We start from the raw sequence: 57,671 nt of genomic DNA, 5'->3' as shown, positions 1-57,671 counted from the left end.
CCATGGTTGCCGCCGTCCGGTCCCACGCGCTGGCCGTCGTATTCTTCCTGGCTGCGGATATCGAGTATCTGCAGGCTGTCGTCGCCGAGGCGCTGCAGCAGCTGGTCGCGGCCGATGCGGATATCGGCGGTGGCGCGCGCCGGCTGCTGCAGGTCGCCACCTGCCGCCGGCAGCGCCGCATGGACGGCGGCCAGCGCCTGCGTCGGCAGTGCATCGGCCAGCCAGCCGCGCAGGCCGCCATCGAGCACGCTGACGTTGGCTATCCCCGCGCGCAGCAGCACCCAGCGCGCATAAAAGGCGAACTGGCTATGGTCGCCATACAGCACCAGGTGCTGCTGCGGTCCCACGCCGGCCGACGCCAGGCGGCGGCGCAAGGTATCGGCGCCGACAAACTGGCGCTGGCGTTCGTCCCACAGCAGCTCCTTCCAGTGGAACGCGTGCGCGCCCTCGATGGCGACTGTCGGGCCGCCGTCGCCGGGCTTGCGGCTGAGGATGGCGATCACGCTGATGTGCGGGTCGTGCAGATGCCGGGCCAGCCAGGCGCTGGAGGCCAGCAGTGGAATCGCGGCGGTTTGTTGCGGGAGTGTGCTCATGTGGTTCCTGTCGTGATGGATGGTCGTGCTGGTGATACAGCAAGGACCGGGCCAGACGGCGGCAGAACGGGAAGCGTGGGGATATGCGGCTTGGCGCCGGATCGGGAGGGGAAGGCTGCTGCAAACGCAACGCCCGGCGGTGAAAATTCACCGGTCGAATGGCCGGATTACGGCCAACCCGTGACGGCGAAAATCGCGTAGGTCGGATTAGCGCTCCGCGCCTAATCCGACAACATTGTTGGCGCAAGCCGGCATCACGCCAGCCGCGCACTCCACACCACGCTGCCAAGCACGGTCAGCCCATCGCGCGCCACATCCACCGAGCGGTATGCTGGATTGTCGGCCACCAGCCGCACGCGGCCGCCCACTTCGAGCTGGATGCGGCGCAGCAGCAGGGTGCCGCAGTCCTCGATCAGGAACACCTGGCCGTCGCCCAGTTCCGTGCGCGTGATATCGATCAGCAGGGTGTCGCCTTGCTGGAAATGCGGCGCCATGCAGTCGCCGGGCATGATCAGCGCTTTCAGATGCGAGGCGTCGAGGCCGTTGCGGGCCAGCCAGAAGCGGCAGAACGCCAGTTCCGTCAGGGTGGTGGTGTCCATGCGCGGCGGCGCGTGGTCGTTGGCGGCGACGCCTTCGTACAGCGGCAGCATGGTCAGGCTCTGCTTGGGCAGGCCGCCCGTCATCTCGCCGTGGCCGGTGGCCAGCCAGGTCAGGTCGACGCTGGCCGCCTGCGCCAAGGCGACCAGCACCTTGCGCGACGGGTCGCCGCCACCGAGGTAGCGCAGCAGGCCGCTGTGCGAGATGCCGGCCTTTTTTGCCAGCGCGCTGACCGAGCCGGCGCGCGCGACGAGGGCTTTCAGGCGCAGCGTGAAGTCGTCCACGATATCGGGCTGCAGGTCCGTCACGGGTTCATTCATGTTGGTTCATATCTCGCATAAGGTCATGCCAAATCCTTCGTTAAGCTCAAGGCGCTCATCATGCTATGGTTACAATGTAACAGGCAGATATCGCTCTTTGGCGACAGGTTTTCACACTTTAGCGCATGCCCGACGCCAGCGATAGAGGCAACGCCTGCCCTTTTCGCTTTCTTCCACCTTTATTGAAAGTAGCTTATCGTGAGTGTCCTGCTGACCCTGCCCACTTCCAGTCACGCCGCGCTGTCGATCCGGGCCAAGGCGCTGGTGTTCAATGATCCCCGGTCCGAGGCCTTGCTGACCCTGGCCAACCATATCGCGCCCACCGACGCCACCGCGCTGATTATTGGCGAGACCGGCACCGGCAAGGAACTGCTGGCGCGCTACCTGCACACGCACAGCGGGCGCACCGGCCCCTTTATCGCGGTGAACTGCGGCGCCTTCAGCGAAACGCTGATCGATGCCGAACTGTTCGGCCACGAAGCGGGGGCCTTCACGGGCGCCAGCCAGGCGCGCCAGGGCTGGTTCGAGGCGGCCAACGGTGGCACCTTGTTCCTCGACGAAATCGGCGACCTGCCGCTGTCGATGCAGGTCAAGCTGCTGCGCGTGATCCAGGAGCGGCAGATCGTGCGCCTCGGTTCGCGCCGCACCACGCCTCTCGACGTGCGCCTGGTGGCGGCCACCAATGTCGACCTGTACGATGCGGTGCAGGCCGGGCGCTTCCGGGCCGACCTGTATTACCGGCTCGGCGTGGCCACGCTGGAACTGCCGCCCCTGTACCAGCGCCAGGGCGATATCCTGCCGCTGGCGCAGCACTTCGTCAAAGTCTATGCCGAGCGCCTGAAGATCGCCGACATCGCCATCGGCGAGCCGGCGCGCCAGGTGCTGCTCGATTACGGCTGGCCCGGCAATATCCGCGAACTGGAAAACACGATCCATTACGCGATGATCGTCTGCCGCGACGGCGTGATCCGCGCCGAGGACCTGCGCCTGGGCCACCGGCCTGTCACTGCGCACGGCGCGCGCCCGCTGGCGCAGGTGCATCCCTTGACGGCGCCTGAGACTGCGCCGCCGGCCGCAACCGAAGCGAAAACTGAAGAAGCCAGCCTGCAGCAGCAGTTGCGCGCCATCCTCGAAACGCTGCTCGACGCGGGCGAAGCGGCAGCGTTCGAGCAGATCGAGTCGGCCGTGACGCTGGCCGCGCTCGAAATCGCGCACAACAACCAGACGCAGACGGCGCGCCTGCTGGGCATTTCGCGCAACGTGCTGCGCACGCTGCTCAAGCGCCATCAGGTTGCCGGCGCGGCGGCGGACACCGGCGAGGCGCAGCGCGAAGCGTGCCTCGCCTGAAGTTGCCTGCGCGCCGCCAGTCATGCTACTGGCGCGCGCGGGCATCGGCAAACGCGCCCAGTGCATGATCGAGGTCGCCGATCAGGTCCGCCACCGATTCCAGTCCCACGTGCAGGCGGACGATCTGCCGTTTCGGGTCCAGCGGCTGGAAGGTGCGCGTCGCGTGCGGCAGCTTGACCAGGCTTTCGTAGCCGCCCCAGCTCGCGCCCATCGAGAACAGCTGCAGATGGTCGAGGAAGGTATTGAGCACCTGCGGCGAGGTGGCCGGCAGCTCGAATGAAAACAGGCCCGATGAACCCGTGAAGTCGCGCTTCCAGACCGCATGGCCCGGATGGTGTTCGAATGCCGGATGGCGCACGCCCAGCACCGCCTGCTGGCGCGACAGCCATTCTGCCACTTCGATCGCCGAGCGCTCATGGCGGTCGAGCCGCACGCCCAGCGTGCGCAGCCCGCGCAGGGCCAGATAGGCGTCGTCGGGGCCGGCGATATAACCGAGTCCTCGCACGGTTGAACGCACATCGGCATAGATATCGCGTGTCGTGACGATCAGGCCCAGCATCGCGTCCGAATGGCCGACCAGGTATTTGGTGGCCGCATGCAGCGAGATATCGACGCCGTGCTCGAACGGCTTGAAGAAGTAGGGCGTGGCCCACGTATTATCGAACAGCACCAGCGCGCCATGCGCATGCGCCACTTCCGCGATGCGCGGCACGTCCTGCACCTCGAACGTGTCCGAACCCGGCGCTTCCAGATACACCACGCGCGTGTTCTTTCGGATGTGCGACGCCAGGCTGTCGACGTCGAGCGGATCGAAGAAGCTGGTCTCGATGCCGTAGCGGGTCAAGGTATTGAGGAACACATTGCGCGCGCTCGGGTACACATTGTCGGTGACCAGGATATGGTCGCCGGATTTTGCCACGCCTAGCACCGCGCCGACGATGGCGGCCAGGCCCGATGGCATGATCAGGCCGCGAAAGCCGCCTTCCAGCTCCGCCACCGCATCCTCAAACGCCACCGTGGTGGGATTGCCCAGGCGGCCGTACATGGTGCCGCGGTAGGCCGGGTCCCTGGCCAGCTCGCGCTGCGCCTCCTGGCTGGCCGTGTCGGGCCAGATAAAGGTCGAGGCGCGGTAGACCGGCGTGTTGACCGTGCCGCCGTGCGCGGCCGGGTCGCGCCCCACGTGGCCCAGGCGCGTGGCGAAGTCGTGGTCGCGGCTGGCGCCGCTCTTGCTGTTGGAACTGCTCATTACAATACCCTCTCCAAAAAAGCGCGCGTGCGGCTGTCGCGCGGCGCGGTAAAAATCTGCTCGGGCGTGCCCGATTCGACGATACGGCCACCGTCCGTGAAGTGCACCACGTCGGCGATCTCGCGCGCAAAGCGCATCTCGTGCGTGACGATCAGGCACGTTACGCCGCTGGCCGCCACGTCGCGGATGGTGGTGAGCACCTCCTTGACGGTTTCCGGGTCCAGCGCGGCGGTCACTTCATCGAACATCATCACGCGCGGCCGCATGGCCAGGCTGCGGGCGATCGCCACGCGCTGCTGCTGGCCGCCGGACAATTGCCCCGGAAACGCCGCTTCCTTCCCGGTCAGCTTGACCTTGTCGAGCAGGGCGCGCGCGCGTTGCTCGGCCGGGCCGCGTTCTTCCTTCAATACCGTCAGCGGCGCGAGCGTGATGTTGTCCAGCACGGACAGGTGGGGGAACAGGTTGTAGCTCTGGAAAATCATGCCCACCTGGCGCCGCAATGTGAGCAGGTCCGGGTCGCGGTCCGTCACGCGGATGCCGCAGACGTCGATGGTGCCGCTGTCGACATTGGCCAGCGCATTGATGGTGCGCAGCAGGGTAGACTTGCCCGAGCCCGAAGGGCCGATCAGGCAGGCGATCTCGGACTGGCGCACGTCGAGCGATACGCCATTGAGCACGGTGTGGCTGCCGTAGGACTTGACCAGGTCGCGAATGACAATCTGCCGCTGGTCGGTGGGGGATGCGCTCATTCTTTCAGGCTCCATTTTTTTTCAAGGCGGCGCGACACGCGCGAAATCGGGTAGATATACACAAAGAAGACGATGAAGGTATAGGCGTGTGCCGGCAGCAGCAGGTCGGGGCGGGTCTCGCCGGCCAGGCGCAGGCTGATCGAGGTCATCAGCTCTTCCACGCCGAGGATATTGCCCAGCGAGGTCGATAACGTGACGATGCAGTAAAGGCTCATCCACGGTGGCGTCATGCTGCGCAGCGCCTGCGGCAGTACCACGCGGCGCAAGATCTGCCGGCGGTCCAGCCCCAGCGCATTGGCCGCTTCCCACTGCTGCAGCGGGATCGAGCGGATGCCGCCGCGCACGATCTCGGACATATAGCCGGCGGCCGGCACGCCGATGCCGATAGCCGCTTTCAGCCAGTCGACCAGGAACACGTACTGGCCAAACAGCCTGACTTCATATGGCACCAGGTACATCACATAGAATACGGCCACCAGCCACGGCGCATTGCGCAGCAACAGCGTAAGCTGGCGCGCCACGGTGGCGCGGCGCCTGTGCGGCGAGCATTGCACGATGCCGAGCGCCATGCCCAGCGCCGTCGCCACCGCGATGGCGACCAAGCCCATGACGATATTGAGCAGGAAGCTGGCCAGCAAGCCCGGCGTCCAGCCGGCGAGTATCGCGATCGGTTCGCGGTATTGCACATGGACCCAGCCCAGTACCGCCAGCAGCGCGCTCCAGCGCAGCACGCGCCACCAGAACGCCGCGCCGGGCCAGCTGCGCGGTTTCACGACAGTCAGCTGATTGCTCATGCGGGCAGCCCTCCCGGCAGTTGCAGGCGCCGCTCGATCGAGCGCATGAAGGCCGACACGCCGCCGATCAGCAGCAGATAGGTGGCCAGCAGGATCTGTATCATCACCGGCACATTGAAGCTGTCCGACCAGATGCGGTTGCAGGCATAGGTCAGTTCGGGCACGGCGATCGCAAACGCCACCGAGGTGGCCTTGATGGTCTGCGCGATGCTGTTCGACAGCGCGGGCAGGCTGTTGCGCAGGGCCAGCGGCGCGACCACCTGGCGGAAGATCTGCAGCCGGTTCAGTCCCAGCGCTTCGGCCGCCTCCACCGTGGAGCGGGGCACCGCGTCGATGCTGCCGCGCAGCGCCTCGATCTGGAAGGCGCCCGAATGCAGGCCCAGCACGATCACTGCCCAGCCGAAGCTGCCCAGGAGGCGCACCTGTTCGCCCTGCTCGTTGACCACCATCGGCAGCAGCGAGCCGACACCGAAAAAGAAGAAATACATCTGCGCCAGCAGCGGCGTATTGCGAAACACTTCGACATACGCCGCCACCGTCTTCTGCCCGGCGGCAAAGCGCGACCCTTTCAATGCCGCGCCAGCCACGCCGATGGCCAGCGACAGCACGATGGACAAGCCGGCCAGCGCCAGCGTCAGCGCCAGGCCCAGCAAGAAACGGCGGCCGTCGGCCGGGTCCCACAGGATGGTCAGATTGAGCCCGTGCCCGATCAGCCATTCGCGCGCGGCGCCGCCGTCGGCAAGCAGGGCAGTGCTCATCGCGCGCTGACCTTGATCGCATAGCGCTCGGCCATCTGCTGCGCCCACAGGTTGGGCGGCAGCTGGTACTTGTGTTCGAGGCCGATGATAAAGCGCTCGCGGTGCCACTGTTCGACGATATTGCCCAGCATTTGCTTGAGTTCAGGCTCGTTCTTTTTCAGCGCCACGCCCCAGGGCAGGCGCTCGTCGCCGATCAGCTTGAGCTCGAAACCGGCCCAGCTGCGGTTGTCTTCCTTGATCTTCGCGTAGCCAGTGTCGTCGCCGATCGAGGCCACGCAGCGGCCATCGACCACCGCCTTGTGGACCTCGGCGAAGCCGGGAAAGGCGGCGATTTTGAGGCCCTTGGCCTCGTAGGGCCGCACCCAGACCGAGGACGCCGGCGCGCAGACGGTCTTGCCCTGCAGGTCGGCCCAGCTCTCGATGCGCGTGGCTTTCGGCGCGAACACGGCCGCCGCCGCGCTGTAGAAGCCGGGCGAGGCAAAGTCGATCTCGCGCCGGCGCTCGGGCGTGTCGAGCAGGGACGTCACCATGAAGTCGCAGCGGCCCTGCTTGACGAAAATGATGCGGTTGACGGGCGTGATGCGCACCAGGTTCAGTTTCAGCGGCTTGCCCAGCGCGGTGCTGAAGCGCTGGTGCAGATTGACGATCAGGTCCCAGGTCAGGCCGGCCGGCTTGCCCGCCTTGTCCAGGTAGGCAAAACCGGGCGACTCGAAGCCGCCGTAGCAGACGGAGAGCTGGCCGCGGTCCCTGATCTTGTCGATGGCGGTATCGGCGCGGGCCGGTGTGGCCGCTCCCGCGCCGGCGAGAAGCAGGGAAAACGCGATGCTGGTGGAAAGTGCAGTGTGCATGTCGAACTCCTGAAGAAGTAATCAGAACGCGGTGGCCAGGCGCAGCGAGTAATAGGTGCCGAACGCGCCGACCGGCGCCTGGCTCGATGGATAGACATAGCGCCCGCCCGCCAGACGCAGTTCAGGGCGGGTCTTGTCCGGGTAGGAATCGAACAGGTTGTTGGCGCCGAACGTGATGCTGGTATTGCGTCCCAGTTTGTAGGCCAGCGTCAGGTCGGTGACCCACTGCGAGCCGAACACCTGGTCGAGCGCCGGGTTGTTGCCGGTATCGACCACGGTAAATTTGCCGTAGCGCGATTCGGTGACGCCCGCGGTCCAGTCGCCCACGGCGTAGCGCCCCGTCAGGCGCAGCACGGAGCGCGGCGAATACGATTCGATATTGCCGCGCGTGGTGCGGCCCACCAGCGCCAGGCCGCTGCCGGCCAACTGGCCGGAGTTGTCCTTCACGTCCGTGATTTTTGTCACGCCGTAGTTGTAGCCCAGGCCCAGGTTCAGGTTGCCATAGCCCCCCAGCGCCAGGCGGTGATTGCCCACCACGTCCACGCCGCGGGTGCGCGTGTCGAGCGCGTTGACAAAGAACGAGGCGCCGCTGATGCCGGCAAATCCCGCTTCGCGCAGCAGCCGTTCGACCAGCGGTCCGCTCAGAGTTTCGGACAGGGTGATGCGGTCGCGGATGGCGATCTGGTAGGCGTCGATGGTGAGCGAGGTGTTTTTCGCCGGCTGGAATACCAGGCCGGTGGAAAAGTTGACCGATTTTTCAGGCTTCAGCGAGGTCGCGCCCAGCGCCCGCGCGGCCGGATGGTCGACCGGGAAATTGCGCACGTCGAACGGCTCGCCGGCGCGGAACGTGGTTTGCGTCGACGACAGGTTGGCCTGGCCCAGCGACGGCGCGCGGTAGCCATTGCTGGCGGTGGCGCGCAGGCCGACCGCGGGCGTGAAATCGTAGCGCAGCGACAGCTTGCCGTTCCAGGTGCTGCCGAAGTCCGAGTAGTGTTCGGCGCGCGCGGTGGCGCCCCACTGGAATTTCTCGGTCAGCTGGTTTTCCAGGCCGGCATAGGCGCCGTACACGCTGCGCGTCAGGCTGCCCGCATCGTCGGGCCGGTAACCGGGAAAGCCCTGCGCGCCGGCCGGTGCACGGGCGCCGGCGCTGGGGCCGTCGAGAATCGGTACCGTGCCGGCGATCCACGAGGCTTCATCGCCCGCGTCGATCGAGAATTTTTCATGGCGCCAGGCCGCGCCGGCCGATACCACCAGCGGCTCGGCGGAAAAACCGACGGCTGCGTTGCGCACATAATCGAGCGTCAGGTTGCTTTGCGTGTTCTTCATGCCGCCTGCATAAAAGCTGCGCGGGCTGGCCGTGCCCAGGCTGGCGTTGATGGAGTCGGGCACGTCGAACTTGATGCGGTTCTCGCCCACGTTGACGCCGAGGTCGAACTGGCCCGTCCTGTCATTCCCGTAGCGCAGGCCCGCATTGAGGGCGCCGTCGTCGGAGGTGGTATCGAGCAGCGGCAGGAAGCCGTCCGGGAAGATCGAGCGCACGGTGCCGTTGTCGTTGGGGCGGCGGAACAGCCCCTGCGAGTGGCCCAGGCGGTGGCCGGCATTGCCGAACACATAGGCGCGCAGCTCCGGGCCCAGGCCCCATTCGGCATTGAGCACGCCGTTGTATTCTTCCAGGCCGGGCGAGCCGACCAGCCACTCGCGCTGCGCCGCGCCCGAGGTTTCGCGCGGGTCGTTGGCGAAATAGAACTGGCGCGAGTCGGCCCCTTCGCGCAGGGTGGTGCGCTGGGTGTTGATGGCTTCGCCGGCGATGGTGAGAAAACCGTCGCCGGGCAGGGCAAAGCCCTTCCAGGCACCAAGCGTCTTGCCGAAGCCGTCGCCTTCCGCATATTTGCCGGCCTGCAGGCTGGCGCCGCCGCCCGCATCCTGGCTTTTCAGCACGATATTGATTACGCCGGCAATCGCATCGGAGCCATATTGCGCGGCCGCGCCGTCGCGCAGCACTTCCACCCGGTCGATCGCGGCCAGCGGGATCTTGGCCAGGTCGAAGGCCTGCGCGCCGCGTCCCAGCCCGCCCTTGTTGTTGACAAAAGCGGACAAATGGGCGCGCTTGCCGTTGATCAGCACCAGCGTCTGCGACGGCGCCAGGCCGCGCAGCGCGGCCGGACGCACCGTGGCCACGCCATCGGAGCCGGCCGTCACATTGTATTGAAACGAGGGGGCGAGCGCCTGCAGCGCCTGGTTCAGGTTGACGGCGCCCGTGTCGGCCAGCTGGCGCGCCGAGTACACATCGACGGGCGCAGGGCTGCTCAGTTCAGTGGTATTGGCACGGCGGGTACCGATCACCACCACATTGCCGGCAGCGGCCAGGGCTCCGGCGGCGGCACTGGCAACGGCGTCGGAAGCGCCGCCATCCTGCGCCTGGGCGGGCGCCAGGAACGCGGTCAGCAGGGGAACGAAAAGAAAGGTGCGCGACGGAGAGGAAGACATGGCTGGCGGTTCCTGATAAAGAGAATATCCTCCTTGTCAGCACGATGCGTGCCATGCGTTTTTGCGGGCTTTCCGGCGTTTTTACACCATGGATTGGCCAGAATCCACCAACCGGGCCGGCGCGGATCAAGCGCGCCGTCCCGATTTCAACGCCCCGCCACCAGCAGCAAAGGTTCGACCTCGGCCTGGATGCGATCGGCCGCCTCGGGATGATCCAGGCGGATCGCGTCGAGCAGTTCATCGATCGACGAGCCGCAGCCGAACACCAGCAGGTCGCCCGGCTTGCACAGTTTCAGGCCGAAGCGGATCGCGTGGTGGACGTCGATCTTGCAGTAATGGCGCGAAGACTGTCTGCCGGCTTCGCATGCCCCCAGCGTCAGCAGGCGGGCCACCTCGCCATACGGCCGGCCACGGTTTTCCGATTCGTAGATCACGATGTCGTCAAAGCCGGCCGCGCACACGGCGCCGATTTCCCGCAGGTCGCATTCGCGCCGGTCGCCGGGTGCGGACACCACGCCGACCAGGCGCCCGCCCGTCATCGCGCGCGCCATGCCGGCCAGCGCGGCATAGGCCGCCGCGTTATGGGCAAAGTCGACGATCACCTGCACGCCGTCGACATCGAACACATTGCCGCGCAAGGGGTTGCTGCGCCCGTCCGAGACAAAGCCGGCCAGGCCCCGGGCGATTTCACGCGGGGTGAAGCCGGTGGCGGCCAGCGCGCAAGCGGCGGCCAGCGCATTGGCGATATTGTGGCGCGCCTTGCCCTGCATCGTGACAGGCGCCTTGCGCGCATCGAGCAGGTTCACGTGGCGCTCGCCGTCGGCCAGCACCAGCATCTGATCGTGCAGGTAGACGGCGCGCCCGCCGCCGGCCAGGTGGCGCAGCAGCACGGGGTTTTCTTCGTCCATCGAAAAATACAGCAGCTCGGCGGTGCCGCGCAGCTGCGGCGCCATTGCCACGCACATGGCGTCGTCGGCATTGAGCACCACAATGCCGGCCATGCCGGCCACCACCTGTTTTACGCGCGCCAGGTCCTGCAGCGTTTCCACGCCGTCCAGGCCAAGGTGGTCGGCCGTGACGTTCAGCACCACGCTGACATCGCAGCGGTCGAACGCCAGGCCGCGCTTGAGAATGCCGCCGCGCGCCGTTTCCAGCACCGCCAATTCCACCTGGGGCGAAGCGAGGATGGTGCGCGCCGAATGGTAGCCGGTGCAGTCGCCCTCCTTGATGCGCACGCCGTCGAGATACACGCCTTCGGTGGTGGTCATGCCGGTGACCAGGCCTGTCATGCTCGCCGCATGCGCGATCAGGCGCGTGGAGGTGGTCTTGCCGTTGGTGCCGGTAACGGCGATCAGCGGAATGCGCCCGTCACCATTGCCGAACAGGCTGGTGATGACGTCGCCGCCTGGCACCGGCCGCGGAAGATGGCGCTGGCGGCTGCCCCAGCCCAGCTGGAAGCGCTGGCCGCGCTGCATGCCGCGCATTACCGGAATGCCGCGCTGCCGGGCTTGCGCCAGCACCGCGGCGGTGTCCTGGTCGATGACGGCGCGCCGGGCCAGTGTTCGCAGCCGGTCCAGCAAGCCGGCCAGGTCAGGTTCGCGCCGCATTGCCAGCGCATCGATCAGCGCGATGGCGCCGTCAAACGCCGCGCCTGCGACGCGCTCGCCGCTGTCGAGGTCATAACCGCAGGCGATGCGGTACACGCCGCCGCTGCCGCGCACCGCATCGACCTGGCTGAAACCGGCGCTGCTGCCGGCCTGGTACTGCAGTTCCATTACCAGCTGGGCCACGATATCAGGCAGGCCGGCATCGCGCGCCAGCCGCTGGCGCAGGCCTGGCAGCAGTGCCAGCAGGCTGTCGGTGTCGAAGGGGCGCTGGCCGTCCAGGTCCAGCACCGTCAGCAGGCAGTACTGGCGACCATACAGGCTGGCGCCGCGCAGGTAGCGTTGTTCAATGATCTTCATGGTAAGCCACAGCCTTGGTCAGTGTGCGCAGCAGGTCAAGCAGGGGAGCGGGGGCCGCGAACCGCTCGTCGCCGTCGGGCGCGGTATAGCGGCTGCCGGGCGGCAGCAGGTGCAGGCGCACGTCGATCAGTTCAGGGCAGGCGCCGCGCGCGGCGTCGGCCATGTCGGAGTGCATGGTGCGGCCATCGACCACGGTGACGGCGCCCTGGCCGATCACTTCGATGCCGGCGCCCCGTTCGACGATCAGCGCCGTGTCTTCGTCGATGCCCACGCCCTGCAGATACGGATTTTGTGCGACCACCGTCAGCAGCCGGCCCAGGCGCTGGCGTTCCGAGAAATGCTGGTCGATCACCACGCCCTGCACCAGGCCCAGTCCCGCGCCCAGGTTGACCGCGCCTTTTTCGGGCTGGGTGCCGGCCGCGCCGCTGGCCAGCATATGGCCGGACATGGCCGAAGCGCCCGCGCTGGTGCCGGCGATGCAGGCGCCGCGCACCTTGAATGCATGGTGCAGCGCGCGGTCGAACGCGGTGCCGCCGATATTGGCCAGCAGGCGTTTCTGGTCGCCGCCCGTCATGAAGATGCCGCCGGCGTCGGCCAGCTGGCCGACAATATCGGGATTGTTGGCGTCCTCGCGCGAGGTCATCACCAGGTGCAGGCGATTGCCGGCGCCCAGCGTGTCGAAGGCCTCGTCATAGATTTTCCACATGTCCTCGGGCACGCCGCTGGCGGCCGAGATGACGACGATCTTGGCGGCCTTGCCGCCGGAAAGCTCGACAAAGCGGCGCAGGATGGTCATGTCGTCCTTGCGGTCTTCATGGCCGCCGATGATCATCAGGTGGCCGTTGCGTTGTTCGTTACTGTTATCGGTACTCATGCAGGCTCCGGGTTGTTCAGGGTTGCGCACAGGGCGATCGCCGCGATGCGGTCAGTGTTTTTATGGGCAGGGTCGCCCAGTTCGCCGCCAAAGACGTCGGGATCGATTTCGCGGTAGCGCCAGTGGTAGCGCGCCGGGTCCAGCATGGCCGCCACTTTTTCGCGGAATGGGTCGGCGCCGTCGATAATGGCCACGCAGGTATACAGCAGCAGGGTGCCGCCCGGCGCCAGGCGCGCCAGCGCGGCGTCGACGATATCGAGCGACAACCCTTCGCCCAGCAGGCCGCCGCCGTGGCAATAGGTGCGCTGGCCCGAATCGAGCATGAACGGGGGATTCGACACGATCAGGTCGAACTGGCCCGCCACGCCCTGCAGCAGGTCGCTGTGCGCGATATGCACATTGGCGGCGCCGGCCAGTTGCGCATTGAGCGCCGTCAGTTCCAGCGCCTGCGGGTTGATGTCGACCGCCCACACTTCCGCCTGCGGCATGGCCGCGGCGATGGTCAGCGCGCCGGGGCCGGCGCCACAGCCGATATCGATGGCGCGCGCTGCTGGCGGCAAGTTCGCCATTTCAGCATGCAGCATCTGCACATAGCGATACGTGTCGGGCCCGAAGAAGACGGCGTCCTTTTCGCGCGTGGGGAAGGCCGAATGAAAATACAGGCGGCCGTCGAGGGTGGAAGCGCGCAGCGCGCTTTTCCAGAGACCGTCATGCGGGCGCAGCATATCGGCCTCGCGCATCCACGCCAGCCATTGCGCACCGAGCAGGCGTTCGCCAAACGGCCGGCTCCAGCCGAACACCCCGCGCAAGTCCGCCGCCGTCTCGTTGCCGGGGCGGCCATTGACGCGGCGGTGGCTGGGCGTGGAAATCGTGGTGAACGCATAGCCGCTGTCCCTGAGCGCGGCGCCCAGCTGGAGCAGGGCGGGGCGGGACAGCGTCTGGATGGTTGGCGGGGTCACGATGGGCTTTCGAAGGGGTTCAAGGAATGGGGGCGCAGTGGTCGATTGCCACGCCGTTGACTTCGTCGGCAATGCGCTGCGCGCCGGCCGGATCGGACACGCGCACGGCGGCGATCAGGTCGGCCAGCGACGAAGGGCAGGAATACACCAGCACGTCGCCCGGCTGGCAGCGCGCCAGCGCATGGTCGAGCGCCGCGCGCACATTGTCGATCTGCTGCCATTGCTGGCAGCAGGCGTCGATGCGCGCCTGTTCGACGCCGCCCGTGATCAGGCGGCCCGTATCGCCCGCCTCGCGTCCGCGCCGCGCCGATTCGTATACGACCAGTTCATCGAAGTGCGCGGCGCAGGCGGCACCCATGGCGTGCAGGTCGGCGTCGCGGCGGTCGCCGGGGGCCGTCACCACGCCGATCAGCCGGCGTCCGTTCGATGCCATCGAGCGCGCCATCTGGCCCAGGGCCGTGTAGGCGGCCGGATTGTGGGCGTAGTCGACGATCAGCGTGATGTCGTCGCGCAGGCGAAACAGGTTCGAGCGCAGCGGGTTGGTCTGGTTGTCGCACACGAAACTGCCCAGGCCTGCGGCGATCTGCGCCAGTTCAAAACCGCTGGCCAGCAGGGCCGCCGCGCTGGCCAGCGCATTGGCGATGTTGTAGCGCGCATGGCCACCGAGTGCGGCCGGCATGCTGGCGGCGGCCAGCAGCGCATGGCGCCGCGTGCCGTCGGCGATCACCAGTTGGCCGTCCTGCAGGTAGGCCCCGCGCCCGCCGCGCTCCAGGTGGCGCAGCAGCACGGGATGATCGGGGTCGAGCGAAAAATACAGCCGTTCCACCTCGGGCGACAGGGTCGGGTCGATGGCGGCGCAATGGAAGTCCTGCGCATTGAGCACCACGGCGCGCGCCGCGCTGCGCGCCACCACGGCCTTGACCTGCGCCAGGTCGGCCACGGTATCGATGCCGTCCAGGCCCAGGTGGTCGGCCGCCACGTTCAGCACCACGCCCACGTCGCAGCGGTCGAACGCCAGGCCCCGCTTCAGGATGCCGCCGCGCGCCGTTTCCAGCACCGCGAAGTCGACTTCGGGCGCCGTCAGCACGGTACGCGCCGACCAGTAGCCGGCGCAGTCGCCCTTGACGATGCGCTCGCCGTTGATGAACACGCCCTCGGTGGTGGTGACACCGGTGCCCAGCCCAGCCATGCGGGCCGCGTGCGCCAGCATCAGGCAGGTGGTGGTCTTGCCGTTGGTGCCGGTCACCGCGATGACGGGAATGCGGCCTTCGCCTTGCGGGTACATCGCTTCGACGATGGCGCCGCCGGCGTCGCGCGGCAGGCCGGCGCTCGGATACTGGTGCATGCGGATGCCTGGCGCGGCATTGACCTCGATCACGCCGCCGCCCTGCTCGCGCAGGGGTTGCGAAATATCGCTGCAGATGATGTCGATGCCGGCCACGTCCAGCCCCACCTTGCGCGCGGCGCGCACGCACAGCGAACGGGTTTCGGCCGGCAGCAGGTCGGTCACGTCTTCGGCCGTGCCGCCGCTCGACAGGTTGGCGTTGCCGCGCAAGACGACGCTGGCGCCGGCTGGCGCGATGCTGCCAGTCTCATATCCCTGTTCGCGCAGGATCGCCAGCGCGCTGTCGTCGAGCGGGATGCGCGTCAGGATATTCGCATGGCCTTCGCCGCGCGCGGGATTGCGGTTTTCCTGCGCCACCAGCTCGGCGATCGTGTGCTCGCCATCGCCCGTGACTTCCGGCGGGCGGCGCCAGGCGGCTGCGGCCACCTTGTCGCCGGTGACCAGCACGCGGTAGTCGCGGCCTTCGAGAAAACGCTCGACGATGATATGGCGGCTGTGGCGGCGCGCCAGCTCATAGGCGGTGGCCACTTCGTCCGGCGTGGCGCAGCGCGTGGTGACGCCCTTGCCGTGATTGGCGTCCAGCGGCTTGACGGTGACGATTTTTCCCTGGCCGACGCCCAGGCTGGCCGCCAGCCGCTGCGCCTGTTCCGGCGAGGTGACCGTACCGCCGCGCGGCACCGGCACGCCCGCTTCGGCGAGCAGGGTCTTGGTCAGCTGCTTGTCGCTGGCGATGCGCACGGCCAGCGTGCCCGCGTCGCCGGTAATGGTGGCCTGCAGGCGTTTCTGGCGGCTGCCCCAGCCCAGCTGGAACAGGTTCGATTCTTCGGACAGGCGCAAGGTAGGGATGCCGCGCTTGCGCGCCGCCGCAATCACCGCCGCCGTGCTGGTGCCCATCGCGCGCTGCTGCGCCAGTTCGCGCAGGGCCGCCAGCGGCGCCTCGATCTCGAACGGCGCTCCCTGTGCCAGGGTGTCGACAATCTGCACCGCCAGCGCCAGCGCTTCGGTGGCCACCTGTTCGATCTGGTAGCCGCAGACGATGCGGAACTGCGACGGCTGGCCGCGCACCGGGCCGCTATGACCTTCGGTCGGCACGCTGCCGGCCAGCGCCTGCAGTTCGCGCAGCACCAGGTCGACCACCGGGCCGTATGCGGCCGGTTCGCCCGTGCGCAGGGCCAAGGCCGTGCCGGCCCGCTCGCGCAGGGTCGGCAGCAGCGCTTCCAGTTGAGGATACAGTTGCGGCGTGTCCGCAGCTTGCCGGTCCTGCAGCGGCTGCAGGTCCAGCACCGCCATCAGGCAGGGAGTTTGAGCGTACAGATTGGGCCCGCGCAGCAGGCGCTGTTCGATGATATGCATGATAAGTTCTGGGATAGGTGTTGAAAGTTATGGGGCGCCCGGGCCTTGCGCGGCCGCCGACGGCATCTCGCGGTTGCTGCACACGCCGCTGTCACGGGCATTGACGGCGATCAGGCCCACATCGATGGCCGGGTCGAACAGGTCCAGCCCGCGCTGCAGGGCGGCATCAAGCGGCATGCCGCCCGCCAGCCATTCGTGCACGCGGAATGCCAGCAGGTGGCGCACGATATGTTCGCCGATGCCGGTGACGGCTACCGCGCCGGCCGGGCCGGCATAGAAACCGGCACCGATGATGGGCGTGTCGCCCACGCGGCCCAGCAGCGATGGCGTGCAGCCGCCGGTCGAGGCGGCCACCGCAAAATTGCCATAGGCGTCGCGCACCACGGCGCCGACCGTGTCGCACGGCGCGCCGGGCTTGATCGCCAGCGCCACCGGGTAATTCCAGTGGTCGGTAAAGCTGGCGTTCTCTTCGCCATGGCGCAGCCGCTTGCCGCGCTGCAGCTGGGCCAGCAGTTCCTGGTGCTTGATATTGGCCTGCAAGGTGGCCGGATCGTAGTCGGCGGAACCGGACGCGCGCGCAAAACGCAGCGCGCCTTCGCCGCACAACAGCCAGTGCGGCGTAGCGGCCACGCCGGCGGCCACCTGTACCGGATGGCGCACGCGGCGCACGCCGGCGACGGCGCCCAGCTTGCCCAGGCTGTCCATCACGGCCGCATCCATTTCGATGGTCACGCCGTCCATGCGCAGCACGGAACCGGTGCCGGCATTGAAGCGCGGATCGTCTTCCAGCACCGAGACGGCCTGCACCGCCGCCTGCAGCGCGGCCTGCAGACTGTCGCCGGCGTCCAGCAGGCAATGCAAGCCTGCCTGCGATGCCGCGACGCAGCCGTCGCGATCCTTCGGGCGTGCGCCGACGCCGCCATGCGTCAGCACGAGGGGAGTACAGTTGGGGGCGCTGTGGGACATGATCAATTCCAGTAAGGTTGCACAACGCACCTTGGTGGTGCGTATCTTGGGAATTGATTATCTGTGTAGTAACCCGCAGCCAGGGTCAGCCGTACTCTTGTGATGGTGTAAGAGGGCGCTTACAGCCCTGTCGTGAGGGCTTTTTGCCGCGACGCCACCGCTGCGCCGGCCAGCAGCGTGACACTGGAGGCGATCAATCCGCGCTCCAGTCCCGCCGGTCCATCCGCAATCCAGCCGACCATCACGGGACCGGCGATCTGGCCGAATGCAAACACGGCCGTAAAGGCGCTGATGCCCGACGACCACGATGCGGGCGGCAGGTTGTGCCGCACCAGCGCCGTGGTCGAGGCCACCACCGACAGGAACACAGCGCCGAACACGAGGCCGGAAATGAAAATCAGCGGCACGGCGCTGGTCAGCGCGGGGATCAGGGTGGCGGCGCCCAGCACGGCGTTCAGGATGGCCAGCGACTGGCCGCCCTTGTAGCGGTCCAGCATGCGCGCCCAGATGCGCGACGAGGCCAGCACCGCCAGTCCGAGCACGGTGTAGAACACGGTAATCAAGCGCGGCGACATCCCTTGCTGCCTGAGCAGGGCGACCACAAAGGTCATGTAGCCGATATAGCCGGCGCCGAACAGGAAGTAGCCGGCCAGGCCATGCGCAAAATCCTTGACGGAAAAGCGCTGCGCCGGGCCGCTCGCCAGTTGCGCTTCGCCGATGGCGCGCGCCGGCAGCGCCATCACGGCTGTGGCCAGCAAGCAGGCCACGCCCAGCGCCAGCCAGGCCGATTGCCAGCCATGCGCGGCGCCATGCTGCGCCGCTGATGAAAGGGCGGCCGGCACCAGCAGCGCAGAGGCGGCGATGCCGATCCCGGTGCCGCCGTAGTACAGGCCGATAATGAAGCCGGCCCGCTCGCCGTGCATGGAACCGAGCCGGGCGGCCAGCACGCCGCCGGCGATAAAGATCAGGGCGCTGGCCGCGCCAGCGCAGAGGCGCTGCAGGAACAGGGCGGTGGTGTCGCTGACAAAGCCCGACATCAGCATGAACACGCTGGCCAGCACGCTGCCGATCATCAGCACGCGCCAGACGCCGAAACGGCGCAGCAGGGCCGGCGTGGCCAGCGCGCCCAGAAAATAGCCGAGCGCGTTGCAGGTATTCATGGCGCCGGCCAGCAGGTAGGACCAGCCCAGGTCGTCGCGCATCGGTGGCAGCAGCAGGCCGTAGGAGAAGCGCGACAGGCCGAGCGCCACGGCGGCGCCCAGCGACAGAGCCAGCGCGGTGGTCAAGGGGCGGGAGATGGAAGGGTGGGGGACAGACATGGGCCAGGTTCCGTGACATTGACCTTCCAGTGTACCGAGTTACCTGGCCCGGGTTCAACCGCAGGCACGGCAGGCGCCATGGTTGAGACCATGGCGCAACAGTTGCCGGGCCACTGACGACCCCGCACACCAAATTATTGGTCAGGCCTGCTGGCCCAGTGCGGTCAGGTGCGCCAGCGTATCGGCCGCATTCATCATCTTGGCCAGCGAGACGGCCGTCATGCCGCGGCTGTCGATGGCGTCGATCCTGGCGCCCTTGGCCAGCAGCAGTTCCAGGATGGCCTGGCGGTTGAACATGGCGGCCATCATCAGCGGCGTCTTGCCGTCGGGGCTGGCGCCTTCGACGTTGGCGCCATGCTGGAGCAGCAGTTCGGCGATCTCCAGATAGCCCTTGTAGGCCACGCCGGCCAGCGGCGTCTGGCCCTGATCATTGGCGACATTGGGGTCGGCGCCTGCTTCGAGCAGGATGCGCGAGGTGCCCAGGTGGCCGTGGTAGGTGGCCAGCATGATCAGGCTGTCGCCCTTTTCATTGCGGAAGTTGACCGGCACGCCCTTGGCGACCAGCGCAGTCAATTGTTCGGTATCGCCTTCGCGCACCAGGTTGAACAGGCCGCGGATGAATTCGAGCGTGTCGGCGTCCATCGCCGGTTTGCTGGTGCTCTGTGGTTCGGTATGCATATCGTTCTTTCTGTCGATTTGTGTGAAGGTGCGCGGTTTTCAGGGGTGCTGGCTGCGGCGCAGCGAGTCTGCCCGCGCCGCAGCCAGATCGTTTATTTCACCACGCCGCACGCCATGCGCGCGCCGCCGCCGCCGAGTTTTTCCGGGTGGTCGCTGTGGTTGTCGCCACCGACGTGCACCATCAGCGCGTGGCCCTTGAATTCGCTCGCCTTGATGCGCGGCGCCAGCACTGGATAGGTGGCGGTGCCGTCGGCCGCGACGTAAATGGCGGGCAGGTCGCCCTTGTGGCCGGCATCGTCATACGGGCCCTTGTGCGCGGCGGTTTTCGCCGGATCCCAGTGGCCGCCCGCCGCACCTGCCGGCGTCGGCTTGCCATCAGTCATGTTCGAGTCGCACGATGGTTTTTCATGCAGGTGGAAGCCGTGCGTGCCGGCCGGCAGTCCCTTCAGGTCAGGCGTCAGCAGGGCGCCATACTTGGTATCGGAGATGCTGACCGTGCCTGCCGCCTGTTCAACGCCGTTCGGTCCCACGAACGATAATTCCACTGTCTGCGCGTGCGCCAGTTGCGCACCGAGCAGCAAGGCAGCCGTGAACAAGATTTTCATGTGATTCTCCCGAGGTTGATGGTGGAATGGAATGCAGGTGCTTTTGTTATTGTCGCATCTTGCAGAAAATCGCTGCGTTCGGCACGCGTGCCTTGTAAGTCTTGTCCGACGACAAGACGCGAAGCGTACTGATGTGCGCTGTGGCATTACTTCCCGATAATGGTGAAATACCGGCCGACCCCGACTCCCGAAGTCCGGCGAGGCCTCACCTCTTTCAGGATACGTCCATGTCCAACTTGCTTTCCGCAGTACCGAAGAATCTTTACGAAGACCAGGTTGCTCCTGTGCCCAACGCGCGCGACATGTACGACACCCTGAGCGCGCCGGCCAATGCGGCCATGGCGCGGGCCGCCGCGCGCAACTATCTGCAGCAGCAACTGCTGGCAGCGGAACAACTGCCCGATGATCTGCCCGAGCGGCCGGAAGACCTGCTGAACTGGTCGCGCACCAGCGCCGAACGGGTAGGCGAGCAATACCAGGCCTACCTGGCCGAACGCAAGGCTGGCGCGCCGCGCCGCTTTTTCACCACCAAGGCGCATGCACTGTATTTCCTGCGCGCCGCCGCGCCGACCAAGCTGGTCGACGGTTCCTGGCTGTACAGCGCGCTGCAGCAATGGCAGCACCAGCGCTACCGCGCGCTGATCCAGATCTACCTGGAAGAGCTGGGCGATGGCGTCGAAGAAAAAAACCATGTGGTGCTGTACCAGAAACTGCTGGCCAGCCACGGTTGCGACGACTGGCAGGATCTCGACGACCGCCATTTCGTGCAGGGCGCGATCCAGCTGGCGCTGGCGCACGACAATGGCAGTTTCCTGCCCGAAATTATCGGCTTCAACCTGGGCTATGAACAGTTGCCGCTGCACCTCTTGATCACGTCCTACGAACTCAACGAGCTGGGCATCGACCCGTACTACTTTACTTTGCATGTTACGGTCGACAACGGTTCCAGCGGCCATGCGCGCAAGGCCACCGACGCGGTGGTGCAGCTGATGCCGCGCTTCGGCGACGCGCAGGCCTTCTATCGCCGCGTGCGCAATGGCTTCCGTCTCAACGACCTGGGCGCCGGCACCAACGACATCATCAAGGGTTTTGATCTGCAACAGGAACTGGTACGCATCCTGTGCGAAAAAAGCGTGGCCGGCAAGAACATGCATTCCGACTACTGCCGCATCGGCGGCAAGACCATCAACGACTGGCTCAGCGACAAGAGCCAGGTGCCGGCGCTGCTGGAAAAGCTGGAAAGCACGGGCTGGATCCAGCGCGGCGCGCCGGTCGAGGACAGCCGCTTCTGGCGCCTGATCCAGAGCGAACGCGCGGAAATGTTCGGCGTCTTCAGCAGCTACGAGCAGCAGGTGCTGCGCGACTGGATCGAGTCGCCGCTGGAAGAGACGGGCATCCCTGCGCCGCGCATCATGACGCACCGCGCCGCCATGCGCTCGATCGAGACCCTGGCCGAAGCCCAGCCACGCCAGGTACGCGCCGGCGTGCGCGGCGTGTTCCGCCGCCACCTTGGGCTGCAGCAGCCGGAAGAGCAGAACTTCGACCTGGACTTGCGCGCGCTGGAACAGAAAGTGGCGGAGCAGGGCAGCAAGGGTTCGGCGATGGACATGCTGATACCGCTGATGTCGCCCGCCCATCACCATAGCGCGGCCGGGCTGATGGCGACGCGGCTGTACAAGCAGTTGCTGGCCTGATCTTGCCCTTCCAGACTTGATTGTGCGCTGCCGTCCGGTGGCGATTCAAGCCGATATCGCGTTGCGATATCGGCTTTTATTTTGCACCCATGATGGCACGCAGTGGTTTCCGCGCCTGGATCAAGTCCTTCCAGGGCGCTGTGACTTTTGGAGAGAATTGCGAGAGTGGTAATAAATTATAATTGCATTAAGGAAAGTAACTTGCAAAAAATCACTATGCAAGCGCGTCCTTGATCACTCCTCTCTTAAGGGCATCATGACTAAAACTACACCTGGCGTACTGCTGCTCGCGACGCTGATCGGCGCATCGCTGGCAGGCTGCGCTACCGAGACATCGCAAGCCCTGGCCGTCCCTGCCGTCGCAAGCGCAGCGCGTCCCTATGTCGGACAACGGACCTTGATCGCCGTCGGCAAATTCGACAACCGCTCCAGCTTCATGCGCGGCATTTTCTCCGATGGCGTCGATCGTCTGGGCAGCCAGTCGAAGACCATCCTGATCTCGCACCTGCAAGGCACCAACCGCTTTAACGTGCTCGACCGCGACAATATGGCGGAAATCAAGCAGGAATCGGAATACAAGAAACAGGCGCAGAACATCAAGGGCGCCGATTTTGTCATCACCGGCGACGTGACCGAGTTTGGCCGCAAGGAAGTGGGCGACCAGCAGTTATTCGGCATCATGGGCCGTGGCAAGACGCAGGTGGCCTATGCCAAGGTCTCGCTGAACGTCGTCAATATCGCCACCTCGGAAGTCGTGTATTCGGCCCAGGGCGCTGGCGAATACAGCCTGTCGAATCGTGAAGTGCTGGGTTTTGGCGGTACCGCCAGCTATGACGCCACGCTGAATGGCAAGGTGCTGGACCTGGCCATGCGCGAAGCTGTCGAGCGCCTGGTGGCGGGCGTGGAAGCCGGCGCACTGCGCAAACAATAAAAGGCACGCCATGAAAACGACAATGATGAAAAAGGGTGGCGTCGCGCTGGCACTGGCCATGAGCGCCATGCTGACCGGTTGCGCCACCGCGCCGAAAACCCTGTATCAATGGGATGGCTACCAGCCGCAGGTATACCAGTACCTGAAAGGCGAAAGCCCGGAGCAGCAGATTGCAGAGATGGAAAAATCGCTGGCGTTGATCAGCGCCAAGGGCAACAGTGTGCCACCAGGCTTCCATGCTCACCTGGGCATGCTGTATTCGATTACCGGCAAGCCGGACCAGGTCGCAACGCAGTTCGAGGACGAGAAAAAACTGTTCCCGGAATCGAGTGCGTACATGGACTTCCTGCTCGGCAAACTGAAAAAAGGTGAGAAATTATGATGTCGCGCTTGAAAAAAGTCGCTCTGTTGCTGGCCCCTGCGGTGCTGATGGTGGGCTGTGCCACCAAGGCCCCATCATATGACTACACCGCGTTCAAGGCTGCCAAGCCGCGTTCGATCGTGGTCTTGCCGCCGCTGAACAACTCGCCGGAAGTCAACGCCGGCAACAGCGTCTACGCGCAGGTATCGTATCCGCTGGCCGAAGCTGGCTACTACGTGCTGCCGGTGGCCGTGGTGGGCGAGACATTCAAGCAGAACGGCCTGACCAATGCGGCCGATATCCATGGCGTCGACGTCAGGAAACTCAACGAGATCTTTGGCGCCGATGCTGGCCTGTATATCACCATCAGCAAATACGGTTCGACCTATACCGTGATCGACAGCGTGGCGGTGGTCTCGGTCACGGCCAAGCTGGTCGACCTGAAGACCGGCACCCTGCTGTGGGAAGGCGCCGCCAGCGCTTCCAACAACGAGGGCGGCAACAACGGTGGTGGCGGCCTGATCGGCGCACTGGTGGCCGCTGCCGTCAAGCAGATCATCAACAGCACCACCGATGCGGCGCATCCGGTGGCGGGCGTGGCCAATGCACGTTTGCTGTCGGCAGGCATGACCAATGGCCTGCTGTATGGTCCGCGTTCGGTCAAATATCAGGTGCAGTAACAGCGCGCAATACGGGCAAGGCCAGGGATGCGTGTGCATCTCTGCCTTGCGCTCGCTGGCAACGTCAGCATGGCGCCGGCATCCCGCCAACCCGTATCTGCTTGCGCCTGCTCTTTCCTTCCTCCCGCTTTTTGGAAGTGGACACCTCAGATGAATTCCTTGAAGCGATCGCAGCATGATCGTGTTTGGCAAGCAGTAATGGCTTGCCGCCAAGGGCAAGGAGGTCGGCGATGTTCTCCTGCCTGCATCATGTTCCTGTCACGCTCTCCACGCGCCGGGTCGCCCCCGGCGTCTGGCTGGTAACCCGCTTGTACGCGCGGCTGAACGCGGCCTGCGAGGCATAGCCCAGGCGCTGCGCGACGGTGTCGACCGGCAGCTTGCCCTGGCTCAGCCACTGCCTGGCCAGGTGCATGCGCAGCTCCGTCGCATAGCGCAGCGGGGGCGTGCCGATGGTGGCCTGGAAGCGTTCCGCGAACACCGAGCGCGAGCTGTGGCATTCGGCAGCCAGTTCCTCCACCGTCCAGTTGCGGCCGGGCTGCCGGTGCAGCGCCAGGATGGCGCGGGCCAGGCGCGGATCGCGCAAGGCCGCGACCAGGCCCGAGGCATTGTCGCAACCGCATTCCACCCAGCCGCGCACGATCATGGCCGCTGCCACTTCGGCGAGGCGGGCGAGAATGCCGGCAAAGCCGACGCGCCCCGAACACACTTCGCTTTTCATCGACGCCAGGATCGGCATCAATCCCGGATAGCGCTGTCCCAGGACATCGGCCACCATCACCTCGGACATCAACGGCCCCAGCCCCTGCATGCCGCCCAGATCGAATTCCATGCAGCCGTAAAACAGGATGGTGCCCGGCGTTACGTCGAGGCTGGGGCAGGCATCCACGGCGTCGACCTTGTCGCCCAGCGGCGCTGCCTGATAGCTGTCGATGCCGGCCACCGGCATGTCCTGGTCGGACAGCAGCTGATGCGCGCCGCCGTGCGGCATGAACACGGCATTGCCTGCGCTCAGCTCGTGCAGTGCGCCGTCGCTGGTGCGCAAGATGGCCGTGCCGACCGCCAGGAAGTGAAAATAGGCGTGGCCAGGCCTGGCGTCGAAGCCCAGGCCGAAGCGCGGTCCGGCCTGGACACGCCGGTATTGCACGCCGCGCAGGCGCATGCCGGTCAGCAGCGCGCTGATCAGCTCGGAGGACAAGGCAAACACCGCTGCTTCATTCATGTCAGGGGTTTCAGTCAAAAAAGGACGGGTTTCCATCATAGACCCTCCGGTTTGCGGCGTCTACAGTAACGTCTTGTCGAAACTTTGAGGAACCTGGAATGAGCGATTCTATTTGTAACGCGTCTTTGACCGTCAACCCGGCCAGCGCTGCGGACGCCGGACCGGCCGCGCCGGCTTGGATGGCGGTGTTCTCGCTGGCAATGGGCGTCTTCGGTTTGCTGACGGCGGAGTATTTGCCAGCCAGCCTGCTGACGCCGATGGCGCAGGAAATGCGGGTGTCGGAAGCGCTGGCCGGGCAGGCCGTGACGATGACGGCCGTGGTGGCGCTGTTTGCCGGCCTGCTGGTGCCGCGCCTGACGCGGCGCTTCGACCGGCGCCTGGTGCTGCTGGCGTTTTCCACGCTGATGATCGCCTCGAACCTGCTGGTGGCGTTGTCGTCGAGCCTGGGCGTCTTGCTGGCCATGCGCATGTTGCTCGGCATCGCACTCGGCGGTTTCTGGAGCATGGCGGCAGCGGTGGCGATGCGCCTGGTGCCAGCGGCGCTGCTGCCGCGCGCGCTGTCCATCATCTTCAGCGGCATCGCCATAGGCACCGTGGTGGCGGTGCCGCTAGGCAGCTATCTGGGCGGCCTGTACGGCTGGCGCAGCGCGTTTTTTGCCGCCAGCGCGATCGGCGGCGTCACGCTGCTGTTCCAGTGGCTGACGCTGCCGCAACTGCCGCCGCGCACGGCAAGCCGGCATGGCACGGTGTGGAGCTTGCTGGCCCGCCCTGGCATTGCAGTGGGCATGCTCGGCTGCGTGCTGGTGCACAGCGGCCACTTCGCACTGTTTACCTACATCCGGCCATTTCTTGAAACCACGGCCCATGTTGGCGCCGATACGCTGGCGCTGATGCTGCTGGGATTCGGCCTGGCCAACTTCGCCGGCACGCTGCTGGCAGGGCGGCTGCTCGAACGCAGCCTGCGCCTGACGCTGGTGCTGATGCCGGCACTGGTGGGCGTGGCGGCACTGGCGCTGGTGCTGGTGCCAGCCACCTTGACGGGGTTGTCGGTACTGCTGGCGATCTGGGGGCTGGCGTTCGGCGGCGTGCCCGTCGCCTGGTCGAACTGGGTGGCGCGCGCCATTCCGGACCAGGCGGAAAGCGCCGGCGGAATGGTGGTGGCGTCGGTGCAATCGGCGATTGCGGCGGGTGCGGCCGCCGGCGGCGCCATGTTCAGCGTCAGCGGCATCGCCGGCGTGTTCATGGCCGCTGGCGTGCTGATGCTGCTGGCGGCATTGCTGATCGCGCTGCGCGTCAAGGTGCCCGCCGGGCAGGCCGGTGCGAACGCGGGGGCGGTATTGCATCACGGTTAGGGTTGCTGATGGTTGCGTGAAAGGTGACCCTGATTCGTTCGATGTCGGCATCGATAACGGCCCGGTGGTCGGCGCACCGGCTCGCTTGCCGGCTGATTGATCCTGGGTCCAGGTGCTGTATCGCGCCACCACCGGAACGGGTGTGGCAGGCCATGGCGTCGTCGCGGGCGGCCAGGTTTGTCAGCAATCCGCGCGGTTTCCTGGCGCAATTATCGGCAGGCCGGCAAGCGCGCCGATAAGCGCCCGCCGGCCACGCCGCCAGTCCGTCTATCCTGCACGCCGCAAAAATGCAGGCTCTCCTGCCTCTGGTAGCCCTGCGCATGGATCAGCTTGTCCGCGCTCCTGTCGCTGCCGGGCACCAGCGGGCCGACACCTTCCCGTCGCCAATCTTGCGCTCGGGCGCGGGCTCGGCCGCGTTCTTCTCTTTCTTCTTGCTGCAACCCGGCGCCAGCATGGAAATTATTGGTTTTGCAAGGCGCACACGCGCCGCAGCGCCGCCATCGCTTCCTGCGCCACTTCCGCCGGGTCGCGCGCGTGCAGCGCGTCATTGAATACTTCCAGCCCGATCGGTCCGGCATAGCCGATTGCCGAGAGCCGCTGCAGCAGGCTGGCCAGCGGAAAATGGCCGTCGCCGGGCAGCAGGCGGCGGTGGCGCGCGGCCGTCTTCAACCCGGCCTTGCTGACCTGCCGATCGAGGTCGGACAGCTGCACCAGGAATATGCGCTCCGCAGGGATACCGTCGAGGTCGCTCGCATTGCGACCCAGCGCGAAAATATGAAATGCATCGATCACCAGGCCCAGATTGGCTTGATTGGCCAGCTGCACGCAGCGCCAGGCGGCCGGCGTGGTGTGATTGACCGTACTCCAGGCCATCGCTTCATACGCGATGCGCAAGCCGCGCGTGGCAGCCTGCTGCGCCAGCCAGGCCAGGTCGTCGACGATCCGCGCGGCATCGCAATCCGGGTCGGTCGACGCGGGCGCCAGCACGCTGGTGGCGCCAACCTGCACCGCCAGGTCGAGCATCTGCAGCGCTTCCTGGCGCTTGGCGCTGCGGCGCGCGCCCGGTGCGCCGTCGAAGTCGAGCAGCACCTGGAAGTCGGCCAGCCCGAGATCGGCCTGTGCCAGAGCGTGCAGCACGCCCGGGGCGCCGCCGGGATGCGCGTCGAGATCCTGGCGCCACAGCTCGACCTGGTCGAAGCCGGCGCTGCCTGCCGCGGCGATTTTTTCAGCGGTGCTGCCGCCCAGCAGGATCGTATTGAGAAAAAGGGGATTGTTCAACGCGCTCGTCCTTGCGATGCCGATACAGACAACGATTGTATCGGCAAGCGTGCAGTTGGACGTGCACTGTTCGATGGCAGGCGAGGCGCTACGCCTTGCCCGGCGCCGCAATCGAACTGAGCAGCTTCCTGACCGCGCCATGCGCCATCACGATTTCCGGCGCGTCATGCAGCAGCGCGTTGTATTTGGCCTGAAATGCCTTGTCGCCGTCTTCCGACGGACCGATCAGCGCTTCGAGCGCGCGGCGGTAGGTGAGGGCGACGGCCGGCGTGACCGGTTCCGGTTCATCGAGGCGCTCGTCCATCTGCGCCATCAGGCCCGACAATTTTTGCAGCCAGGCGAAATGCGGGTGGTTGGTGACCAGCTGCAGCAGTTCCAGCGGGCTGCCGACGGCGCCGAAGTACTGCGTCTCGATCTCGATCAGGTGCTTGTGCAGGTCGCGCAGGGCGCGCGCCAGGGCGATCAGGCGGGCGCGTTCGGCCAGGTCGTTGTCTTGAGAGGGCATGCGTGGCTCCATGGTTGGCGATGTCTCAGTGTAGCGGGGATTGGACAGGTTTGTGCCTGTCTTTGGGCCAGGAAAATCATGCGCACTGGTCTTCTGGCAGGCGCGAGCCATGCGCCGGCAGGCTAGCATGGTGCATTTTCTCCCCTACATCATGAACAAGAGCCGCCTGGAAGCATTTACCGATGGCGTGATCGCCATCGCGATCACCATCATGGTGCTGGCGCTGAAGGTGCCAAGCGGGCCGCACTGGCGCGAGGTGCTGGAGATGGCGCCGGTGCTGTATGCCTACCTGCTCAGTTTTGTGTATGTCGGCATCTACTGGGTCAATCACCATCATGTGCTGCAGCTGACGCGCCAGGTTACCGGCCGCAACCTGTGGGCCAACCTGCACCTGCTGTTCTGGCTGTCGCTGGTGCCGCTGGTCACCGCCTGGGCCGGCAACTATCCGCTGACCTCGGCGCCGATGACCTTGTATGGCGTGGTGCTGCTGATGTGCGCGGTGGCTTTTCGCATGCTGGTACGCTCGCAGGTAGCCAGCGAAGGACCCGATTCGCCGCTGGCGCAGGCGCTGGGCCACAGCCGCAAGAAGGAACTGTCGATCGCGCTGTACCTGGCGGCGATCGGCCTGTCGCTGTGGTATGCGCCGGCCGGCGCCGCCATCTACGTGGCCGTGGCGGTCTTGTGGCTGATTCCGCAGCGCCGGAAGGAAACATCCGAATGAACCACTTTTAAGGGAGCACAGCATGACGCAAGGTTGCCAGCATCTCAACGATATCCACACGTGCGACGCCAATTCGGCCGGCTGCGAAGAATGCCTGAAAATGGGCGATGAATGGGTCCACCTGCGCGTGTGCATGGTGTGCGGCCATGTCGGCTGCTGCGACGATTCGAAAAACAAGCACGCCACCAAACATTTTCACGCCACCAAACACCCGATCATCCGCTCGAAGGAGCCGGGCGAGACGTGGGGCTGGTGCTATGTCGACGAACTGTTCTACGATCCGATCTGATTGGAGCGGTGTTGTCGGCTTACGCCGGGGGGGCTGACCCGACCTGCACACATGGCATGCTGTTCAATTGGCAGGTCGGATCAGCGAGGCGATGCCCCGCGTCATCCGACAATATTGTTGACGCTGACGGCAGTGCCGAATTTATTGCGCCTTGCCGCTTTGCGCCGCCAGGTGTTCGCCGATAAACCAGCTTTGCAGCTCATTGCTGCGCACCACCTGGCTGACGATCAGGTCATTGCTGCCGTCGTCGCCCATCTCGGCGGCCGCGCGCGCCAGCGGACGCGCTTCGAGCAGGATCGTTTCATGCGCGTCCAGCAGGCGCGACAGCTGGGCCAGGGCGGACTCGCGGCCGCGCGGGGCGCGCGCGATCGACGATTCGTCGACCACGTCCTGCGCCAGCGCGAAGGTCACGCCGCCCAGGGTCTGCACGCGTTCGGCGATGGCGTCCATGATCAGCACCTGTTCGCCGTAGTGCTTGTCGAACAGCAGGTGCAGCTGGTGAAAGGTGGCGCCGGACGTCTGCCAGTGCGCTTTTTTATAGGCGTCGCGGATCGCCATGGTATGGGCCAGCAGGCGGTTCAGCGCATGCACGCCCTGGGCGCGCACTTCGGCCGACAGGCCGATGCGCACGTTGGCGAGGGAGCCGAAGTCTTGCAGGATAGTTGGTGAGGTGCTCATGATGTGCTTTCAAGGTGAGTGAAAATGCGGGCCGCGATGGCCCGTGCCAAAAAGATCAGGGTGCCGGCGGCATGCCGTCATAGTTCACCGGCAGCCATGCGTAGCGCTTGCCGTCCTGGCGCAGGTGGCCCAGGCCCGGGAAGGCGATATGCGCGGCGCCGACGATCACGTGTTCGCCGCTCAGTTTTTTCAGCAGGGCCGCGCGCGTGGTGCGCGCCACGTCCTGCGCGCTGTCGTACTGCACCGTCGCTTCCGGATGCTGCATCTGCAGCGCGGCCATGTGGACGATGTCGCCCCACACCAGCAACTGCTGGCTGCCGCTTTTCACCATGTACATGGCGTGGCCCGGCGTATGGCCGGGCGCCGGCATGGCGGTAATGCCGGGCGTGATTTCGCCGTAGCTGGCGTAGGGGCTGAAGCGGTTGGCGGCGATATACGGCGCGGTGGACGAGACGGCGGCGTCGTAGAAGGTAGCGAGAAAGGCCGGGCCCTTGGCCTTGCTGGCCGGGTCGAGCCAGTAATCGGCTTCCTGCTGCGACAATCGCACCACCGCGTGCGGGAAGGCCGGCTTGCCGTCGGTGACGATGCCGCCCGCATGGTCCTTGTGCAGATGCGTCAGCAGCACTTCGTCGACCTGTTCCGGCTGGTAGCCGGCCGCGCGCAGGTTCGCCAGCAGGCGGCCGCAGCAGTCGCCATACAGCACGCCGGCGCCCGCGTCGATCAGGATCAGCTTCTTGCCCGTGTTGACCAGGAAGGCGTTGATCGAGCCCTGCACGGGCGCCGTGAGGTCGGCGTTCGCCAGATCCGTGGCGATCTGCCTGGGCGTAATGCCGCGCATCACGGTGTCGATCGGAAACGCGTGCGTGCCGTCGGACAGCGCGGTGACTTCGAACTCGCCCAGCATCATGCGGTACCAGCCAGGCGCCTGCGTGTGCTGTTGCGGCGCGGCGGCATGCACGCTGGCGGCGGACATGGCCAGCGGCAGTGCCATGGCGCAGGCCAGGGCCAGTGTCGAAATACGTGTTTTCATGGAGGACTTTCGGTAGTGTCGAGGTTGAGTGCCATGCTAGCGGCTGCCTGCTGGCATGGCGACTGTCTAAAGGTCAGGCCAGGCGCTGGTGCCATTCCTAGGCCAGCTGCACGATGCCGCGCCGGCTGGCCACCATCACCGCTTCGGTGCGGCTGACGGCATCGAGCTTGGCGAGGATATTATTGATATGGAACTTGACGGTGCCGACACCAATGCCGGCCACGCGCGCGATCAGCTTGTTGCTCATGCCGGTCGCCAGGTGGGCCAGGATTTCATGCTCGCGCGTCGACAAATCGCTGCCGTGCACGCGGCCCGCCAGCTTGGCCGACAGCCCTGGCGCCAGGTATTTTCTGCCTTCCAGTACGCTGGCGATGCAGGCGAGCAGTTCGGCAAACGGCGCGTTTTTCAGCAGATAGCCGCTGGCGCCGGCCTGCATCGCGCGGTGCACCACTTCATCGCCTTCGTGCGCACTGAGGATGACGATGCGCGCATCGGGATGCTGGCGGCGGATGCGCAGCGTCGCCTCCACCCCATCGCAGCCTGGCATGCTCATGTCCATCAGCAGCACGGCGGGGCGCAGGCGGGCATACAGTTCGACCGCCTGGGCGCCATCCTCGGCCTGCCCCAGCAGCATGAAGCTGCCCTCGGACTGCAACAGCGAGGCCATGCCGGCGCGGATCAGTGGATGGTCGTCGGCGATAACGATGGTGGTGCGGGCTGCTTGCATGATGGACTCCTGTGGTGCCGGTTGTGATGACTCATTGTGCGAAACGCGCGCCGCCTTGCCTAGTCATACGTGGGTATAAGGTGGCGCCGCAAACGCCTGCCGCGCAGGGCGTGGCCCGCGCCGACCCTAAACCTTGGTATGAGTGGCGCTACCCAAGGTCTGATTTTCTTCCGCTTGCGAGCTGCCTATAGTGGCCGTCACTGGCAGGCGAATGTGCCTGGCATGACCACTATCGTGAGGGGAAAATGATGCCGATTGATCTGTTGCAGCGCTTGCCGCGTCCGCGCCGCCGGGGCGCCGAATGGCTGGTGCTGGCCGGGGTGCTGCTGATGAGCGCGCTGATGGTGGGCTACTTTATCTGGACCGAGCGGCGCCTCCTGATCGCCTCCGATATCGAGCGCATGCGCATGCAGACCCTGATCATCGACGAGAACCTGCAGCACCAGTTCGAAGGGGTGCGCAATGCCCTCGACAGCGCGCGCCGCGCGTTCCACCCGACCAACGCCTGCAATGGCGAATGCCGCCGGGTCCTGCTGCAATCATTGAAGCGCGCCATGCCGGGCGTGCGGGCGCTGGTGGTGGTCGACCGGCGCGGCCATATCCTGTTGTCCGACGACGACCTGCGCGATGCGCGCCTCGACGACCGCCAGTACACCCGCCAGGTGGCCAGCATGCAGTCGCCCGATACCCTGTATCTGTCGCAGCCGTATGAAAATACGCCCGGCGTATTCAATATCAAGCTGTCGCTGGCGCTGACCGACCGTGAAGGCAACCACGGCGGCGCCGTCAGCGCGATTCTCAACCCCGAATATTTCGACGCCGTGATGCGCTCGGCCCTGTATGCGCCGGACATGAACAGCGCGATTACCGAAGACAGCGGCCGGCGCATCCTGTATGTGCCGGCCGACCCGGCCGCCATGCGTGCGCGCGGCGCGCCGGACCCGCTGTTCGCGCAGCACCAGCGAAGCAGGCGCATGCTGACCGTGCTGGAAGGGGCGGCGGCCGGTGGCGAACGGCGCCTGGTGGTCCAGCGCACCATGCAGCTGCAGGGACTGGGGCTGGACAAGACGCTGGTGATCAGCCTGTCGCGCTCGACCGCGCAGATCGAGGCGGGCTGGCACAGCCTGGCCTGGACCAGCGCGCTGGCCTGGCTGCTGACGGGCGTGATCGGCGCGGTGGGCCTGCTGCTGGCGCAGCGGCGCCGCCTGGCGCTGGAAGAACTGGCGCAGGCGCGCAACGAGGAGCGGGCGGCGGCGGCCGACCGGGTCGAGCTGGCCTTGAACGGCGCCAACCTGGGCCTGTGGGAATGGCAGATGACGAACGATGTGCGCACCATCGACGCCAGGTCCGCCGCCATGCTCGGCTACGCGCCCGGCGAACTGGCCCTCGACCATGGCGAATGGCGCGTGCTGGTGCATCCCGAGGACGAAGAACTGCTGCAGCGCGCGCTGGCGCTGCATCTGCAGGACCGCAGCCGGCCGTACGAAGCCGAGTACCGCATGCGTCACCGCAACGGCCACTGGGTCTGGCTGCAAAGCCGCGGCAAGGTGGTCGAGCGCAGCAGCGATGGCACGGCGCTGCGCATGGTCGGCACGCGCATGGATATCAGCGCGCGCAAGCTGGCCGAAGCGGAAATCGCCCACCTGGCGTTTTATGACGGCCTGACCGGCCTGCCGAACCGGCGTTTGCTGCTCGACCGCCTGGGCCACGCGATCACGCGCGGCGAACGGGGCGGCTGCCATGGCGCGGTGCTGTTCGTCGACCTCGACAACTTCAAGCAGCTGAACGACACCATGGGCCACGACATGGGCGACCGCCTGCTGGAAATGGTGGCGTTCCGGCTGCAGCAGGTGATGCGCGACAGCGACACGGTGGCGCGCCTCGGCGGCGACGAATTCGTGATCCTGCTCGATGACGTGGGCGGCTCGCCGGCGCAGGCGGCCAGCCACGCCGAAATCGTCGCCAATAAAATCGTGCAGGCGCTGGGACTGCCGTATCCGCTCGACGGCCATGAGCTGCGCAGCACGCCCAGCATCGGCATCGTGCTGTTCGGCGAAGGCCACCACACCATCAATGACCTGCTGCGCCAGGCCGACATGGCGATGTACGAAGCCAAGGCGGCCGGCCGCAACACGTTCCGCTTTTTCGACCCGCGCATGCAGGCCGCGCTGGACGCCTCGGCGTCGCTGGAGCAGGACCTGCGCTCGGCGCTGGCGCAGCGCGAACTGCTGCTGTACTACCAGCCAGTGGTCGACGCGCATGGCGCCATGACGGGCGTGGAAGCACTGCTGCGCTGGCAGCATCCACGGCGCGGCATGGTGGCGCCGGGCGACTTTATCGCGCAGGCGGAAAAAGCGGGCCTGATCGGCGAGATCGGCGACTGGGTGCTGGAGACAGCCTGCCAGCAACTGGTGACCTGGTCCACGGCGGCGGACAAGCGCGCGCTGACGATCGCCGTCAATGTCAGCGCGCGCCAGTTCCGCCAGCCCGCATTTGCCGAGCGCGTGCTGCAGATCATTGCGCGCAGCGGCGCCGACCCGCACCTGCTCAAGCTGGAGCTGACCGAAAGCATGCTGCTGACCGATGTCGACGACGTGATCGGCAAGATGACCTTGCTCAAGTCGCGCGGCGTGGGCTTTTCACTCGATGATTTCGGCACCGGTTATTCCTCGCTCAGCTATCTGAAGCGCCTGCCGATCGACCAGTTGAAGATCGACCGCTCTTTCGTGCACGATATGCTGCATACGCCGCACGCCTCGACCATCGTGCGCACCATCGTCAGCCTGGCCCACAGCATGGGCCTGCAGGTGGTGGCCGAAGGGGTGGAAAGCCGCGAACAGTGGGACAGCCTGCGTCTGATCGGCTGCGCCGGCCTGCAGGGCTATCTGTTCGGCCGCGCGGTGCCGGTGCAGGAGCTGTTCCAGCTGGCGCCGCCCATCGCGTCGCCATCCGTTGCGTTACCATTGCTGTGTCCAACCGAAGAGGCCGTTTCATGAGCAGTCAGCCCAAACCGGGCGGCAAGATCGCCCCGTATACCCACGCCGCCGCCGGCTGGGACGCGCTGCGCCATGTGGCGCAGGGCATGCTGCGCGAACGGGTGCCGCCGGCCGGCTACCGTGCCTTGCTCAGGCAAAACCAGCCGGACGGCTTCGACTGCCCCGGCTGCGCCTGGCCCGACCGCGCCCATTCCTCGACCTTTGAATTTTGCGAGAACGGCGCCAAGGCGGTGGCGGCCGAGGCGACGTCGCGGCGCGTTGCCAGCGACTTTTTTGCGCGCCATACGGTCACCGAACTGCTGCATCAGTCCGATTTCGAGCTGGAGCAGCACGGCCGGCTGACCCTGCCGATGCGCTACGACGCGGCCAGCGACCATTACGTGCCCATTTCATGGGACGCTGCGTTCGAACTGGTCGCATGCGAGTTGAACCTGCTCGATGAGCCGGACCAGGCGGCGTTTTATACTTCGGGCCGCGCCAGCAATGAAGCGGCCTATCTGTACCAGCTGTTTGCGCGCGCCTACGGCACCAATAACTTTCCGGACTGCTCGAACATGTGCCATGAAGCGACCAGCCGCGGGCTGCCGCCGGTGGTCGGCGCCGGCAAGGGCACGGTCACGCTGGACGACTTCGAACACGCCGACGCGATTTTCATCTTCGGCCAGAACCCGGCCACCAACCATCCGCGCATGCTGGGCGAATTGCGCGCGTGCGCCAAACGGGGCGCCACCATCGTCTCGATCAATCCGCTGCGCGAGCGTGGGCTGCAGCGCTTTGCCGACCCGCAGGCGATCGGCGAAATGCTGACCGGCGGCAGCACGAAGATCGCCTCGCTGTTCGTCCAGCCGCGCCTGGGCGGCGATTTTGCGCTGCTCAAGGGCGTGGCCAAGCGCCTGCTGGAACTGGATGACGCAGCGGCCCTGAACGGCGCGCACCGGCTGCTCGACCTCGATTTCATCGCCGCGCACACGGCGTTTTTCGAAGGTTTTGCTGCCGACCTGCGCGCCGAATCGTGGCCGCTGCTGGTGCAGGAGTCGGGCGTGCCGCAGGCGCAGATCGCGCAGCTGGCCGATATCTACGCCGCCAGCGAGCGCGTGATCGCCACCTGGGGCATGGGCATCACCCAGCACAAGCATGCGGTGGCCACCATTCAGATGCTGGCCAATCTGATGCTGATGCGCGGCAATATCGGCCGGCCAGGCGCCGGCCTGTGCCCCGTGCGCGGGCACTCGAACGTGCAGGGCGACCGCACGGTGGGCATCGAGGAGCAGCCCACCGCAGCGTTCCTCGACCGGCTGCAGCAGGTGTACGGTTTCGAACCGCCGCGCCATCACGGGCACGATGTGGTGGCGACGATCGCCGCCATGGAGCAGGGCAAGGTCAAGGTGTTTATCGGCCTGGGCGGCAATTTTGCCGTTGCCACGCCGGACACGCCGCGCACCTTTGCGGCCTTGCGCTCGTGCGCGCTGACGGTGCAGGTGATCACCAAGCTCAATCGCAGCGCGCTGGTGCATGGGCAGGCTGCGCTGATCCTGCCGACTCTGGGCCGCACGGAAATCGACCTGCAGCAGGGCGTGGCGCAGGGGGTGACGGTGGAGGATTCCATGAGCATGGTGCATGTCTCCTACGGGCGCAATGCGCCGGCCTCGAAGGCGCTGCTGTCGGAAGTGGCGATCGTCTCGCGCATGGCCGAAGCGACATTGGGCAGCGGCACCGGCCAGGGCCGTCACGGCCTGGCGTGGCCCGCGTGGCGCAACGACTACAGCCTGATCCGCGACGAGATCGAAAAGGTGTTCGACGATTTCCACGACTATAACCGGCGCATCGCGGTGCCGGGCGGCTTTCACCTGACCGTGGCGCCGCGCCACCGCACCTGGCATACGGCCAGCGGCAAGGCGCAGTTTGCCGTGCATGCGGTGCCGCGCGACACGCCGATTTCGCGGGCCCGCGCGCGCCATGGCGAGCGGCTGCTGGTGATGATGACGACGCGCTCGCACGACCAGTACAACACCACCATCTATGCCCACGACGACCGCTACCGGGGCGTGTTCGGCCTGCGCCGCGTGATCTTCATCCACGCCGACGATATCGCCATGCTGGGCATGCAGGCCGGCGACTGGGTCGACGTGCGCAGCGTCTGGGACGACGGGGTGGAGCGGCGCGCGGACGGCTTCATGCTGGTCGCCTACGATATCCCGCGCGGCTGCGTGGCGGCGTATTACCCCGAGACCAATGCGCTGGTGCCTTTGGCCAGCGTGGCCGACGGCGCCGGCACGCCGACCTCGAAATCGATCCCCGTGCTGTTGTTTCCTGGCCGGATGCCGGCCGGAGGCGGGCGCTGACATCATTATTTGAGGTCCTGGCAGGTAAAAACTATACTTTCGTATAGCGCCCTTATCTTTATTGCCATATTACAATGCTGATGAAGAAAATAATGGCTTAGAAAGGTCAGGCATGGTACGCATCCCGGGCAGTCCCTTACTCTCCCTCCTGCTCGTCGGCGTGACGCTGCTGATCTTTGCCGTTGATGCGTTTACCGAGCTCGATGTGGCCATCGCCGTGATGTACGTGGTGGTGGTGCTGCTGTCGGCCAGCATCTGGGGCCGCCGCGGCGTGATCCTGACCACGGTGCTGTGCATGGGGCTGACCCTGCTGGCCTATGGCCTGATCCACGTATCGATCTTTTCCGGTCCCGCCTCGGGACGCCTGATGGTCAGCCTGGCGGCGATCGGCATCACCGCCTTCCTGGCGCTGACGGGACAGGCCGCCACCGAAGACCTGCTGGCGCGCAAGGAAGCGCTGCGCCGCAGCGAAGCGTTTTTGGCCGGCACCCAGCGCATCAGCAAGACCGGCAGCTTCAGCTTCACGGCGCCCGAAGCGCGCATGTATTGGTCGGACGAAGCGGCGCGCATCTACGGCTACCCCACCTGCCAGAAGCCGACCGTCGAGATGCTGCTCGAACGCACGCTGCCTGACGACCGGCCGCTGGTGCGCGCCGCCATCGACCAGGTCATGCGCTGCGAGGGCGAACTCGATGTGCATCATCGTTTGCAGATGCCCGATGGCCAGGTAAAGTATGTGCATGTGCTGGCCCAGCCGACCTACGACCAGGCAGGCCGCTGCGAATACCTGGGCGCGCTGATGGACGTGACGGCCTCGGTGCTGGCCGAACAGGCGCTGCACCAGTCGCAGGTACAGCTGGCGCACGTGACGCGCGTGACCATGCTGGGCGAGCTGGCCGCCTCGATCGCGCATGAGGTCAACCAGCCCTTGGCGGCGATTGCCACCAACGGCGAAGCGAGCCTGCGCTGGCTGAACCGCCCGCAGCCGAACCTCGACGAAGCCTGCGCCGCGATCGGCAGCCTGCTCGAAGCGAGCCGGCGCGCCACCGAAGTAATCCAGCGCATCCGCGCGCTGGCGCGGCGCAGCGACCCGCATCACCTGCCGCTGGACTTCAACGCGGTGGCCGAAGAAGCGGCCGGCCTGGTGCGGCGCGAGCTGGGCAGCCACTCGGTCAGCCTGCGCCTGGAGCTGGCGCCGGGCCTGCCGCAGGTCTGCGGCGACAAGGTGCAGCTGCTGCAGGTGCTGATCAACCTGCTGATGAACGCGATGCAGGCCATGCAGGGCTGCGCGCCTGGCGAAGCGTCGCTGCTGCTGCGCACCGCGCAGGACGACAAGGGCGGCGTGGCCTGCCATATCGCCGATACGGGTCCCGGCATCGCCGTGGAAGACCTGCCGCACCTGTTCGAAGCGTTTTTCAGCACCAAGGCCGACGGCATGGGCATGGGGCTGCCGATCTGCCGCTCGATCATCGAGACGCATGGCGGGCGCATCTGGGCGCGCAGCACGCCGGGGCAGGGCGCCACGCTGTCGCTGGCGCTGCCAGCGGCCGCCGACGCAATGACGGAGTGCGCATGAGCGGCGCGGCCATGGCGGCGGCGCCGGAAGGGCTGGTGCATATCGTCGACGACGATGCGCTGCTGCGCGGCGCCATCTCCAGTTTGCTGCGCTCGGTGGGCCTGCAGGTCGCCGATTACGCCTCGGTGGCCCAGTTCCTGGCCCAGCCGCGCCCGGAAGTGGTCAGCTGCCTGCTGCTCGACGTGCGCCTGCAGGGCCTGTCCGGCCTCGACTTCCAGGCCGAACTCAATCGCGACGGCGTGCACCTGCCGGTAATCTTCATGACGGGCCACGGCGATATCCCGATGTCGGTGCGCGCGATGAAGGCCGGCGCGCTCGATTTCCTGGCCAAACCGTTCCGCGACCAGGACCTGCTCGACGCCGTCAACCTGGCGCTGGCCACCGACCGCGAACGGCGCGCGCGCGAACAGGCGGCGCAGGGCCTGCACGACTGCTACGCCAGCCTGACCCCGCGCGAACGCGAAATCATGGCGCTGGCCGCCAGTGGCCTGATGAACAAGCAGATCGCGGGCGACCTGGGCACCAGCGAAATCACCGTCAAGATCCACCGCGGCAACGCCATGCGCAAGATGCAGGCACGCACCTTTGCCGACCTGGTGCGCATGGCGGAGGCGCTGGGGATCGATACCGCCAGGCGCAAGTAATGCCATTAAACCCAACGGCAAGGACTGGGGTCGGACCCTGAGGGTCCGACCCCGGCATTTCGCCGTTGGGGTGAAAGCGACATGCCGCGCGCATCCGCAGCCCTATACCCTTGTATGATTTCGCGCTGGCGTCCCGCCCTGTACAGTTCTCCCATACGTTACCAGGGAGTTTGCAGTGACCGAGTCCGATCCATCCAGTTTTCACATCGCCATCGTCGATGACCACGAGTCCGTGCGCAGCGCGCTGGGCAGCCTGCTGCGCTCGTACGGCTACCAGACCAGCAGCTTCGATTCCGCCGAAAGCCTGCTGGCCGGCGCCGCGCCGGACGCCTATCAATGCATCATCAGCGACCTGCAGATGCCCGGCATGAGCGGTATCGACCTGCTGGAGCAGTTGCGCCGGCAGGGCAGCACCACGCCGCTGATCATGCTGACGGCGTTTGCCGAGCCGGCGATACGCCAGCGCGCGCTGCAGTCGGGCGCCTCATGCTTCCTCAGCAAGCCGTTTCAATCGAACGACCTGGTGCGCTGCATCCGCCAGGCCTGCCAAGACCTGTAACGCCGGCGTCACCCAGCCTGGAGTTTTCGATGCGCATCGCCTTCGGATATACCGCCCCTTTGCCGTTCGCCAGCCGTGGCCAGCTGCCGCGCCGCGTTGCCGCCATGCTGCGCCTGGGCGTGCAGCGCGTGAAATCGCTGCGCCTGGCCTGGGCCCGCTGGTCCGTGTACGGTGTGCTGCTGCTGGTGATCGCCGCCAGCATCGGCCTGTCGATCGTGATGGAACGCGCCGGCAGCAGTATCCGCAGCAGCGCCGGACCGATGCTGGACCAGAGCCTGCCGCAGCTGCGCCACCTGGGCAATCTCGATGCTTCGCTGCAGCGCTACCAGCAGGCGCTGGACCAACTGTCCGGCACACCGGCGTCGCAGCAGCATTTCCTGGCCTTGCTGCCGTCGCTGCGCGCCGACCTCGAACGCGATTTCCTGGCGCTGCGGTTGGGCATCGGCGCGCAGCCCGACCTGGCGGCGGTCAACGCCCATTACTGGCGCCTGCTGGCGCAGGGCCAGCCGCTGGTGCGCGAGGTGCAGGATGCGGCGCGCAACGGCCAGCTGGCGCGCCTGGCGCTGCTGGTCGAGGCGCAGTACCGCGACGCGGCGCAGCTGCGCGCCAGGGTCTCGCTGCTGCGCGACGAGGTACAGCAGACGATTTATGCGGGCGGCGAAGCGGCCGAGAAAAATGCGCTGGGCATGACGCGGCTGGTGCACCTGTTCGACCTGCTGGCGCTGTTGAGCAGCGGCTTCCTGCTGTACCACGTGCGGGCCCGCTTCCGCGTCGAAGAACAGCTGGCGCACCAGGCTGGCCACGATCCGCTGACGGGCCTGGCGCACCGCCGCTCGTTCGAGGCGCGCCTGCGCAGCCTGCCATCGACGCCGCATGCCGTGGTGCTGGGCACCATCGACCGTTTTACGCGCATCGTCGGCGGCCTCGGTCACAGCTTCGGCGACCAGATGATCGTCGGCCTGCTGGGACGCATCCGCCAGGCCGCCGAATGCAGCGGGGGCGAGGTGTACCGCCTCGACGGCGCCAATTTCGCCATCCTGTACCAGTGGCCGCGCGAAAGCGCCGAATTCGAAGCCGCCCTGTCGGCGCTGCGCGAGGAGGTGGGCGTGCCGTACAGCTGGCAGGGCCATGAGATATTCACCACCCTGAGCCTGGGCGCCGTCAGCTATCCGCTGCATGGCCGCGAGCCGGAAGCGCTGCTGCGCAATGCCGACGCCGCGCTGCAGCTGGCGCGCCGCGCCGGCGGCGATACCGTGGTGCCGTATTGCGAAGAAATCAATGCCCAGGCCGGACAACGCATCGCCACCGAAGCGGCACTGCGCCACGCCGTCGAGCGCGGCGAACTGGAACTGCATTACCAGCCGCAGCAGGCCCTCGCCGATGGCGCGCTGGTCGGCTTCGAGGCGCTGCTGCGCTGGCGCCGCGACGGCCAGCTTGTGCCGCCCGACCAGTTCATTCCCCTGGCCGAAGAGTCGGGCCTGATCGTCGGCATCGGCGACTGGGTGCTGGAAGAGGCCTGCCGCCAGCTGTGCGACTGGGACCGGCAGGGCAGGACGGTGCCTGTCGCCGTCAATATCTCGCCGCGCCAGTTCGCCGCGCCCGGCTTCCTGCCGCACCTGGAAGCGCTGCTGGCTACCAGCGGCATCAAGCCCGAATTGCTGGAACTGGAGATCACCGAAGGGGTAGTGATGGAAGACGCGGAAAGCGCGATCGCGCTGCTGCAGCGCCTGCGCAGCCTGGGCCTGCGCCTGGCGATCGACGACTTCGGCACCGGCTACTCCAGCCTGGCATACCTCTCCCGCTTCCCGATCGACAAGCTCAAGATCGACCAGTCGTTCGTGCGCAATATGGCCACCGTCGGCGAGCAGCGCGCCATCGTGCAGGCCACCATCGGCCTCGGTCACAGCCTGGGCCTGTCGGTGATCGCCGAGGGCGTCGAGACGGAAGCGCAGCGCAGCCTGCTGTGCGGCTGGCAGTGCGACCAGATGCAGGGCTATTACTACAGCCGGCCGTTGCCCGCAGCGGCGGCCACCCGTTTTTTACTGGACAGTCAACAGCAACACGCTGCATAAACCATGAAAGGCACCGATATCATGAACGCACCTGACTCATTGCCACCGTTCGGCATCGACGACGAGAACAACGAAAAGATCGAAGTGGCCCGCATCCGCATCGGCCGGCAGAACCATCAAAGCGCGGTGCTGGGCGCGTTTCGCGAAGCGGACCGGCTGCTGGGATCGTGGGTGCATGGCGCCGGCGACCAGGTCGACATCGACTTCGAGGTGACCTTCAACGACGGCTATGTGTTCAAGGGCCGCTACGAGTTCTGGCGCAAGTCGCGCCGCCGCCCGTCGCTGACGCGCCATGTGTATGAATCGTTCCTGGCGCTGTGGCAGGGCGGCGGCAGCGACATGTCGCGCTATGCGGTCAGCACGGCCTGAGAACCGCTGCTTGGTCTTTCCGGGCGGCGCCGACGTTGATCTCCTTAAGTTAGTGTCATTTTCACCCCAGAAGCAAATTCCGGGGTCGGACCCTCAGGGCCCGACCCCGGCATTTTCGCCGCACGGGTTAACTGCGAAAGATGGCAACTACCAGGCAAACCATGTTGCTAAAGCTTACACTGCACCGCGCGGCGGCATGGCGGCAGCGCTTGCCCTGCGGCTGCCCAAGGTCATCGCATATTCATGGGTAAACAGGGCGCCGAAAAAGAAGATCTGCGCCGAGTAATAGATCCACGTGATCAGCGCCACGATGGAGCCGGCCGCGCCGTACGAGGTGCTGAAGTCGCCATGGCCCAGGTACAGGCCGATCAGCACCTTGCCGCCCATGAACAGGATCGCTGTCAAAATGGCGCCGACGATCACGTCGCCCCAGGCGATCGGCGTGGCCGGCAGGTATTTGTAGATGAAGGCAAAGATGATGGTGACGATCAGCATCGACAGGCCCGCAAACGCATACTGCAGCAGCTTGCCGGGATCGGTCGGATCGACCCAGCTGCCCTGCATCGCGGCCAGGCCCGCGTTGACGGCCAGGGTCATCATCAGCATCAGCGCCAGCACCAGCAACAGGCCGAACGACAGGATGCGCTCCTTGAGGAACAGCAGCAGGCCCGAGCCTTCCGACGGCGGGATCTGCCACAGCTCGTCCAGGCTTTCCTTCAGTTCCGCAAATGCGCTGGTGGCCGTGACCAGCACGATCACGCCGGAGATAATGCTGGCGGCCACCCCTTCGTCGGCGCGCTTGGCGCCAGAAATGATGGCTTTGAGCGCGTCGCCGCCTTGCGCGCCCGTCAGGCCGCCCAGTTCCGTCAGCAGGGCGGTGCGCACTGCTTCCTCGTCAAAGAAGATGCTGGCCAGCGCGACCACCAGAATCAGCATCGGCGCCAGCGAAAACAGCACGTACAGCGTGAGCGCCGCCCCCTTGCTCGACGCGCGGCGATTCAGCCAGGCTTCGGCGGCGGCGCGCGCCATCTGCACCAGCGCATACAGATAGGACGACCAGCCGCCCTGTTTGACGCGGCTGGCAATGGTGGCCCGGCGTTCGGCCAAGGCGTCATGCTGTTGGGGAGTGGTAGTGTCCAAGAAGTAATTCCTATAGCAAGTCGTCAAGGTGGATCGTGATGCCACGTTGCGCTTTTCACACGCTTTCTTCCGTGCGCGCACGCACGCAAGGGGCAAGATGAAGCAGCCGCGATGGCGACAGGCGCTCGGTTAGGTGCCGTACAGAGCAGGACAGGGCGCGGCCCGACACTTGCAGTTCACACAAGAGGCCCACCATGCGAACTCATTTTCTCCTTGCCATGCCCGCCATCCTTGGCGCCATCGCCCTGTTGCCCCACACTGCCCGCGCCCAGCAGGGTGACGGCACCCATGTCGGCATTGCCGCCGCCATCGTCAAGCCCGACAAGGTCGAAGCGACGCCGGAACGCATGGCCGGCATCAAGGCGCCGCCCGGCTTTGCCGTCTCGGTGTTCGCCTCGGGCCTGAAAAATATCCGCATTATCGCGGTGGCGCCGGACGGCACGATTTATGTCAGCCGGCGCGACCAGGGCGATGTATTGATGATGCGGGACGCCAACGGCGATGGCCGGCCTGATGCCGCGCCCGTCACCGTGGCCAGCCGCGCCGGCGCGCATGGCCTGGCGATCCGGGACGGCAAGTTGTACCTGGCCACTGTCAAGGAAGTGTTCGTGGCCGATATCCTGCCGGACGGGCGCCTGTCGCCGTTAAAGCTGATCATCGGCGACCTGCCGGACGCGGGCCAGCACCCGAACCGCACGCTGGCCTTCGGCCCGGACGGCATGCTGTACATCAGCGCCGGCTCGACCTGCAATGTCTGCAATGAAAGCAATCCGGAAAACGCCACCTTGCTGCGCGCATCGCCCGACGGCAAGCAGCGCAGCATCTTTGCCTCGGGCCTGCGCAATACCATCGGCTTCGACTGGCAGCCGCGCACGGGCGAGCTGTGGGGCATGGACCATGGCATCGATTTCCTCGGCGACGACGAGCAGCAGGAGGAACTGAACAAGCTCGAACTGGGCAAGCAGTATGGCTGGCCGCACGTGTACGGTGCCGGCGGCATCTACCCGCAAAGCACGCCCGTGGGCGATATCAGCAAGGAGGAGTGGAAGGCGCGCAGCACGCCAATGGTGCTCGGCTACACGGCCCATGCGGCGCCGATGCAATTGCTGTTCTACCGCGGCGAGAATTTTCCGGCCGAATACCAGGGCGACGCGTTTGTCACCATGCGCGGCTCGTGGAACCGCAGTACGCCGTCCGGCTATGAAATCGTGCGCGTGCGCTTTGCCGACGGCCAGGCAAAAGCGATCGAACCGTTTGTCGGCAGTTTCCTGGCGGACGGCGGCAAGACCCATATCGCGCGCCCCGTGGGCCTGGCGATGGCCAAAGACGGTTCGCTGCTGATGGCGGACGACGCCAACGGCGTGCTGTACCGGATTGCCTACACCGGCAACGCGGCGCGCGGCGCCATGCTGCCGCCACCACCCGCCGGGCCGATGCAGCAGCAGGCGGCGCAGGGCACGAACGTGCCGCTGGCGCTGGCGCGTCCCGAAACGGCGCAGACAGCGGGCGGCGGCAGGCTGGCAGTCGGCAGCAGCGCGTTTGCCGGCAATGCCATGCTGGCCGCCAGATACAGCGAATACGCGGACGGCGTGTCGCCGCCGCTGGCCTGGACGGCGGTACAGGGTGCGAAATCCTACGCCATTATCATGGAAGACCCGGACGCGCCGCAAAAGCCGTTCGTGCACTGGCTGGCGTGGAATATTCCGGCCAGCGTCACCAGCCTGCCCGAAGGCCTGCAGGAGCAGCCGCGCCTGACCGAACCCGAAGGCGTGCTGCAGGGGCGCACCACGCGCGGCTCGATCGGCTACTATGGCCCGCGCCCGCCCGTGGGCGACATGGCCCACCATTACCACTTCCAGGTGTTTGCGCTCGACACGGTGCTGTCGCTGCCGTTCGGTTCCGACCGCGACCAGCTGCTCAAGGCGATGCAGGGCCATGTGCTGGGCAAGGGTGAGCTGATGGGCAGATATAAACAGGTACAGCCGCCGCTCAAATAAATTTTTTGCACCGCGTCTCCTGGTTCGGCTACACCGGACCATTGGCCGCCACGGCAGAATGGCCGTGGCGGTTTTTTTGGCTATGTCACCGTCATATGGGGGAAATCACCTAACGTGGCTTTAAGCAAGCTTTCCGGCGAGAGGATGCGTCTGGCGTCGAGTATCCATCTCCATCCGAGATAGTTGGGCAAATACCGTGTCGCCACGCCATGAAACGCACTGAGCCAACTTCGGAAACGGCTGCGATAGGCATTCACGTTCTGCACATGCACCGTGCCACGCACACGAATACTCGCCCGCAAGTTGACCGCTTCATGCATGATGCCAAGCTCCCTGGCAAACACCGGATACGCAGGATGACCATCCGTCACCAGCAAAATATCGCGGTCTATCACGGGCGGCAGGCAAGCGTGTAATCTGGCTTTGGTCAGTTGCCCCAGACCGGTCACAAAATCGACAGTTTGTCCCGTGCTGTCGCGCGCCAGCAGCACACAAACCTGTTCGTTGGAAATACCCCGCTGGCGGGCACGGCCAGCTCTTCGGCGCGCCGGCCGCGTCAGGTGCCGCGATCCCTTCTGCGATTCGAGCATATACATTTCATCAGCCTCGGCAATGCCGTGCAGGCAGCGTGGCCGGTCGCTTTTTGCCAGCGCCAGGAAGCGATGGCGCCAGCGAAAGCTGGTATTGCGGTGGATATTCAGATGCTCGGCTGCCTTGCGTATGGAAAAGGAACCGAGCAGGCAATCCGCATAGGCCAGCCAGCGTGCTTTATAGCGCAGATGTGCCAGTGGCGTGCCGCTCAGGGCATTGAAGGTTCTGCCGCATGGTACGCAGCGATAACGTTGCAAACCATGTTCATGGCCATGGCGGTAAAAGTGAAAGGAATTGCAGGCTGGGCAATGTAGTTGCGCCTGCGCCGCCTGCTCGATCAGGCAGATGACCGTCTCTTGCTGCGCGCCGTTGCGCAGCAGATCGGCACTGGCTTTACGCTGGCGATGGGACAACTGAGCGAACTGGGCGATAAAGGCTTGCCATTGGTCTGATTGCATGATCTGGCCCCGTGGGGAGATGTCTCATCAGTTAGACCACAGCCGTTCAAAAGCATTCCCACGTTTATCGTTAACATAGCCCATAGCCGTTTTTTTGGTGTCAACTGGCGCACAGACGCTGCGGCCCATACTTGATACAGTGTCGTTTCACCGACCACCAGGACACCGCATGCCCGCTGCCACTTTGACTTTCGATGACGCCACGCTGGCACAGGCGCGCCGTTTCAACCGCCAGCTGGACCGGGCGCCGCGTTTTCGCATCCGCAACCGCCTCATTCCCGTGCTGATCCAGTCCCTGCTGCACCTGTCGCAGCTGACGGGTGCGCGCAAGCTGGCGCGCGCAGGCATCCGCGTCGAACGGCGCGTGGTGCACAATGACGGCGTAAACGTGCCGGTGCGTATCCTGCGCGGCCTGCGTCCGGCGCGCGCCGTGGTGCTCGACTTTCACGGCGGCGGCTGGGTGATCGGCAATGCGCAGATGAACGATGAGCTGAACCTGGCTACCATCGCGGCGTGCGATGTGGCGGTGGTCTCGGTCGACTACCGGCTGGCGCCAGGCGCTACGCTGCAGCAGATGCTGGACGATTGCCTGGCGGCGGCGCGCTGGCTGCTGGAAACCCAGTTTGCGGGCCTGCCCGTGTTCGTGGTGGGCGAGTCGGCCGGCGGCCACCTGGCTGCCGCCACCTTGCTGCGGTTAAAAGAGTGGCCCGATCTGCTGGCGCGCGTCCGGGGCACGGTGCTGTACTACGGCGTATATGACCTGGCCGGCACGCCCAGCGTGCATGCTGCAGGCGCCGATACGCTGGTGCTGCATGGCCCCAGCATGGCCACGTCGATGTGCCTGCTGACGCCTGGTCTCGGTGAGGCGCAGCGGCGGCAAGCGCCGATTTCTCCGCTGTATGGCGACCTGGCCGGCATGCCGCCGGCATTGATGATCGCCGGCGAACGCGACCCGCTGCGCGACGATACCACGCTGATGGCGCAGCGCTGGCGCGAAGTGGCGCCGGTGGAAACGCACCTGGTGCCGGAGGCGCCGCATGGCTTCATTCGGTTCCCCATCGGGATGGCGAAGCAGGTGCAGGCAAGGGCGCACGGGTGGATCAGGGAGCGGATGGAAGGGACAGGGCGTTAGCGTTATTTGAACCCGGAAGCAAAGAGCCGGGGTCGGCCCTTCGCCGTTGGGTGAAATAAAAATCAAGCCTGCGCGCTCAGCTTCACCGCAATCGATTTCCCCGCCGGCACCATGCTTTCCTTGGCATGGTGCGCCAGCGGCAGCAGCGGATTGCACTCGGGGTAGTAGCCGCCGATGCAGCCTGGCGGCACATCGTAGGCCACCAGCCGCAGGCCGCGCACGCAGCGCTCAATGCCGTCCGGGGCCACGCCGTGCACGTCGACCAGCTGTCCTTCCGCGAACCCCAGGCGGATGATGTCGATGGCGTTTACCAGCAGCACGCGCCGCCCGCCATAGATGCCGCGGAAACGGTCATCCTCGTTGTAGATGGTGGTATTGAACTGGCTGTCGCTGCGGATGGTAAACATGCGCAGCACGTCGCCCGCCGGCTGCGCCTGGTCCGGGTCTTCCAGCAGGGTCTCGGGCGTGATGAAGTTGGCCAGGCCGTTCGGTGTTTTCCACACGCGCTGCGAAGCGGGTACCGGGCGGCGAAAACCGCCGGGCTGCCACATGCGGGCATTGAAGTCGTGGAAAATCTCGGGATAGGTCTCGGCGATCGCGTTGCGTACTTCGGCGTAGTCGGATACCCAGGTGTCCCACGGCGCCAGCGCAAACCGTTCGGGCGGCAGCATGGCGCGCGCCAGGGCGGCCACGATGGCCGGCTCCGAGCGCAGCGTGCCGGCGGCCGGTTCGGCGCGGCCGCGCGAGCCGTGCATGCAGCCGGTGCTGTCCTCGACTGACACGGCCTGCTCGCCGCTGGCCTGGCGGTCGATCTCGATGCGGCCCAGGCAGGGCAGCAGGTACGTGACGGCTCCCGGCACCAGATGGCTGCGATTGAGCTTGGTGGCGATCTGCACCGACAGGCGCAGCCTGTTCCAGGCCGGTTCCAGCACGTCGGTGTCGGGCGCGGCGCGCAGGAAATTGCCGCCCAGGCTGATAAATGCTTGCACCGAACCATCGAGCATGCCTTCGCAGGCGGTCACGGTGTTCAAGCCCTTGTCGCGCGGCGGCTCGAAGCCATATTGTTTTTTCAGCTGGTCGAGCGGCGCCAGTTCCGGCTTTTCCGTGATGCCGACCGTGCGCTGGCCCTGCACGTTGGAGTGGCCGCGCACCGGGCAGATGCCGGCGCCCGGCTTGCCGATATTGCCACGCAACAACAGGAAGTTCGACAGCATCTGCACGTTCTGCACGCCGTGGCGGTGCTGGGTCAGGCCCATGCCAAAGATGCCGATCACGCGTTCGGCCCTGGCATAGGTTTCGGCCGCTGTTTCCAGGTCGGCGCGCGCCAGGCCCGATTCGCGTTCGATATCGCGCCACGAGGTGGCGCGCGCGGCATTGGCAAAGTCGCCGAAGCCCGAAGCATGTTCGGCCAGGAAGGCGGCATCGAGCACGCGCGGCGCCCCCGATGTCAGCGCCGCATCGTCGGCCGCGATCACCGCCTTGCACAGGCCCATCAGGGCCGCGCTGTCGCCGCCCGCTTTCACCTGCAGGTACTGGGTGGTGATCTGCGTTTCGGCAGGGGTCAGCATATCGGCTGGCGACTGCGGATTGGCAAAGTGCAGCAGGCCGGTCTCGCGCAGCGGATTGAAGGTGATCACCGGCACGCCACGCTTGCGCGCTTCCTGCAGCTGGTGCAGCATGCGCGGGCTGTTGGTGCCCACATTCTGGCCGAAGAAGAAGATGCAGTCGGTTTCCTCGAAGTCGTCCAGCACCACCGTGCCGATCGGCACGCCGATGGTCTTGGGTAGCGCCACCGAGGTGCTTTCATGGCACATGTTCGAGCTGTCGGGCAGGTTGTTGTTGCCGTACATGCGCGCGGCCAGCTGGTACATATATGACGTTTCCAGCGAGGCGCGCCCGGAGCTGTAGAACACCACGCTTTTCGGATCCATGGGGCGCAGTTGCGCGCCGATCTCGGCGAACGCCGCTTCCCAGCTGGTTTCCTCGTAACAGTCGCTGGCCGGGTTCCAGCGCATCGGCACGGTCAGCCTTCCCACGCTTTCCAGCTCGTGGTCGCTCCAGGTGCGCAGTTCGGCCAGCGTGTGCCGTTTGAAAAAGTCGCTGCCGATTTTCTTGCTGGTGATTTCCCAGGCGGTGGCCTTGGCGCCGCTTTCGCAGAATTCGAACGGGTGCGGATTGGCCGGCTTGGCCCAGGCGCAGCCGACGCAGGCATAGCCATCGGTCTTATTCTGGTGCAACATCAGGCTGCCGCCCTTGAACAGCACGCCTTCGGTCAGCAGCGCCGCGCCCACCTCCTTGACGGACCCCCAGCCGCCGGCAGGGTGAGGATAGGGATCGGGATGGCTCGCTTGCGTCATGGTGGCTCCAGGTTGACTATGGTATTGATTGCAAGGTACGTGCGATTGCGGCAGGGCTCTGTGCTGCGTTTCACCTTCGGGGTAAGATGGCGTATTGGCCAAGAGGAGTATGTGCGTGCGATTGCTGCTGGTGGAAGACGATCCGATGATCGGCGAGAGCCTGGTCGATGGCCTGCGTGGCGAAAGCTATGCGGTGGACTGGGTGCGCGACGGGCGCGAGGCGCAGCTGGCGCTGGATGGCTTTGCCTACGACCTGATGCTGCTCGACCTGGGCCTGCCCGGCATGCAGGGCATGGACGTGCTGCGTGCGGTGCGCAAGCGCGGGGCCGAGCTGCCGGTGCTGATCATCACGGCGCGCGACGGCACGCCGGCCCGCGTCGAAGGGCTGGACGCGGGCGCCGACGACTACCTGGTCAAACCGTTCGACCTCGACGAACTGCTGGCCCGCCTGCGCGCCTTGCTGCGCCGGCGCAGCGGCCATACGCGCTCGCTGATCGAACACGGCGGCCTGGTGCTGGACCTGGCCAGCCATGAAGCGACGTTCGAGGGCGTGCCCGTCAAGCTGGCGCGGCGCGAGTTTTCCGTGCTGCGCGCCTTGCTCGACAGTCCGGGCAAGGTGATCACCAAGAGCCAGTTCGAGGAAAAACTGTACGGCTGGGACAGCGAAGTGGAAAGCAATACCGTCGACGTGTATATCTACCAGCTGCGCAAGAAGTTCGGCGCCGACTTTATCCAGACCGTGCGCGGCGTCGGCTACAAGATCCGGGTGGCGCCATGACCAGCATCCGCCAGCGCCTGCTGCTGGGCCTGTTGGGTGCGACCCTGCTGTGCGTGCTGGGCGCGGGCGCCTCGCTGTACTTCTCGCTGCTGGAAGAGACCAATGAAATCGGCGACCTGCAGCTGCGCCAGCTGGCCGTCGCCGTGCCGAACGAATTCGCGCCCGATACGGCCGACGCTACGCCGCAGGACCCGGAAGAAGCCTATGTGCTGCAATCCTGGGACGCCGCAGGCGCCCTGGTGTATGCGGCCAGCGGCAAGCCGCAGCTGCCGCGCTACCTGCTCGATGGCTATACCCGGATCAAGGTCAACGGCACGCGCTGGCGTATCTACGGCGTGACGCGGCGCGGCCGCTATGTGCAGGTGGCGCAGACCATGACCGTGCGGCGCCATCTGGCTGCCAGCATGGCCTGGCGCGCCGGTTCGCCCCTGCTGGTGTTTGCCGTGCTGCTGGCGCTGATGATGGTGGCGGTGGTGGCGCGCGCCTTGAAACCGCTGGACCGGCTGGCCGACAGCGTGGCCGGGCGCTCGCCCGACGCGCTCACGCCCTTGCCAACGCAGGAAATGCCACCGGAACTGCGGCCCGTGGTGCTGGCCCTGAATGGCCTGATGCAGAAATTCGACGAGGCGATCACGGCGCAGCGCACCTTTGTCGCCGACGCCGCCCACGAACTGCGCTCGCCGCTGACGGCCCTGAAACTGCAGCTGCAGGTGGCCGAGCGCGCCACCAGCGACGCTGCGCGCAGCGCGGCGCTGCGCAAACTGCACGACCGGCTCGATCGCAGCACCCACCTGGTGCGCCAGCTGTTGAGCTTGGCCCGCCACGAAGCGGCGCTGGCGCCCGCCAGGCTGCAGACGGTGGATCTGGGCCAGCTGCTGGCCGGCGCCGTGGCCGACCATGGCGCGCTGGCCGACAGCCGCGAGATCGACCTGGGCGTGGTAGCGCCGGCACAAGTGCTGGTCCAGGGCGATCCGGACGGCCTGCAGGTGTTGCTCAATAACCTGGTCGACAATGCGCTGCGCTACACGCAGGCCGGCGGCACGGTCGACCTGCAGGCGGCGCAGCAGGACGGGCGCGCGCTGCTGCGCGTGCGCGACAACGGCCCCGGCGTGCCGGAACAGCACCGCGTGCGCCTGTTTGACCGCTTCTACCGCCCGGACGGCAACGACGCCTGGGGCTGCGGCCTGGGCCTGTCCATCGTGCGCAATATCGCCGACCACCACCGGGCCGAGATCGAACTGGCCGAAAGCGGGGAAGGGCGGGGACTGTGCGTGACGGTGCGATTTGCGCCGGTCACTGCCACCTGAGCTGTTGTTTCTGATCGGTCAGCCGTGGCGCCGGCAGGCGTCCGGCGTGCTGCCCGTCACGCGGCGGAACATGGCGATGAAGGCCGAGGCGCTGGCGTAGCCGAGGTCAAACGCAATGGTCTCGACCGTCTTTCCCTGTTCCAGCATGGCCATGGCGGCCAGCACGCGCAGGCGCTGGCGCCACTGGGCAAAGCTCATGCCCAGTTCATCCTGGCAGCGCCGCGTGATAGTGCGCTCGGTGCTGTTGCACGCCTGCGCCAGTTCGGCCAGCGTGCGCGTGTCGCCGGGTGCGCTTTCCAGCATCCGCAGCAACCTGGCCAGCAGCGGGTCGCCGGAGGTCGGCAGATAGCTGCCGACGCGGCTGGCGCGCGACAACTGGTCGACCAGCACCTGCAGCAGCCGCTCTTCGTTGGCTTCCTGCGGCAGCGAAGGCGGATGCTGGTGCAGGTGCTCGTGCATGGCGCGCACGAAGGGCGTGACGGCCAGCGCGCACGGTTCGTCCGGCAGTGGCGCGCACAGGCTTTCGCTGACATATAGCGAACTGTGCCAGGCTGCCTGCCGGTTCTGGCCCGTGTGCGGCACATGCGGCGGCAGCCAGATGCCGTATTGCGGCGGCACCAGGTAATGGCGGCCGTCGACCAGCACTTCCACCACGCCGCTCAGCGCATGCACGAATTCGCCCCACGGGTGGCTATGGCTCGGGTAGATGGCCGCCGGCGGCATCTGCGCGCTGCGAAAGCAGATGGCGGCCGGGAGCGCGCTGCTGAAGGGCGCGCGCAAGGTATGCCGGGGGACGGCAGCGATGGCGGTGATGGCAGGGTTGGACATATTGGCCTTCTGGCGCTAGCGGCTGGCGGGTTCTCACTATATCAAGAAAAGCCGCACGCTTCATAATCGCTGCTCTGTCATGTTTTTGAAGGAGTGCCGTGGAAACGCGCAAGGCAATCGATGGCAAGGCCGCCATCGTCATGGCGCTGCTGTGCCTGGTGTGGAGCCTGCAGCAGATAGGCATCAAGGCGACCGCGCACGATATCTCGCCGGTGCTGCAGATTGCGCTGCGCTCCGGCGTGGCCGCCGTGCTGGTGGCGCTGCTGATGCTGTTCAGGCGCGAAAAGCCGGTCGAGCTGGCCGCTTCCTGGCGGCCCGGCCTGCTGGCGGGCGCGCTGTTTGCGCTCGAATATGTGCTGCTGGGCGCGGGCCTGCTGCATACCAGCGCCGCGCATGCGGTGGTGTTCCTGTACACGGGGCCGCTGTTCGTGGCGCTGGGGCTGCATCTGAAACTGCCGGCCGAGCGCCTGGCACCGCTGCAATGGCTGGGCGTGGCGCTGGCCTTTGGCGGCATCGCCGTGGCGTTCGCGCTCGACACGCGGCCGGGCGGCACCGCCGGCATCCACGGCTTGGCTGGAGATTTGCTGTGCCTGGCCGCCGGCGCCGCCTGGGGTGCGACCACGGTGGTGGTGCGCTGCTCCAGCCTGTCGCGCCTGCCCGCCACGCAGGTAGTGCTGTATCAGCTCGGTACCGCCAGCGTGCTGTTGCTGCTGTCCGCCGTCGCGATGGGGCAGACAGTTTTCATTGCCACGCCGGTGGCGGTCGGCAACCTGCTATTCCAGGCGCTGATCGTCTCGTTTGCCAGCCTGCTGGCCTGGTTCCACCTGCTGCGCCAATACCTGGCGTCGCGCCTGGGCGTGTTTTCGTTCCTGACGCCGCTGTTCGGCGTGCTGCTGGGCGCCGCTCTGCTGGACGAACATATCACCGGCAGCTTCGTGCTCGGTGCGGCGCTGGTGCTGGCCGGCATCGTGCTGGTCAGCGGGCATGGCTGGATCAGCGCGGCATGGGCCGCCAGAAAAACCATTAACTGAAGGGAACAGCATGTCCACTTATCCGCACGATGCAGCACGCAAGGCCATCACCGCCCCGGGTTTGCTGGCCTTGCGCCAGGCCGGCCAGAAGATTGCCGCGCTGACCTGCTACGACGCCAGCTTTGCCACGCTGATGGACCGGCGCGGCGTCGAGCTGTTGCTGGTCGGCGATTCGCTGGGCAATGTGGTGCAGGGCAAGGGCACCACCTTGCCAGTGACGCTCGCCGATATCGCCTGGCACACGGCCTGCGTGGCGCGCGGCAACAGCACCGCCTTGCTGGCCGCCGACATGCCGTTCGGCAGCTATGGCACGCCACAGGCCGCCTTTGAGCACGCCGTGATCCTGATGCAGGCCGGCGCGCAGATGGTCAAGCTGGAAGGCGGCGCCTGGCTGGCCGGTACCGTGCGCTTCCTGGCCGAGCGCGGCATTCCCGTGTTTGCCCATCTGGGACTGACGCCGCAATCGGTGCACCAGCTGGGCGGCTTCAAGGTGCAGGGCAGGACGGCGGAGGGCGCGGCGCAGCTGAAAAGCGATGCGCTGGCGCTGCAGGACGCGGGCGCGTCATTGCTGCTGCTCGAAGCGATTCCGGCGCCGCTGGGCGCGGAAGTAACCGCGATGCTGGAGATTCCCACCATCGGCATCGGCGCCGGTCCCGGCTGCTCCGGGCAGATCCTGGTCATGCACGACATGCTCGATGTGTTTCCTGGCAAAAAGGCGCGTTTCGTGCGCAATTTTCTGCAGGGACAGGCCAGCATCGGCGACGCCTTTGGCGCCTATGTGCAGGCGGTCAAAAGCGGAACATTTCCCGCGTCCGAACACTGCTTCTGATGCCAGGGATCAACTGATGCTGTGCGCCATTGCCATCGTCTCGGCCAGCGCCGGCGCCGCCATCGGCCGGGCAATATGGTAGCCCTGCAGATAGTGGCAGCCCATCTCCTGCAAAATGGCCGCCTGCTGCGCCGTTTCCACGCCTTCGGCCACCACTTCCATGCCCAGGCTGGCCCCCATGGCGACGATGGCGGCGGCCAGGTTGCGGCCGCGTTCGTTGTGCTCGATCTGCAGCACGAACGAGCGGTCGATCTTCAGGGTGTCGAGCCGGAAGCGGGCCAGGTAGGCCAGCGAGGAGTAGCCGGTGCCGAAGTCGTCCAGCGACAGGCTCACGCCCAGCGATTTCAAGCGCGACAGCGCCACTTGCACTTTGTCGGTATCGTCGAGCAGCACGCGCTCGGTCAGCTCCACTTCCAGCTGGCGCGCCGGCAGGCCGTGTTCATGGAGCGCGCGCCGCACCTGGTCGGCGAAACCGGGGTCGAGCAGCTGGCGCGCCGACACATTGATGCTGACCACCAGTTCGCGCATGGCGCCTTGCCACTGCGCCAGCTGGCGGCAGGCCGCGTGCAGCACCCAGCTGCCCAGCTCGACGATCAGTTCGCTGTCCTCCGCCACCGGGATAAAACGGTCCGGCGGCACCATGCCCAGCTGAGCGCTGCGCCAGCGCAGCAGCGCCTCGACCTTGCGCAGCTGCCCGCCATCGGCCGTGACGATGGGCTGGTACACCAGTTGCAGTTCGTTCCTGGCGATCGCCAGGCGCAGCGCGCCGTCGATGGTCAGCGCTTCCCGCGCATGCGCCGTCATGGCGTCGTCGAACAGGCGCAAATGGCCGCGGCCCGCTTTCTTGGCCTCGTACATGGCGATATCGGCATTGCGTATCAGCGCGTCGGCGCTGGCGCCGTGCTGCGGATAGCAGGCCACGCCGATGCTGGCCGACACGGCAGTCGTCTGCAGCGGCAGCTCGAATGGCGCGGCCAGCGCTTCGATGATGCGCTGGCCATCGATGCGCGCCCTGGCCGCGCCTGCGCCGGGCAGCACGATAATGAACTCATCGCCGCCAAAGCGCGCCAATACCGCCTGCGCCGATAGCAGCGCCTGCAAGCGCTGGGCGAACTGGCACAGCAGCTGGTCACCCGTTTCATGGCCGAAGGTGTCGTTGATGCGCTTGAAACGGTCGAGGTCGATGAAGAACACGGCGCATTCGCCGTGCGCCGCCGCAGCCCGGCTCACGCAGCGCGCCAGCTCCTGCAGCAGCCCGTGCCGGTTCAGCAAGCCCGTCACCGGATCGTGGTGGGCGGCGCGATATAGCAGCGCGTCCTTTTTTTGCCGCTCGCTGATGTCGAACAGCTGCACCATGCAATAGAGCTGGCTGCTTTCCACATACGGCGACGCGATCATTTCCAGCGGCACCGTGCTGCCATTGCCCAGTTCCACGCTGGCCGTTTCGATAAACGGATAGTGGCCGCTGGCCGCTTCGAAACGGGCAAAGTAATCGGCCACGTCCTGGCGCGTGGCGCGCAGCAGGTGATCGGCCACATGTGTGCCGATCAGGTCGCCGGCGCGCGCATGGCCAAGCAGGTTGGCGCAGCGTTCATTGGCGACCTGGATATAGCCCTTGCGGTCCTGGATCAGGAAGCCGCTGCTGAGGCTGTCGATGGTGTGCACATAGCGGTGGCGGATTTTCTCCTGCACCGCATAAATCAGGCACAGCATGGAGATGGTCTTGATGGCGATCGAATACACAAACCAGTAGCCGTAGTCGGGCGGCAGCCAGTCCTGGGAATTGAGCAGATTGAACGCTCCCCGCACCACCAGCGCCATGCCGAGGAAGCGGTAGCGGTTGCGATGCAGGCTCAGGCGGAACCCCGACCACAGCAGGGCCGTGCCCAGCACGTAGGCCGTCACGATTTCCACGCATTGCTGATCGCCGTTCCACAGCGCATACAAAGCCGGGATGGCCAGGCAGCAGACCAGGGCGACGGGCCGCAGATGGCGCCGGCGCAGCAGGCCGAGAAAATATTCGGTGCCGGCCACGAAGCCGGCCACCGCAGCGCATAGCGTGACTGCCGGGAACAAATAGTGGGCCGCCGATTGCGTGCCGAGGTACCAGCCGGCCGTGCCGGCGGTCAGCGCCAGCTGCCCGCCCGCCCACAGCAGCGCATGCCATTCGCTGCGCTGGCGCAGCCAGAGAAACGCCAGCATGGCGATCAGGATGGCGTCTGCCGCAAGCGAGAACAGGATATAAGTGTGTGGTTGCATGCGCGTCGGGATAATCGCTCGGGCGGATATGCCAGGCAGGCGGATGGATGTTAATCCAGAATAAACTATTTTACTCTGAGCAACATATCTTCGGATAGGGGCGCGTGCCGGATCGTGCTTACTATGTGCATGCACGAACCCATGCCGCGCGAAGCACCCGGAATCAGGACCAGCTTGCCTTGCGCGCCATTGCGCAGCAGCAGTTCGCGCTGATGGACCCTTGCCACCGCCTGCATGATCGAAATCCAGGGCCCAGTCCGCCGACAGTGCACGACAACGGCACCCAGCCGAATGGCCAGGGCGCCGAGCCGCGTTATCTGGCCGCGCGCCGCTGCGGCACCCGGCTCGGAAAGTGAATTGATGTTCTATTTGAAACAATGTAAAATTTTTTCATGGCAAGATTTTTGTTTCATATAAAAACATTCCGCGTGTATAAAAAATAACACTGTTTCAACAAAATATTATTGCCGCAGCGACTGTTAGATAATGCCAAAATGGCGCATTTTATTTTCCGTATTTTGCTCTTGTTGCAGCTTAGCAACAGCCTTTTTTGCACGTGAACTGTTTTCTACCGCATGTTGGCAGCGTTCACGGGCATCAAGGCGACCCATGCCGGCCAAGTGGGGCATCGGGTGAATAAGTGATAGTTTTTCGCTGTAAGGCCACGATAGAATATTCAATGTTGCAAATGAGAATCTGATTTCTCATGATCAAATAAATTTAACATTGATATCTGTATGGCCATTGTTGTTCTCCAATTGTCAGCGCGTGTCCATGGGCTGTGGCTGCGTCAGTCGACGCCGCTGCCGCGCCGCGCCGCTGCATTGCCTTGCAGTACAACTGGCAACAATCCTCCCGAATCTCCTGCTGTAATAATGCTGCCTCTGCTGGCCAGCGCGCGTGCCCGCACGCGCCTGTCGCTGGCGTGCGCGTGGAAAAGATGATCTTGAACGCTAAACTACTTCCCCTGACTTTATTGTTGCTGATCCAGAACGCGTACGCCGTCGACCCGCCGAGCGCCGGCAGCCAGTTGCAGCAGATTCCCGTCGCGCCGCAGCTGCCGAAAGCGGCGCCGGCGATCCGGGTGCAGCAGGGCAATGTGCCGGCCGCTGCCGTCGGCGACAGCACCCGCATCAAGG

The 57,671-nt window shown here is 66.0% G+C and carries 48 protein-coding genes and 1 pseudogene (1 of these 49 running past the window's edge); 22 read left to right on the top strand and 27 right to left on the bottom strand.

The window, feature by feature from the left end; genetic code table 11:
* Both RTQ46_RS12495 and RTQ46_RS12490 read right to left on the bottom strand, forming a co-directional pair.
* On the bottom strand, positions 1-593 hold the 5' portion of the coding sequence (locus RTQ46_RS12495) for a rhodanese-like domain-containing protein (protein ID WP_312436979.1). Its footprint begins 280 nt before the window's first position; 593 of the gene's 873 nt are visible here — the first part of the coding sequence; it begins with the start codon at positions 591-593; its stop codon lies off the left edge, out of view.
* A 254-nt stretch (positions 594-847) separates the two neighbouring features.
* Positions 848-1,510, bottom strand: coding sequence for a S24 family peptidase (locus RTQ46_RS12490; protein WP_312436977.1), 663 nt, complete (start codon positions 1,508-1,510; stop codon positions 848-850).
* A 198-nt stretch (positions 1,511-1,708) separates the two neighbouring features.
* Here RTQ46_RS12490 and RTQ46_RS12485 point away from each other — a divergent pair, with 198 nt between their 5' ends.
* Positions 1,709-2,857, top strand: coding sequence for a sigma-54 dependent transcriptional regulator (locus RTQ46_RS12485; protein WP_312436975.1), 1,149 nt, complete (start codon positions 1,709-1,711; stop codon positions 2,855-2,857).
* A 25-nt stretch (positions 2,858-2,882) separates the two neighbouring features.
* Here RTQ46_RS12485 and metC read toward each other — a convergent pair whose 3' ends face one another.
* The 14 genes from metC to sodC form a co-directional block, all read right to left on the bottom strand.
* Positions 2,883-4,103 (bottom strand): cystathionine beta-lyase, encoded by a 1,221-nt coding sequence (gene metC, locus RTQ46_RS12480; RefSeq protein WP_312436974.1) that lies wholly within the window; start codon positions 4,101-4,103, stop codon positions 2,883-2,885.
* On the bottom strand, positions 4,103-4,852 hold the full coding sequence (locus RTQ46_RS12475; RefSeq protein WP_312436972.1) for an amino acid ABC transporter ATP-binding protein: 750 nt from the start codon (positions 4,850-4,852) through the stop codon (positions 4,103-4,105). Before RTQ46_RS12475 ends, metC begins: the two co-directional genes overlap by 1 nt.
* The gene (locus tag RTQ46_RS12470) at positions 4,849-5,646 is read right to left on the bottom strand and encodes an amino acid ABC transporter permease (protein ID WP_312436971.1); all 798 of its coding nucleotides are present in this window, start codon (positions 5,644-5,646) and stop codon (positions 4,849-4,851) included. The genes RTQ46_RS12475 and RTQ46_RS12470 overlap by 4 nt, the downstream gene beginning before the upstream one ends.
* Positions 5,643-6,404 (bottom strand): amino acid ABC transporter permease, encoded by a 762-nt coding sequence (locus RTQ46_RS12465; protein WP_312436969.1) that lies wholly within the window; start codon positions 6,402-6,404, stop codon positions 5,643-5,645. The genes RTQ46_RS12470 and RTQ46_RS12465 overlap by 4 nt, the downstream gene beginning before the upstream one ends.
* The gene (locus tag RTQ46_RS12460) at positions 6,401-7,252 is read right to left on the bottom strand and encodes a transporter substrate-binding domain-containing protein (RefSeq protein ID WP_312436967.1); all 852 of its coding nucleotides are present in this window, start codon (positions 7,250-7,252) and stop codon (positions 6,401-6,403) included. The genes RTQ46_RS12465 and RTQ46_RS12460 overlap by 4 nt, the downstream gene beginning before the upstream one ends.
* Positions 7,253-7,273: 21 nt before the next feature.
* The gene (locus RTQ46_RS12455; RefSeq protein ID WP_312436966.1) at positions 7,274-9,739 is read right to left on the bottom strand and encodes a TonB-dependent receptor; all 2,466 of its coding nucleotides are present in this window, start codon (positions 9,737-9,739) and stop codon (positions 7,274-7,276) included.
* 146 nt (positions 9,740-9,885) lie between these two features.
* Complete coding sequence (locus RTQ46_RS12450) at positions 9,886-11,703, bottom strand: Mur ligase family protein (protein ID WP_312436964.1); 1,818 nt, start codon at positions 11,701-11,703, stop codon at positions 9,886-9,888.
* Positions 11,690-12,577, bottom strand: a complete 888-nt coding sequence (locus RTQ46_RS12445; RefSeq protein WP_312436963.1) for a cyanophycinase — start codon at positions 12,575-12,577, stop codon at positions 11,690-11,692. The genes RTQ46_RS12450 and RTQ46_RS12445 overlap by 14 nt, the downstream gene beginning before the upstream one ends.
* Positions 12,574-13,536, bottom strand: coding sequence for a class I SAM-dependent methyltransferase (locus tag RTQ46_RS12440; RefSeq protein ID WP_312436961.1), 963 nt, complete (start codon positions 13,534-13,536; stop codon positions 12,574-12,576). The genes RTQ46_RS12445 and RTQ46_RS12440 overlap by 4 nt, the downstream gene beginning before the upstream one ends.
* Before the next feature lie 19 nt (positions 13,537-13,555).
* Positions 13,556-16,234 (bottom strand): cyanophycin synthetase, encoded by a 2,679-nt coding sequence (gene cphA / locus RTQ46_RS12435; protein WP_312436960.1) that lies wholly within the window; start codon positions 16,232-16,234, stop codon positions 13,556-13,558.
* Between the two features lie 27 nt (positions 16,235-16,261).
* Positions 16,262-17,200: an isoaspartyl peptidase/L-asparaginase gene (locus tag RTQ46_RS12430; RefSeq protein WP_312436958.1), complete on the bottom strand. Its 939-nt coding sequence runs from the start codon at positions 17,198-17,200 to the stop codon at positions 16,262-16,264.
* A gap of 119 nt (positions 17,201-17,319) precedes the next feature.
* Positions 17,320-18,519, bottom strand: a complete 1,200-nt coding sequence (locus RTQ46_RS12425; protein ID WP_312436957.1) for a YbfB/YjiJ family MFS transporter — start codon at positions 18,517-18,519, stop codon at positions 17,320-17,322.
* Positions 18,520-18,660: 141 nt separating this feature from the next.
* On the bottom strand, positions 18,661-19,197 hold the full coding sequence (locus tag RTQ46_RS12420) for an ankyrin repeat domain-containing protein (RefSeq protein WP_312436955.1): 537 nt from the start codon (positions 19,195-19,197) through the stop codon (positions 18,661-18,663).
* Positions 19,198-19,289: 92 nt separating this feature from the next.
* Entirely contained in the window at positions 19,290-19,802 is a 513-nt protein-coding gene (gene sodC / locus RTQ46_RS12415) for a superoxide dismutase [Cu-Zn] SodC (protein WP_312436954.1), read from the bottom strand.
* A 227-nt stretch (positions 19,803-20,029) separates the two neighbouring features.
* Between sodC and RTQ46_RS12410 the strand changes: the two genes are divergently transcribed.
* The 4 genes from RTQ46_RS12410 (at position 20,030) to RTQ46_RS12395 (ending at position 23,468) form a co-directional block, all read left to right on the top strand.
* A complete protein-coding gene (locus RTQ46_RS12410) occupies positions 20,030-21,496 on the top strand; it encodes an iron-containing redox enzyme family protein (protein ID WP_312436952.1) in 1,467 nt (488 codons plus the stop codon).
* A 256-nt stretch (positions 21,497-21,752) separates the two neighbouring features.
* Positions 21,753-22,427 (top strand): CsgG/HfaB family protein, encoded by a 675-nt coding sequence (locus RTQ46_RS12405; protein ID WP_312436950.1) that lies wholly within the window; start codon positions 21,753-21,755, stop codon positions 22,425-22,427.
* Between the two features lie 10 nt (positions 22,428-22,437).
* Positions 22,438-22,809, top strand: a complete 372-nt coding sequence (locus tag RTQ46_RS12400; protein ID WP_312436948.1) for a DUF4810 domain-containing protein — start codon at positions 22,438-22,440, stop codon at positions 22,807-22,809.
* Positions 22,806-23,468: a DUF799 domain-containing protein gene (locus RTQ46_RS12395; protein ID WP_312436947.1), complete on the top strand. Its 663-nt coding sequence runs from the start codon at positions 22,806-22,808 to the stop codon at positions 23,466-23,468. Before RTQ46_RS12400 ends, RTQ46_RS12395 begins: the two co-directional genes overlap by 4 nt.
* Positions 23,469-23,715: 247 nt before the next feature.
* On the opposite strand, the gene RTQ46_RS12390 is transcribed toward RTQ46_RS12395, so the two are convergent.
* Positions 23,716-24,687 (bottom strand): AraC family transcriptional regulator, encoded by a 972-nt coding sequence (locus RTQ46_RS12390; RefSeq protein ID WP_409518325.1) that lies wholly within the window; start codon positions 24,685-24,687, stop codon positions 23,716-23,718.
* A 98-nt stretch (positions 24,688-24,785) separates the two neighbouring features.
* On the opposite strand from RTQ46_RS12390, the gene RTQ46_RS12385 reads away from it, so the two are divergent.
* Positions 24,786-26,039 carry an MFS transporter gene (locus RTQ46_RS12385; RefSeq protein ID WP_312436945.1) on the top strand — a complete coding sequence of 418 codons (1,254 nt, stop codon included), beginning with the start codon at positions 24,786-24,788 and terminating at the stop codon, positions 26,037-26,039.
* Positions 26,040-26,498: 459 nt separating this feature from the next.
* Here the strand turns inward: RTQ46_RS12385 and RTQ46_RS12380 are convergent, their stop codons facing one another.
* On the bottom strand, positions 26,499-27,317 hold the full coding sequence (locus tag RTQ46_RS12380) for a sugar phosphate isomerase/epimerase family protein (protein WP_312436944.1): 819 nt from the start codon (positions 27,315-27,317) through the stop codon (positions 26,499-26,501).
* Between the two features lie 88 nt (positions 27,318-27,405).
* A complete protein-coding gene (locus tag RTQ46_RS12375; protein ID WP_312436942.1) occupies positions 27,406-27,822 on the bottom strand; it encodes a hypothetical protein in 417 nt (138 codons plus the stop codon).
* A gap of 151 nt (positions 27,823-27,973) precedes the next feature.
* On the opposite strand from RTQ46_RS12375, the gene RTQ46_RS12370 reads away from it, so the two are divergent.
* Both RTQ46_RS12370 and RTQ46_RS12365 read left to right on the top strand, forming a co-directional pair.
* A complete protein-coding gene (locus RTQ46_RS12370; RefSeq protein ID WP_409518326.1) occupies positions 27,974-28,543 on the top strand; it encodes a TMEM175 family protein in 570 nt (189 codons plus the stop codon).
* A 22-nt stretch (positions 28,544-28,565) separates the two neighbouring features.
* Positions 28,566-28,832: a UBP-type zinc finger domain-containing protein gene (locus tag RTQ46_RS12365; protein WP_312436939.1), complete on the top strand. Its 267-nt coding sequence runs from the start codon at positions 28,566-28,568 to the stop codon at positions 28,830-28,832.
* Between the two features lie 141 nt (positions 28,833-28,973).
* On the opposite strand, the gene RTQ46_RS12360 is transcribed toward RTQ46_RS12365, so the two are convergent.
* From RTQ46_RS12360 to RTQ46_RS12350, 3 genes are all read right to left on the bottom strand, one after another.
* Positions 28,974-29,510 (bottom strand): DNA starvation/stationary phase protection protein, encoded by a 537-nt coding sequence (locus RTQ46_RS12360; protein WP_312436937.1) that lies wholly within the window; start codon positions 29,508-29,510, stop codon positions 28,974-28,976.
* A 55-nt stretch (positions 29,511-29,565) separates the two neighbouring features.
* Positions 29,566-30,540, bottom strand: a complete 975-nt coding sequence (locus RTQ46_RS12355; RefSeq protein ID WP_409518324.1) for an MBL fold metallo-hydrolase — start codon at positions 30,538-30,540, stop codon at positions 29,566-29,568.
* Between the two features lie 97 nt (positions 30,541-30,637).
* Positions 30,638-31,267, bottom strand: a complete 630-nt coding sequence (locus RTQ46_RS12350; protein ID WP_312436935.1) for a response regulator transcription factor — start codon at positions 31,265-31,267, stop codon at positions 30,638-30,640.
* A 245-nt stretch (positions 31,268-31,512) separates the two neighbouring features.
* Here RTQ46_RS12350 and RTQ46_RS12345 point away from each other — a divergent pair, with 245 nt between their 5' ends.
* The 7 genes from RTQ46_RS12345 to RTQ46_RS12315 all read left to right on the top strand — a co-directional run bounded on the left by RTQ46_RS12345 (position 31,513) and on the right by RTQ46_RS12315 (position 41,825).
* On the top strand, positions 31,513-34,263 hold the full coding sequence (locus RTQ46_RS12345; RefSeq protein WP_312436933.1) for an EAL domain-containing protein: 2,751 nt from the start codon (positions 31,513-31,515) through the stop codon (positions 34,261-34,263).
* Complete coding sequence (locus RTQ46_RS12340) at positions 34,260-36,605, top strand: FdhF/YdeP family oxidoreductase (protein WP_312436932.1); 2,346 nt, start codon at positions 34,260-34,262, stop codon at positions 36,603-36,605. The genes RTQ46_RS12345 and RTQ46_RS12340 overlap by 4 nt, the downstream gene beginning before the upstream one ends.
* A 112-nt stretch (positions 36,606-36,717) precedes the next feature.
* Complete coding sequence (locus RTQ46_RS12335; protein WP_312436930.1) at positions 36,718-38,181, top strand: ATP-binding protein; 1,464 nt, start codon at positions 36,718-36,720, stop codon at positions 38,179-38,181.
* A complete protein-coding gene (locus RTQ46_RS12330; RefSeq protein WP_312436928.1) occupies positions 38,178-38,825 on the top strand; it encodes a response regulator transcription factor in 648 nt (215 codons plus the stop codon). The genes RTQ46_RS12335 and RTQ46_RS12330 overlap by 4 nt, the downstream gene beginning before the upstream one ends.
* 175 nt (positions 38,826-39,000) lie before the next feature.
* The gene (locus tag RTQ46_RS12325) at positions 39,001-39,384 is read left to right on the top strand and encodes a response regulator (protein ID WP_312436926.1); all 384 of its coding nucleotides are present in this window, start codon (positions 39,001-39,003) and stop codon (positions 39,382-39,384) included.
* A 29-nt stretch (positions 39,385-39,413) separates the two neighbouring features.
* Entirely contained in the window at positions 39,414-41,456 is a 2,043-nt protein-coding gene (locus tag RTQ46_RS12320) for a bifunctional diguanylate cyclase/phosphodiesterase (RefSeq protein ID WP_312436925.1), read from the top strand.
* 21 nt (positions 41,457-41,477) lie between these two features.
* Positions 41,478-41,825 (top strand): hypothetical protein, encoded by a 348-nt coding sequence (locus RTQ46_RS12315; protein WP_312436923.1) that lies wholly within the window; start codon positions 41,478-41,480, stop codon positions 41,823-41,825.
* Positions 41,826-41,999: 174 nt separating this feature from the next.
* Here the strand turns inward: RTQ46_RS12315 and RTQ46_RS12310 are convergent, their stop codons facing one another.
* Positions 42,000-42,965 (bottom strand): YihY/virulence factor BrkB family protein, encoded by a 966-nt coding sequence (locus RTQ46_RS12310; RefSeq protein ID WP_312436922.1) that lies wholly within the window; start codon positions 42,963-42,965, stop codon positions 42,000-42,002.
* A 194-nt stretch (positions 42,966-43,159) separates the two neighbouring features.
* On the opposite strand from RTQ46_RS12310, the gene RTQ46_RS12305 reads away from it, so the two are divergent.
* The gene (locus RTQ46_RS12305) at positions 43,160-44,962 is read left to right on the top strand and encodes a YbhB/YbcL family Raf kinase inhibitor-like protein (protein WP_312436921.1); all 1,803 of its coding nucleotides are present in this window, start codon (positions 43,160-43,162) and stop codon (positions 44,960-44,962) included.
* Between the two features lie 80 nt (positions 44,963-45,042).
* On the opposite strand, the gene RTQ46_RS12300 is transcribed toward RTQ46_RS12305, so the two are convergent.
* A complete protein-coding gene (locus tag RTQ46_RS12300; RefSeq protein WP_312436920.1) occupies positions 45,043-46,011 on the bottom strand; it encodes an IS1595 family transposase in 969 nt (322 codons plus the stop codon).
* Between the two features lie 169 nt (positions 46,012-46,180).
* Between RTQ46_RS12300 and RTQ46_RS12295 the strand changes: the two genes are divergently transcribed.
* On the top strand, positions 46,181-47,143 hold the full coding sequence (locus RTQ46_RS12295) for an alpha/beta hydrolase (protein WP_312436919.1): 963 nt from the start codon (positions 46,181-46,183) through the stop codon (positions 47,141-47,143).
* A 62-nt stretch (positions 47,144-47,205) separates the two neighbouring features.
* Here RTQ46_RS12295 and RTQ46_RS12290 read toward each other — a convergent pair whose 3' ends face one another.
* On the bottom strand, positions 47,206-49,500 hold the full coding sequence (locus RTQ46_RS12290; RefSeq protein WP_312436918.1) for an FdhF/YdeP family oxidoreductase: 2,295 nt from the start codon (positions 49,498-49,500) through the stop codon (positions 47,206-47,208).
* A 115-nt stretch (positions 49,501-49,615) separates the two neighbouring features.
* Here RTQ46_RS12290 and RTQ46_RS12285 point away from each other — a divergent pair, with 115 nt between their 5' ends.
* Both RTQ46_RS12285 and RTQ46_RS12280 read left to right on the top strand, forming a co-directional pair.
* The gene (locus RTQ46_RS12285; protein WP_312436917.1) at positions 49,616-50,278 is read left to right on the top strand and encodes a response regulator transcription factor; all 663 of its coding nucleotides are present in this window, start codon (positions 49,616-49,618) and stop codon (positions 50,276-50,278) included.
* Complete coding sequence (locus RTQ46_RS12280; RefSeq protein ID WP_312436915.1) at positions 50,275-51,585, top strand: ATP-binding protein; 1,311 nt, start codon at positions 50,275-50,277, stop codon at positions 51,583-51,585. Before RTQ46_RS12285 ends, RTQ46_RS12280 begins: the two co-directional genes overlap by 4 nt.
* 18 nt (positions 51,586-51,603) lie before the next feature.
* Here RTQ46_RS12280 and RTQ46_RS12275 read toward each other — a convergent pair whose 3' ends face one another.
* Entirely contained in the window at positions 51,604-52,413 is an 810-nt protein-coding gene (locus RTQ46_RS12275; RefSeq protein ID WP_312436913.1) for a helix-turn-helix transcriptional regulator, read from the bottom strand.
* Between the two features lie 98 nt (positions 52,414-52,511).
* Here RTQ46_RS12275 and RTQ46_RS12270 point away from each other — a divergent pair, with 98 nt between their 5' ends.
* Positions 52,512-53,444 (top strand): DMT family transporter, encoded by a 933-nt coding sequence (locus tag RTQ46_RS12270; RefSeq protein WP_312436911.1) that lies wholly within the window; start codon positions 52,512-52,514, stop codon positions 53,442-53,444.
* A gap of 10 nt (positions 53,445-53,454) precedes the next feature.
* Positions 53,455-54,273, top strand: coding sequence for a 3-methyl-2-oxobutanoate hydroxymethyltransferase (gene panB / locus RTQ46_RS12265; protein ID WP_312436909.1), 819 nt, complete (start codon positions 53,455-53,457; stop codon positions 54,271-54,273).
* Positions 54,274-54,282: 9 nt separating this feature from the next.
* On the opposite strand, the gene RTQ46_RS12260 is transcribed toward panB, so the two are convergent.
* Positions 54,283-56,532 (bottom strand): putative bifunctional diguanylate cyclase/phosphodiesterase, encoded by a 2,250-nt coding sequence (locus RTQ46_RS12260; RefSeq protein WP_312436907.1) that lies wholly within the window; start codon positions 56,530-56,532, stop codon positions 54,283-54,285.
* Between the two features lie 946 nt (positions 56,533-57,478).
* On the opposite strand from RTQ46_RS12260, the pseudogene RTQ46_RS12255 reads away from it, so the two are divergent.
* Positions 57,479-57,671 (top strand): annotated as a pseudogene (locus RTQ46_RS12255) (ShlB/FhaC/HecB family hemolysin secretion/activation protein); the annotation flags it as partial.

It is taken from the genome of Janthinobacterium sp. (genome assembly GCF_031995485.1).
GTDB lineage: Bacteria > Pseudomonadota > Gammaproteobacteria > Burkholderiales > Burkholderiaceae_D > Janthinobacterium.
Note: the sequence above shows the minus strand (reverse complement) of the source record. Positions and strands in the feature narration are given on the sequence as shown.

Coding starts and splice junctions, on each gene's coding strand:
- RTQ46_RS12490 (WP_312436977.1), bottom strand. CDS start 1,510: ATGAATGAACCCGTGACGGACCTGCAGCCCGATATCGTGGACGACTTC.
- metC (WP_312436974.1), bottom strand. CDS start 4,103: ATGAGCAGTTCCAACAGCAAGAGCGGCGCCAGCCGCGACCACGACTTC.
- RTQ46_RS12475 (WP_312436972.1), bottom strand. CDS start 4,852: ATGAGCGCATCCCCCACCGACCAGCGGCAGATTGTCATTCGCGACCTG.
- RTQ46_RS12470 (WP_312436971.1), bottom strand. CDS start 5,646: ATGAGCAATCAGCTGACTGTCGTGAAACCGCGCAGCTGGCCCGGCGCG.
- RTQ46_RS12465 (WP_312436969.1), bottom strand. CDS start 6,404: ATGAGCACTGCCCTGCTTGCCGACGGCGGCGCCGCGCGCGAATGGCTG.
- RTQ46_RS12460 (WP_312436967.1), bottom strand. CDS start 7,252: ATGCACACTGCACTTTCCACCAGCATCGCGTTTTCCCTGCTTCTCGCC.
- RTQ46_RS12455 (WP_312436966.1), bottom strand. CDS start 9,739: ATGTCTTCCTCTCCGTCGCGCACCTTTCTTTTCGTTCCCCTGCTGACC.
- RTQ46_RS12450 (WP_312436964.1), bottom strand. CDS start 11,703: ATGAAGATCATTGAACAACGCTACCTGCGCGGCGCCAGCCTGTATGGT.
- RTQ46_RS12445 (WP_312436963.1), bottom strand. CDS start 12,577: ATGAGTACCGATAACAGTAACGAACAACGCAACGGCCACCTGATGATC.
- cphA (WP_312436960.1), bottom strand. CDS start 16,234: ATGCATATCATCGAACAGCGCCTGCTGCGCGGGCCCAATCTGTACGCT.
- RTQ46_RS12430 (WP_312436958.1), bottom strand. CDS start 17,200: ATGTCCCACAGCGCCCCCAACTGTACTCCCCTCGTGCTGACGCATGGC.
- RTQ46_RS12425 (WP_312436957.1), bottom strand. CDS start 18,519: ATGTCTGTCCCCCACCCTTCCATCTCCCGCCCCTTGACCACCGCGCTG.
- RTQ46_RS12420 (WP_312436955.1), bottom strand. CDS start 19,197: ATGCATACCGAACCACAGAGCACCAGCAAACCGGCGATGGACGCCGAC.
- sodC (WP_312436954.1), bottom strand. CDS start 19,802: ATGAAAATCTTGTTCACGGCTGCCTTGCTGCTCGGTGCGCAACTGGCG.
- RTQ46_RS12410 (WP_312436952.1), top strand. CDS start 20,030: ATGTCCAACTTGCTTTCCGCAGTACCGAAGAATCTTTACGAAGACCAG.
- RTQ46_RS12405 (WP_312436950.1), top strand. CDS start 21,753: ATGACTAAAACTACACCTGGCGTACTGCTGCTCGCGACGCTGATCGGC.
- RTQ46_RS12400 (WP_312436948.1), top strand. CDS start 22,438: ATGAAAACGACAATGATGAAAAAGGGTGGCGTCGCGCTGGCACTGGCC.
- RTQ46_RS12395 (WP_312436947.1), top strand. CDS start 22,806: ATGATGTCGCGCTTGAAAAAAGTCGCTCTGTTGCTGGCCCCTGCGGTG.
- RTQ46_RS12390 (WP_409518325.1), bottom strand. CDS start 24,687: ATGAATGAAGCAGCGGTGTTTGCCTTGTCCTCCGAGCTGATCAGCGCG.
- RTQ46_RS12385 (WP_312436945.1), top strand. CDS start 24,786: ATGAGCGATTCTATTTGTAACGCGTCTTTGACCGTCAACCCGGCCAGC.
- RTQ46_RS12375 (WP_312436942.1), bottom strand. CDS start 27,822: ATGCCCTCTCAAGACAACGACCTGGCCGAACGCGCCCGCCTGATCGCC.
- RTQ46_RS12370 (WP_409518326.1), top strand. CDS start 27,974: ATGAACAAGAGCCGCCTGGAAGCATTTACCGATGGCGTGATCGCCATC.
- RTQ46_RS12365 (WP_312436939.1), top strand. CDS start 28,566: ATGACGCAAGGTTGCCAGCATCTCAACGATATCCACACGTGCGACGCC.
- RTQ46_RS12360 (WP_312436937.1), bottom strand. CDS start 29,510: ATGAGCACCTCACCAACTATCCTGCAAGACTTCGGCTCCCTCGCCAAC.
- RTQ46_RS12355 (WP_409518324.1), bottom strand. CDS start 30,540: ATGAAAACACGTATTTCGACACTGGCCCTGGCCTGCGCCATGGCACTG.
- RTQ46_RS12350 (WP_312436935.1), bottom strand. CDS start 31,267: ATGCAAGCAGCCCGCACCACCATCGTTATCGCCGACGACCATCCACTG.
- RTQ46_RS12345 (WP_312436933.1), top strand. CDS start 31,513: ATGATGCCGATTGATCTGTTGCAGCGCTTGCCGCGTCCGCGCCGCCGG.
- RTQ46_RS12340 (WP_312436932.1), top strand. CDS start 34,260: ATGAGCAGTCAGCCCAAACCGGGCGGCAAGATCGCCCCGTATACCCAC.
- RTQ46_RS12335 (WP_312436930.1), top strand. CDS start 36,718: ATGGTACGCATCCCGGGCAGTCCCTTACTCTCCCTCCTGCTCGTCGGC.
- RTQ46_RS12330 (WP_312436928.1), top strand. CDS start 38,178: ATGAGCGGCGCGGCCATGGCGGCGGCGCCGGAAGGGCTGGTGCATATC.
- RTQ46_RS12320 (WP_312436925.1), top strand. CDS start 39,414: ATGCGCATCGCCTTCGGATATACCGCCCCTTTGCCGTTCGCCAGCCGT.
- RTQ46_RS12315 (WP_312436923.1), top strand. CDS start 41,478: ATGAACGCACCTGACTCATTGCCACCGTTCGGCATCGACGACGAGAAC.
- RTQ46_RS12305 (WP_312436921.1), top strand. CDS start 43,160: ATGCGAACTCATTTTCTCCTTGCCATGCCCGCCATCCTTGGCGCCATC.
- RTQ46_RS12300 (WP_312436920.1), bottom strand. CDS start 46,011: ATGCAATCAGACCAATGGCAAGCCTTTATCGCCCAGTTCGCTCAGTTG.
- RTQ46_RS12295 (WP_312436919.1), top strand. CDS start 46,181: ATGCCCGCTGCCACTTTGACTTTCGATGACGCCACGCTGGCACAGGCG.
- RTQ46_RS12290 (WP_312436918.1), bottom strand. CDS start 49,500: ATGACGCAAGCGAGCCATCCCGATCCCTATCCTCACCCTGCCGGCGGC.
- RTQ46_RS12280 (WP_312436915.1), top strand. CDS start 50,275: ATGACCAGCATCCGCCAGCGCCTGCTGCTGGGCCTGTTGGGTGCGACC.
- RTQ46_RS12275 (WP_312436913.1), bottom strand. CDS start 52,413: ATGTCCAACCCTGCCATCACCGCCATCGCTGCCGTCCCCCGGCATACC.
- panB (WP_312436909.1), top strand. CDS start 53,455: ATGTCCACTTATCCGCACGATGCAGCACGCAAGGCCATCACCGCCCCG.
- RTQ46_RS12260 (WP_312436907.1), bottom strand. CDS start 56,532: ATGCAACCACACACTTATATCCTGTTCTCGCTTGCGGCAGACGCCATC.